General features: G+C 73.3%; 53 protein-coding genes (1 of these 53 cut by a window edge). 24 read left to right on the top strand and 29 right to left on the bottom strand.

Features of this window, described 5'->3' with window-relative positions; all coding sequences use genetic code 11:
• From ACFOWE_RS12610 to ACFOWE_RS12585, 6 genes are all read right to left on the bottom strand, one after another.
• On the bottom strand, window positions 1-10 hold the start of the coding sequence (locus ACFOWE_RS12610; protein WP_377287461.1) for a 2-keto-4-pentenoate hydratase. It extends 848 nt beyond the left edge of the window; only the first 10 of its 858 coding nucleotides appear in the window; its start codon is at window positions 8-10; the stop codon falls past the left edge of the window.
• Between the two features lie 153 nt (window positions 11-163).
• Window positions 164-1261, bottom strand: coding sequence for a 2Fe-2S iron-sulfur cluster-binding protein (locus tag ACFOWE_RS12605; protein WP_377287460.1), 1098 nt, complete (start codon window positions 1259-1261; stop codon window positions 164-166).
• The gene (locus tag ACFOWE_RS12600) at window positions 1258-2976 is read right to left on the bottom strand and encodes an FAD-binding protein (protein ID WP_377287459.1); all 1719 of its coding nucleotides are present in this window, start codon (window positions 2974-2976) and stop codon (window positions 1258-1260) included. Before ACFOWE_RS12600 ends, ACFOWE_RS12605 begins: the two co-directional genes overlap by 4 nt.
• A 141-nt stretch (window positions 2977-3117) precedes the next feature.
• The gene (locus tag ACFOWE_RS12595; protein ID WP_377287458.1) at window positions 3118-3987 is read right to left on the bottom strand and encodes an alpha/beta fold hydrolase; all 870 of its coding nucleotides are present in this window, start codon (window positions 3985-3987) and stop codon (window positions 3118-3120) included.
• Between the two features lie 243 nt (window positions 3988-4230).
• Window positions 4231-4881 carry a cysteine hydrolase family protein gene (locus tag ACFOWE_RS12590; RefSeq protein WP_377287457.1) on the bottom strand — a complete coding sequence of 217 codons (651 nt, stop codon included), beginning with the start codon at window positions 4879-4881 and terminating at the stop codon, window positions 4231-4233.
• Window positions 4878-6143: an MFS transporter gene (locus ACFOWE_RS12585; protein ID WP_377287456.1), complete on the bottom strand. Its 1266-nt coding sequence runs from the start codon at window positions 6141-6143 to the stop codon at window positions 4878-4880. The genes ACFOWE_RS12590 and ACFOWE_RS12585 overlap by 4 nt, the downstream gene beginning before the upstream one ends.
• A gap of 131 nt (window positions 6144-6274) precedes the next feature.
• Here ACFOWE_RS12585 and ACFOWE_RS12580 point away from each other — a divergent pair, with 131 nt between their 5' ends.
• From ACFOWE_RS12580 to ACFOWE_RS12555, 6 genes are all read left to right on the top strand, one after another.
• Complete coding sequence (locus tag ACFOWE_RS12580) at window positions 6275-7210, top strand: LysR family transcriptional regulator (RefSeq protein WP_377287455.1); 936 nt, start codon at window positions 6275-6277, stop codon at window positions 7208-7210.
• A 589-nt stretch (window positions 7211-7799) separates the two neighbouring features.
• The gene (locus tag ACFOWE_RS12575; protein ID WP_377287454.1) at window positions 7800-8393 is read left to right on the top strand and encodes a flavin reductase family protein; all 594 of its coding nucleotides are present in this window, start codon (window positions 7800-7802) and stop codon (window positions 8391-8393) included.
• Between the two features lie 476 nt (window positions 8394-8869).
• Window positions 8870-9790, top strand: a complete 921-nt coding sequence (locus tag ACFOWE_RS12570) for an ABC transporter ATP-binding protein (RefSeq protein ID WP_377287453.1) — start codon at window positions 8870-8872, stop codon at window positions 9788-9790.
• Window positions 9791-9792: 2 nt separating this feature from the next.
• Window positions 9793-10521, top strand: a complete 729-nt coding sequence (locus ACFOWE_RS12565) for an ABC transporter permease (protein WP_377287452.1) — start codon at window positions 9793-9795, stop codon at window positions 10519-10521.
• A 292-nt stretch (window positions 10522-10813) separates the two neighbouring features.
• A complete protein-coding gene (locus ACFOWE_RS12560) occupies window positions 10814-11458 on the top strand; it encodes a TetR/AcrR family transcriptional regulator (protein ID WP_377287451.1) in 645 nt (214 codons plus the stop codon).
• Window positions 11459-11468: 10 nt separating this feature from the next.
• On the top strand, window positions 11469-11756 hold the full coding sequence (locus ACFOWE_RS12555) for a YciI family protein (protein WP_377287450.1): 288 nt from the start codon (window positions 11469-11471) through the stop codon (window positions 11754-11756).
• A 135-nt stretch (window positions 11757-11891) separates the two neighbouring features.
• On the opposite strand, the gene ACFOWE_RS12550 is transcribed toward ACFOWE_RS12555, so the two are convergent.
• Window positions 11892-12470: a pirin family protein gene (locus ACFOWE_RS12550; RefSeq protein ID WP_377287449.1), complete on the bottom strand. Its 579-nt coding sequence runs from the start codon at window positions 12468-12470 to the stop codon at window positions 11892-11894.
• Window positions 12471-12725: 255 nt separating this feature from the next.
• Window positions 12726-13295 carry a helix-turn-helix domain-containing protein gene (locus tag ACFOWE_RS12545; protein ID WP_377287448.1) on the bottom strand — a complete coding sequence of 190 codons (570 nt, stop codon included), beginning with the start codon at window positions 13293-13295 and terminating at the stop codon, window positions 12726-12728.
• Window positions 13296-13342: 47 nt separating this feature from the next.
• Here ACFOWE_RS12545 and ACFOWE_RS12540 point away from each other — a divergent pair, with 47 nt between their 5' ends.
• The gene (locus ACFOWE_RS12540) at window positions 13343-14296 is read left to right on the top strand and encodes a class I SAM-dependent methyltransferase (protein ID WP_377287447.1); all 954 of its coding nucleotides are present in this window, start codon (window positions 13343-13345) and stop codon (window positions 14294-14296) included.
• Window positions 14297-14318: 22 nt separating this feature from the next.
• Here the strand turns inward: ACFOWE_RS12540 and ACFOWE_RS12535 are convergent, their stop codons facing one another.
• Window positions 14319-15044 carry a nitroreductase family protein gene (locus ACFOWE_RS12535; protein WP_377287446.1) on the bottom strand — a complete coding sequence of 242 codons (726 nt, stop codon included), beginning with the start codon at window positions 15042-15044 and terminating at the stop codon, window positions 14319-14321.
• A gap of 240 nt (window positions 15045-15284) precedes the next feature.
• Entirely contained in the window at window positions 15285-16052 is a 768-nt protein-coding gene (locus tag ACFOWE_RS12530) for a pirin family protein (RefSeq protein WP_377287445.1), read from the bottom strand.
• Between the two features lie 162 nt (window positions 16053-16214).
• On the opposite strand from ACFOWE_RS12530, the gene ACFOWE_RS12525 reads away from it, so the two are divergent.
• Window positions 16215-16679, top strand: coding sequence for a MarR family winged helix-turn-helix transcriptional regulator (locus ACFOWE_RS12525; protein ID WP_377287444.1), 465 nt, complete (start codon window positions 16215-16217; stop codon window positions 16677-16679).
• A gap of 80 nt (window positions 16680-16759) precedes the next feature.
• Here the strand turns inward: ACFOWE_RS12525 and ACFOWE_RS12520 are convergent, their stop codons facing one another.
• The 4 genes from ACFOWE_RS12520 to ACFOWE_RS12505 form a co-directional block, all read right to left on the bottom strand.
• Entirely contained in the window at window positions 16760-17647 is an 888-nt protein-coding gene (locus ACFOWE_RS12520) for an IclR family transcriptional regulator (RefSeq protein WP_377287443.1), read from the bottom strand.
• 207 nt (window positions 17648-17854) lie between these two features.
• Complete coding sequence (locus ACFOWE_RS12515) at window positions 17855-18868, bottom strand: Ca2+-dependent phosphoinositide-specific phospholipase C (protein ID WP_377287442.1); 1014 nt, start codon at window positions 18866-18868, stop codon at window positions 17855-17857.
• 187 nt (window positions 18869-19055) lie between these two features.
• Window positions 19056-21719 (bottom strand): glycoside hydrolase family 3 N-terminal domain-containing protein, encoded by a 2664-nt coding sequence (locus ACFOWE_RS12510; RefSeq protein ID WP_377287441.1) that lies wholly within the window; start codon window positions 21717-21719, stop codon window positions 19056-19058.
• A gap of 283 nt (window positions 21720-22002) precedes the next feature.
• The gene (locus ACFOWE_RS12505) at window positions 22003-22881 is read right to left on the bottom strand and encodes an NAD-dependent epimerase/dehydratase family protein (protein WP_377287440.1); all 879 of its coding nucleotides are present in this window, start codon (window positions 22879-22881) and stop codon (window positions 22003-22005) included.
• Window positions 22882-22994: 113 nt separating this feature from the next.
• Between ACFOWE_RS12505 and ACFOWE_RS12500 the strand changes: the two genes are divergently transcribed.
• Both ACFOWE_RS12500 and ACFOWE_RS12495 read left to right on the top strand, forming a co-directional pair.
• Complete coding sequence (locus tag ACFOWE_RS12500; RefSeq protein ID WP_377287439.1) at window positions 22995-23489, top strand: MarR family winged helix-turn-helix transcriptional regulator; 495 nt, start codon at window positions 22995-22997, stop codon at window positions 23487-23489.
• A gap of 249 nt (window positions 23490-23738) precedes the next feature.
• Window positions 23739-24200: a VOC family protein gene (locus tag ACFOWE_RS12495; RefSeq protein WP_377287438.1), complete on the top strand. Its 462-nt coding sequence runs from the start codon at window positions 23739-23741 to the stop codon at window positions 24198-24200.
• A gap of 6 nt (window positions 24201-24206) precedes the next feature.
• Here ACFOWE_RS12495 and cutA read toward each other — a convergent pair whose 3' ends face one another.
• From cutA to ACFOWE_RS12445, 10 genes are all read right to left on the bottom strand, one after another.
• Window positions 24207-24551 carry a divalent-cation tolerance protein CutA gene (cutA, locus tag ACFOWE_RS12490; protein WP_377287437.1) on the bottom strand — a complete coding sequence of 115 codons (345 nt, stop codon included), beginning with the start codon at window positions 24549-24551 and terminating at the stop codon, window positions 24207-24209.
• A 111-nt stretch (window positions 24552-24662) separates the two neighbouring features.
• Window positions 24663-25142: an SRPBCC family protein gene (locus tag ACFOWE_RS12485; protein ID WP_377287436.1), complete on the bottom strand. Its 480-nt coding sequence runs from the start codon at window positions 25140-25142 to the stop codon at window positions 24663-24665.
• Between the two features lie 24 nt (window positions 25143-25166).
• A complete protein-coding gene (locus ACFOWE_RS12480) occupies window positions 25167-25517 on the bottom strand; it encodes an ArsR/SmtB family transcription factor (RefSeq protein ID WP_377287435.1) in 351 nt (116 codons plus the stop codon).
• 192 nt (window positions 25518-25709) lie between these two features.
• Window positions 25710-27842, bottom strand: a complete 2133-nt coding sequence (recD2, locus tag ACFOWE_RS12475; RefSeq protein ID WP_377287434.1) for an SF1B family DNA helicase RecD2 — start codon at window positions 27840-27842, stop codon at window positions 25710-25712.
• A 154-nt stretch (window positions 27843-27996) separates the two neighbouring features.
• A complete protein-coding gene (locus tag ACFOWE_RS12470) occupies window positions 27997-28404 on the bottom strand; it encodes a YchJ family protein (protein WP_377287433.1) in 408 nt (135 codons plus the stop codon).
• 47 nt (window positions 28405-28451) lie between these two features.
• Window positions 28452-29618 carry a methyltransferase gene (locus tag ACFOWE_RS12465; protein ID WP_377287432.1) on the bottom strand — a complete coding sequence of 389 codons (1167 nt, stop codon included), beginning with the start codon at window positions 29616-29618 and terminating at the stop codon, window positions 28452-28454.
• Window positions 29619-29714: 96 nt separating this feature from the next.
• Complete coding sequence (locus ACFOWE_RS12460; RefSeq protein WP_377287431.1) at window positions 29715-30758, bottom strand: endo-1,4-beta-xylanase; 1044 nt, start codon at window positions 30756-30758, stop codon at window positions 29715-29717.
• Between the two features lie 292 nt (window positions 30759-31050).
• A complete protein-coding gene (locus ACFOWE_RS12455; RefSeq protein WP_377287430.1) occupies window positions 31051-31578 on the bottom strand; it encodes an NUDIX hydrolase family protein in 528 nt (175 codons plus the stop codon).
• 206 nt (window positions 31579-31784) lie between these two features.
• Entirely contained in the window at window positions 31785-32684 is a 900-nt protein-coding gene (locus tag ACFOWE_RS12450) for an ROK family protein (protein WP_377287429.1), read from the bottom strand.
• Between the two features lie 284 nt (window positions 32685-32968).
• Window positions 32969-34432: a M20/M25/M40 family metallo-hydrolase gene (locus ACFOWE_RS12445; RefSeq protein ID WP_377287428.1), complete on the bottom strand. Its 1464-nt coding sequence runs from the start codon at window positions 34430-34432 to the stop codon at window positions 32969-32971.
• Window positions 34433-34771: 339 nt separating this feature from the next.
• Here ACFOWE_RS12445 and ACFOWE_RS12440 point away from each other — a divergent pair, with 339 nt between their 5' ends.
• Both ACFOWE_RS12440 and ACFOWE_RS12435 read left to right on the top strand, forming a co-directional pair.
• Entirely contained in the window at window positions 34772-36451 is a 1680-nt protein-coding gene (locus ACFOWE_RS12440) for a DEAD/DEAH box helicase (RefSeq protein ID WP_377287427.1), read from the top strand.
• Between the two features lie 160 nt (window positions 36452-36611).
• Window positions 36612-36968 carry a hypothetical protein gene (locus ACFOWE_RS12435; protein WP_377287426.1) on the top strand — a complete coding sequence of 119 codons (357 nt, stop codon included), beginning with the start codon at window positions 36612-36614 and terminating at the stop codon, window positions 36966-36968.
• Here the strand turns inward: ACFOWE_RS12435 and ACFOWE_RS12430 are convergent.
• Window positions 36956-38158 carry an RNA-guided endonuclease InsQ/TnpB family protein gene (locus ACFOWE_RS12430; RefSeq protein ID WP_377287575.1) on the bottom strand — a complete coding sequence of 401 codons (1203 nt, stop codon included), beginning with the start codon at window positions 38156-38158 and terminating at the stop codon, window positions 36956-36958. The two genes, ACFOWE_RS12435 and ACFOWE_RS12430, sit on opposite strands and share 13 nt — an antisense overlap.
• Before the next feature lie 17 nt (window positions 38159-38175).
• Between ACFOWE_RS12430 and ACFOWE_RS12425 the strand changes: the two genes are divergently transcribed.
• From ACFOWE_RS12425 to ACFOWE_RS12400, 6 genes are all read left to right on the top strand, one after another.
• Window positions 38176-38325, top strand: a complete 150-nt coding sequence (locus ACFOWE_RS12425; RefSeq protein ID WP_377287425.1) for an Arc family DNA-binding protein — start codon at window positions 38176-38178, stop codon at window positions 38323-38325.
• Window positions 38326-38472: 147 nt separating this feature from the next.
• Window positions 38473-40047 carry an MDR family MFS transporter gene (locus ACFOWE_RS12420; protein WP_377287424.1) on the top strand — a complete coding sequence of 525 codons (1575 nt, stop codon included), beginning with the start codon at window positions 38473-38475 and terminating at the stop codon, window positions 40045-40047.
• A gap of 170 nt (window positions 40048-40217) precedes the next feature.
• Entirely contained in the window at window positions 40218-40730 is a 513-nt protein-coding gene (locus tag ACFOWE_RS12415; protein ID WP_377287423.1) for an NUDIX domain-containing protein, read from the top strand.
• Window positions 40731-40792: 62 nt separating this feature from the next.
• Complete coding sequence (locus ACFOWE_RS12410) at window positions 40793-41527, top strand: DUF305 domain-containing protein (protein WP_377287422.1); 735 nt, start codon at window positions 40793-40795, stop codon at window positions 41525-41527.
• 324 nt (window positions 41528-41851) lie between these two features.
• Window positions 41852-43801 (top strand): GMC family oxidoreductase N-terminal domain-containing protein, encoded by a 1950-nt coding sequence (locus tag ACFOWE_RS12405; RefSeq protein WP_377287421.1) that lies wholly within the window; start codon window positions 41852-41854, stop codon window positions 43799-43801.
• Window positions 43798-45243 (top strand): aldehyde dehydrogenase family protein, encoded by a 1446-nt coding sequence (locus ACFOWE_RS12400; RefSeq protein WP_377287420.1) that lies wholly within the window; start codon window positions 43798-43800, stop codon window positions 45241-45243. Before ACFOWE_RS12405 ends, ACFOWE_RS12400 begins: the two co-directional genes overlap by 4 nt.
• A 68-nt stretch (window positions 45244-45311) precedes the next feature.
• Here the strand turns inward: ACFOWE_RS12400 and ACFOWE_RS12395 are convergent, their stop codons facing one another.
• Complete coding sequence (locus ACFOWE_RS12395; RefSeq protein ID WP_377287419.1) at window positions 45312-46400, bottom strand: DUF305 domain-containing protein; 1089 nt, start codon at window positions 46398-46400, stop codon at window positions 45312-45314.
• Window positions 46401-47224: 824 nt separating this feature from the next.
• Between ACFOWE_RS12395 and ACFOWE_RS12390 the strand changes: the two genes are divergently transcribed.
• Window positions 47225-48049, top strand: a complete 825-nt coding sequence (locus ACFOWE_RS12390; protein WP_377287418.1) for a L,D-transpeptidase family protein — start codon at window positions 47225-47227, stop codon at window positions 48047-48049.
• 111 nt (window positions 48050-48160) lie between these two features.
• Here the strand turns inward: ACFOWE_RS12390 and ACFOWE_RS12385 are convergent, their stop codons facing one another.
• Complete coding sequence (locus ACFOWE_RS12385) at window positions 48161-49036, bottom strand: helix-turn-helix transcriptional regulator (RefSeq protein ID WP_377287417.1); 876 nt, start codon at window positions 49034-49036, stop codon at window positions 48161-48163.
• Window positions 49037-49167: 131 nt separating this feature from the next.
• On the opposite strand from ACFOWE_RS12385, the gene ACFOWE_RS12380 reads away from it, so the two are divergent.
• Both ACFOWE_RS12380 and ACFOWE_RS12375 read left to right on the top strand, forming a co-directional pair.
• Window positions 49168-49836 (top strand): hypothetical protein, encoded by a 669-nt coding sequence (locus tag ACFOWE_RS12380; RefSeq protein ID WP_377287416.1) that lies wholly within the window; start codon window positions 49168-49170, stop codon window positions 49834-49836.
• Between the two features lie 96 nt (window positions 49837-49932).
• A complete protein-coding gene (locus ACFOWE_RS12375; RefSeq protein WP_377287415.1) occupies window positions 49933-50220 on the top strand; it encodes a hypothetical protein in 288 nt (95 codons plus the stop codon).
• Here ACFOWE_RS12375 and ACFOWE_RS12370 read toward each other — a convergent pair.
• A complete protein-coding gene (locus ACFOWE_RS12370; RefSeq protein ID WP_377287414.1) occupies window positions 50136-51122 on the bottom strand; it encodes an SDR family NAD(P)-dependent oxidoreductase in 987 nt (328 codons plus the stop codon). The two genes, ACFOWE_RS12375 and ACFOWE_RS12370, sit on opposite strands and share 85 nt — an antisense overlap.
• Before the next feature lie 154 nt (window positions 51123-51276).
• Here ACFOWE_RS12370 and ACFOWE_RS12365 point away from each other — a divergent pair, with 154 nt between their 5' ends.
• The 3 genes from ACFOWE_RS12365 (at window position 51277) to ACFOWE_RS12355 (ending at window position 53716) form a co-directional block, all read left to right on the top strand.
• On the top strand, window positions 51277-51852 hold the full coding sequence (locus ACFOWE_RS12365; RefSeq protein WP_377287413.1) for a TetR/AcrR family transcriptional regulator: 576 nt from the start codon (window positions 51277-51279) through the stop codon (window positions 51850-51852).
• Between the two features lie 507 nt (window positions 51853-52359).
• A complete protein-coding gene (locus ACFOWE_RS12360) occupies window positions 52360-53202 on the top strand; it encodes a DUF2382 domain-containing protein (RefSeq protein ID WP_377287412.1) in 843 nt (280 codons plus the stop codon).
• A gap of 166 nt (window positions 53203-53368) precedes the next feature.
• Window positions 53369-53716 (top strand): PRC-barrel domain containing protein, encoded by a 348-nt coding sequence (locus tag ACFOWE_RS12355; RefSeq protein WP_377287411.1) that lies wholly within the window; start codon window positions 53369-53371, stop codon window positions 53714-53716.
• 88 nt (window positions 53717-53804) lie between these two features.
• Here the strand turns inward: ACFOWE_RS12355 and ACFOWE_RS12350 are convergent, their stop codons facing one another.
• Window positions 53805-54818, bottom strand: a complete 1014-nt coding sequence (locus tag ACFOWE_RS12350; RefSeq protein ID WP_377287410.1) for a hypothetical protein — start codon at window positions 54816-54818, stop codon at window positions 53805-53807.
• Window positions 54819-55165 lie beyond the last annotated feature (347 nt).

The raw sequence follows: 55165 nt of genomic DNA, 5'->3' as shown, positions 1-55165 counted from the left end.
CGTCCAGCATCGCAAAAGCCTCCTGGTGGCCGGGGGTCGTACGGGCGTCGTGCTGAGAGGGTCGCGGGACGGTTCCGCCGTTCCGCGGTCAAAGGTCTCAGCGCCGCCGCGTCCGTGGCGGCCGCCTCCCGCTCAGTGGGAGGGAAGGCGGACCGCCGGACGGTCAGGCGTCGTAGGTGACCTTGACGCGCTCGCTGACCGGGATCGCCTGGCAGCCGAGGATGAGGCCGTCGGCGAGGTCCCGGGCGTCGAGGACGTTGTTGGCCTCCAGGGCGACCTCGCCCTCGAGGAGCACGCAGGCGCACGCGCTGCAGTTCCCCTCCCGGCACGAGAACGGCGCGTCCAGCCCCGCCTCCAGCAGCACGTCGAGCAGGCGCCTCCCGCGCGGCCAGGGCAGGGTCCTCCGCTCGCCGTAGAGCTCGACCTCGAGCTCGCCGTCCGGTTCCGCCGTATCCCCGGCGGACCCGGCGGATCCGGCGGACCCGGCGCTCCGGTCGTCCCGGTCGTCCTCGGCGGCCGGAGCGGGACCGGCGAACGGGTCTCCGGTCAGCGAGGTGAAGCGCTCCACGTGGACCCGCCCGGACGGCACGCCGAGGCCGGCCAGGGCCTCGGCCACCCGGTCCATGAACGGCTCGGGCCCGCAGACGAACGCCTCCCGCCCCGCGTACGGCCCGGCCAGCGCGGCCAGGGTCTCCGCGGCCGGCAGGCCCTGCACCGATTCCAGCCAGTGGATCACGGTGAGCCGGCCGGCGTGCTCGCGGGCCAGCGCGGCCAGCTCGTCCCGGAAGATCACCGAGTTCTCGTCCCGGTTGGCGTAGACGAGGGCGACCGACCCGCTCCCCGCGTGCAGGCAGGACTTGAGGATCGACATCACCGGCGTGATGCCGCTCCCGGCCGCCAGCAGCAGGAGGTCGCCGTCGAGCGTGCGCGGGGTGAACGTGCCGGAGGGCCGCAGCACCTCCAGCACGTCGCCCTCGGCGACGTTGTCGCAGATCCAGTTGGAGCCGTGGCCGCCCGCGACCCGCTTGACGGTCACCTTGAGCTTCTCGTCCCTGACCGGGGAGCTGCACAGCGAGTAGCAGCGCGCCGTCCATCCCTCCCGGCCGGCGGGGATGCGCACGGTGAGGAACTGCCCGGGCCGGTAGCCGAGGCGGCCGTGGTCGCCGTCGGCGGGTTCGAGCACGAGCGAGTGCGCGTCCGCGGTCTCGCGGATCACCTCGACGACCCGTACCCTGAGCGGCCCGGGCTGCGTCATGGTCATGCCCCCTGGGGGGCGTCGCCTGCCGCCGGGCCGGCCGGGCCGGCCGGGGAGCCCGCGGCGCCCGCCCTGCCGGCGGCGTGCCGGGCGGCGAGGTAGCCGAAGACGATGGAGGGGCCGATCGTGGCGCCGGGGCCGGGGTACTCGTTGCCCATCACGGAGGCCGAGGCGTTGCCGGTGGCGTACAGGCCCTCGATCACCGATCCGTCCTCGCGCAGCACCCGGCCGTGCTCGTCGCAGACCAGCCCGCCCTTGGTGCCGAGGTCGCCGACCTCGATCCGCACGGCGTAGTACGGCGCCCGGTCGATCACGTCGAGGTTCGGGTTCGGCAGCGTGGGATCGCCGTAGTAGCGGTCGTAGGCGCTGTCGCCCCGGCCGAAGTCGGGGTCCTTCCCGGCGCGGGCGAAGCCGTTGAAGCGCTCGACGGTCTCGGCCAGGGCGTCCGGCGGCACGCCGATCCTCTTCGCCAGTTCGGCGAGCGTGCCCGCCCGGTGCACGATGCCGGCGTCGTAGAACGCCTGCGGGATCGGCGCGCCGGGCAGGATCTGCGCGAACGGGTAGCGGGAGCGGGCCGCGGCGTCCATCACGAACCACGCCGGGACGTGGCCGCCGGCCAGCTGGTCCCGGACGAAGTTGACGTACGGCGCGGACTCGTTGGTGAAGCGCCGCCCCTCGGCCGAGACGATGACCGAGCGCGGGATGCAGCGCTCGGACAGCAGCGGGATGAGCGCGCCGGCGGGGTGCCGGACCGCCGGCATCCACCAGGCGTCGTCCATGAGGTCGAGCGCCGCGCCGGCCCGCTCGCCGGCCAGGATGCCGTCTCCGGTGTTCTCCCTGGCGCCCATGCTGCGGTCGGCCCTGCCGCCCTCCGGCAGGTACTTCTCCCGCATCTCGTGGTTGTGGTCGAAGCCGCCGGTGGCCAGCAGCACGCCGCGGCGGCCGCGCACTCTGAGCGTGCGGCCCTCGCATTCGACGACGACGCCGGTGACGGCGCCGCGGTCGTCGGTGACCAGGTCGGTCATGGTGGTCCTGAGCCGGAGCGGGACTCCGGCGTCCTTGAGCGCCATGCGCATGCGGGCGACGAGCGCGCGCCCGCCGGTGGCCATGTGGCGGCGGCGGACCAGGTTGGAGGAGACCCGCCAGGCGGCCACGACCGAGGCCCAGCGCCCGCGCCAGGTGCGCTTGGCCATCGCGAGGTCGTGGTAGTCCTTGGCGGTGATCCACAGGCCCAGCGGGCCCTTCATGCTGTTGGGGCGCTGGTGGCGCTCGTCGGGGCCGAGCTTGCGGGTGTCGAACGGCAGCGCCTCGACGGACCGGCCGAGCGGCCGGCCGCCCTCCAGCTCGGGATGGTAGTCGGAGTAGCCCCTGGTCCAGGAGAAGCGCATCCACCTGCTCCGGCAGAGCAGCTCCATCGCGGCCGGGCCGTGGTCGACGTAGGCGTCGAGCCGGGCGGCGGGCACCCGTCCGGCGGTGAGCAGGTCGAGGTAGCGGCGGACGGACTCGCGGCTGTCGTCGTGGCCCTCGGCGCGCAGCACGGGGTTGTTGGGGATCCAGATGCCGCCGCCGGAGATCGCGGTGCTCCCGCCGTACCGGGAGCCCTTCTCCACGATCAGGGGCGAGAGGCCGTCCGCGGCGGCGGTGAGCGCGGCCGTCATGCCGCCTCCCCCGCTGCCCACGATGACGAGGTCGTACTCCTCGTCCCATTCCTGCGTGCTCATGCGCCCTCCTCCGCCGGCCGCGTGAGCGGCGCCGCCGTGCCCGTGGTCCGCTCGTTCACACGCCCTCCTCCGCCGGCCGCGCGGGCGGCGCCGCCGTGCCCGTGGTCCGCTCGCTCCGCTCGCTCCGCTCGCTCCGCTCGCTCACGGCTCCTCCTTGCGGGTCAGGAAGGCCAGCACGGCGCTCTCCCAGGCGGCCCGCTGCTCGATCATCACCCAGTGCCCGCAGTTCGGGAACACGTGCAGCTCCACGTCGGGGATGGTCCGCATCGGCACGATCGCCATGTCGAGGGGGGTGACCCGGTCGTCGCGGCCCCAGGTGATCAGCGTCCTGGCTCTGATCTTGTGCAGCATCGCCCAGTACGGCGGGGCGTCCGAGGCCGCCAAGGCGGCGTCGCGCGCCGCGACCGCCGCGCGGCCGTACATCCGGCGGGCTGAGGTGAGCGTGCCGGGGTCGGTGGCCTGCGCCCAGCGTTCCTCGACCATCTCCTCGGTGACGAGGGCCGGGTCGTAGACCATGGAGTGCAGCCAGCGCACGAGCGCCTCGCGGGTGGGCTCCTCGGTGAACTCCATGAGCAGCCTGATGCCCTCGCCGGGGCCGGGGCTGAAGACGTTCGTGCCGAGCCCGCCGATGGTGACCAGCCGGCGTACCCGGCGGGGGTGGGAGATCGCCACCTGGGCGGCGACGATGCCGCCCATGGAGTTGCCGATCATGTCGGCCTGCTCGATGCCGAGCCCGTCCAGCAGGCGCAGCACCGCGCCGGGCGCGGCGGCCATGGGGTGGGCGCCGGTCGGGTCGCTGACGCCGAAGCCGGGGAACTCCAGGACCAGGCAGCGGAAGTGCTCGGCGAAGGCGGCCAGGTTGCCGCGGAAGTTCCGCCAGCCGGTGACGCCGGGGCCGGAACCGTGCAGCATCAGCAGGGGCGGCCCGTCGCCGGCCTCGTGGTAGCGCAGCACGCCCTGGTCCGTCGCGAGCTCGCGCAGCGTCGACTCGTGGCTCGGCTCCGTGGTCATCGTCCGCCTCGGTCGTAGGGAGGGCCGACGGGATGTCGGTCACGCGGGAACGTAACCACGCGCCCGCGCGCGCCCGCCGTGACGATCCCGGCCAGCGGGACCGGCCCGGGGCGCCCGGAGCGCACCATCTACGCCACCACCGGGGACGGCCGCACGGAGCTGTACGACTGGATGCGGGAGCTGGTCGCCCGACCACGCGAGCCCGGCCGCCGGGGACACTCCGGTGGTTCCCTCCCTGGATCGCTACGGCCGCTCGCTGGCCGATCTGATCGCCATGGCGGGCGAACCGCGCAAGCGCGAGATGGCGGATGGGAGGGCGTGCAACTCGGCGGTTTGGAGGATGTGGGCCCGTGAGGGAAAGACCTGACAGAGCAGGACGTCGTGCACGTCGGGGTCAGGGCCGGCGACGCCGTCGGCCAAGACGTGGAGCTGGTAGTCGCGGTCGGCCGCGTCGAGGACGGTGGACAGGACGACACCGCTGGTGCTGATGCCCGCGATGGCCAGAGTGGTGATGCCGTGTTCGCGCAGCCGCTGATCGAGGCCGGTGGTGGACAGGCCGCCGTAGCGGGTCTTACGCACGATGATGTCCCCGTCCTGGGGAGCGAGACGCCCGTGGATAGCGGTGCCGGGATCTGCGTGGTGCATGAGACGGTGCTGGGCGATCGGTGCGAACGACCTGCTGGTGGGCGGGATCGCAACCCAGTCGGCCTCGGTGAAGCCGACCCGGACATAGGCGATGGTGCCGCCCCTGGTGCGAACCTCGGCGATGACCTTTTCCATGCGTTCCAGCAGGGCTTCCCTGGTGCTTTCAGGCAGCAGCGCCAGGATCACGGGCTGGTAGTCCATGACGAGCAGGGCGGTGTGCGCCGGGTCGAGCGCGGAGGTGGTGCTCATACGAGTGTCTGCCTTTCCGGTGGCGCCTGGTCGGCGTTGTCGAATCGGGGCGTGCGGTCGCCTCGTGGCAGGAGGAGCGGGGTCGCCAGGAGGAGGAGACCGGCGATCGCGATCGCGGTGCGAGGGCTGGTGAGGTCGGCCAGCAGGCCCCATGCGCCGGTCATGGCCGCGATGGTGGTCTTACTGGTGATCGACCAGGCGGTCAGCGTGCGGGCGATGCGGTCCGGCGGGAGCTGCTGGAGCCGGTAGGTGGCGAACACCGGGTTGAACACGCCCATACAGGTGATCAGCCCGAACTCGACGGCGACGACGAGGAGGAGTCCCGTGGGGCCGGGGCCGACGAAGGCCAATCCGAGCGGCCAGCACGCGCGCAGCGTCCCGGTGGTGAGCATGACCTTGTGCTGTCCGAACCGTGCCAGGAGCGGGCGGGCCAGCCGCGAGCCGATGAGGCCGCCGACGCAGGGGACGCCGAAGGCGAGGCCGTACTGCCAGGGGGCGAACCCGAGGTCGCCGAGCATGAGGACGGCGAGCAACGGCGAGGCCGCCATGATCAGGCCGTTGACCAGGACGGTGTTGAAGAACAACGGGCGCAGCGCCGGGCCGGCCAGGATGTGGCGCCATCCCTCCAGCAGGCCGCCGGCTCCCGGCCGGGGCGGTGGGGCGGTTCGCGCGGGGCGCGGGGGGCGCGGTTCCCGCCCGCCGATGGCGCCGATCCCGGCGGCCGACAGCAGGAAGCCGACCGCGTTGGCCGCCACGCTCGCCACCGGGCCCACCAGCCCGATCGCGGCGGTACCGAGCGGCGGCCCGAGCGCGGTGGCGGTCCAGGTCGTGGCCTCCAGCCGCCCGTTGGCGACGATCAGGTCCTCGGAGCGGACGAGCGCCTTCAGGCATGCCCCGCTCGCCGCGGTGAAGGCGATGTCGGCCGCGCCGACGACCACCGCCACGACCAGGAGCTGGGCGAAGCTCAGCCGGCCGAGCAGGTAGGTGGCGGGCACGCTCATCAGCGCCGCGAACCGCACCAGGTCCATCGCGATCATCACCGGCCGCTTGCGCCGGAACTCCACCCACGGCCCGAGCGGCACCGCGACCACCGCCCCGACCGCGAGGCCCGCGGCGGCCAGTGCCGACACCTCGGCGGGCCCCGCGCCCAGGGCGAGGATCGCGATCAGGGCGAACGCGTCGAACGCGAGCCACGTGCCGAACGCGCTGGCCGCGTACGCGGCCCACAACCACCCGAACCGCCGCCCCAGCGACCTTCCCAATGCGCACCCCACCATCTCCGGAAAACAACCGATCGTTGATTCGAGAGATCAAAACGTGCAGCCGATAGGAGGTTCAAACAACCGGAGCGCGCTAGTGCACAACTTCTAGTTGTGCACTAAGGTCGGCCGGTGTGGATCTCGATGCTGTGCGCACCTTCGTCGCCGTCGTGGAGGCCGGCCGGTTCCAGGACGCCGCCGCGGATCTGTCGATCACTCAGCAGGCCGTCTCCAAACGCATCGCCGCCCTGGAGAAGGACCTCGGCGTACGGCTGTTCACCCGCACTCCGCGCGGCCCCGAGCTCACCATCGACGGGCAGGCGTTCCTGCCCCACGCCCGCGAACTGCTCCGGGCCGCCGAGCGCGCGGTCGCGTCCGTGCTCCCCGGCAGCCGCCCGCTGCGCGTCGACGTGATCGCCTCGCGCGTCGCGGCCTCGGGCCTGATGCGCGGTTTCCACCGCGCACACCCCGAGATCGAGCTCGACGTGGTGATGCTGTTCGACATCGAGACGGCCGTCGCCGCTCTTTCCTCCGGTGCGATCGACGCGTCCTTCCGCGCCGTCGCCGTGCCCGGCCGACCCCTTCCCGAAGGCATCGCCTCCGTCCGGGTGCTCGACGAGCCGCTCCAGCTCCTCACCGGTCCCGTCCACGCGCTGGCGTCCGCCCGGTCGGTGACCGTCGCCCGGCTCGCCGGGCACCGGATCTGGATGCCCGGCATCGTTCCGGGCACCGAGTGGGCCGCCTACTACGACGACCTGGCTGCCGAGTTCGGTCTCACCATCGAGGCGACCGGCCCCAACTTCGGCTCCGACGCCCTCCTGGACACCATCGCCGACACCCCGGCACTGGCGACCTTCATGGGCGAGCAGACCCGCCTGGTCTGGCCCGCCGGCCACGGCCTGCGCCGCATCCCGGTGACCGACCCCACACCCGTCTACCCGCACTCGCTGCTGTGGCACCGCGCCAACCCCCACCCGGCACTGGCCTCCCTCCGCGCCCACCTCGCCGCCACGGCGACCGGCCACGGCGCCGCCGGGACCTGGACGCCGGACTGGGCCATCCCGCGCTGAAACGCCGCCGCTTCTGCGATCATCACGGCCGGATCGACGGACGGTGGCCCCCGGCAGGCATGGACGCACTCCGGCTCCGCCCCTCCGCATGCCTCACACGCCGTGACGGTGATCAAAGCTGTGGACTGTCGACTCAACTCGAAAGCCCCGGATCAACAGCGGATTTCTGGTCTCCACCGGGCCTGGCGCAACTCGCGTGTACGCGGTGACGGCCTCCTCAACGACGGGCCGGTCGGATAACGACGATGACAGCCAGGACGACCAGGAGGTGTGCTCGGGCGACTCCACAGGATCCGGGGCAGACCAAACTGCGAAGGTCCCGGCGAGCCACCTCTCCGAACGTGGCTGCCTGGGCACTCGAATCACCGTCATTGCTCGACGCTTAGCGCTGTGGGATGTCTTCGGGAGCGCTGGGCCGGGTGGGCGGTGCGGTGCGGGCGGGGCTTCGGACGGGGCGGACGGGTGGCGCGGGCCGGTCCCGGGAACCTTCCGCTCAACGGGATCGCCCGTCCCACCGGGTGTACGGTGCGGCCTACGGTCGTCCCACAACGGCCGGACGGCCGTGCCCGGAAGAGGCGAGGTGATTGCCATGGCAGCCGAGTCCGCGCTCACGGCGAGTCCCGGCGCGCCCCCCGACCCGGCTCCGCCCACCCCGGCGGAGATGCGGCGGGCGATGGGATCGTTCGCCAGCGGCGTCACGGTGGTCACCGGGGCCGACGGCGGCGAGGCGGTGGGCTTCGCCTGCCAGGCGTTCGCCTCCGTCTCCCTCGAACCGCCCCTGGTGCTGTTCTGCGCCGACCACTCCGGCCGGACGTGGCCGAGGATCCGCAGGAACGGGCGCTTCTGCGTGAACGTGCTGGGCGAGGACCAGGTGGACCTGTGCGGGCGCTTCGGCTCCAGCAGGGGGAAGAAGTTCGAGGGGCTCGACTGGGACCTGTCCCGGTGGGGGACCCCGGCCCTGCGCGGTGTGCTGCTGCGGGTGCACGCCGAGGTGTACGGCGTGCACGTGGCCGGCGACCACGACGTGGTGATCGGCCGGGTCCTGGAGCTGGAGCCGGAGACGGCCGGCGAGCGACGGCCGATGATCTTCTTCCGGGGGCGGTTCGGCGTCGACGAGCGGGAGTCCCCGGTACGGCCGCCGATCGGGCCGGGGACGTGGGGCTGGGGCGACCGCTGGGGGTGACATGCCCGCCTCGGGCGGCGCCGGGCGGGATCGGCGCCCAGCCGCTGAGCGAATTTCGTCATCCGGTCGGAGGGTGCGGTGGACGGGCGCAGGAGTCGACGTACTCCGTACGTTTCCGGTTGTTGATGTCTTTTTAGCGCTTCCCTATTCGGGGAATGGGTCTCCGCCGGCCGAGTCGCGATCTCACATCCGCCACCGGTCGTGACGGGAATTGCCTTCTCCGCGCGTTCTCCGCGCGTTCTCCGCACGCATACGCGGGCATCCGCGCCTTCCGCTCCTCGTCCAGGTCATCGCCTCTCCGGACGGGACGATCGTGCCAGTATCCACCGTGACCCCGGCAGGGACCGGACGCCTGCGCAAGGCCATCACCGTCCCGCGGAACCGCGGGATCGCGCGAGGACGGAAAAGCCCCGGTGTTTCTTCATCGATATGTACGGCAGCAGACATGATCCGGTGTTTTTGCGATAGTCGAAGTCATGGCTGATACGGCGGAAACGGATGCGGCGGTGAGCCTGGAGGGCTTGCGTAAGACCTTCGGTGAGGTACGGGCGGTCGACGATCTGAACCTGCGCATCGCGCCGGGCGAGGTGGTCGCCCTGCTCGGGCCGAACGCGGCGGGCAAGACCACCAGGATGGAGATGCTGCTCGGCCTGACCACTCCGGACAGCGGGGAGATCGAGCTGTTCGGCAGGTCCCCCCGCCGGGCCGCGGCCGACGGGCTGGTCGGCGCGATGCTCCAGTCGGGCGGTTTCCTGGGCGAGATGACCAGCCGGGAGATCGTCCAGGTGATGGCCGCGCAGTACCCGAAGGCGATGAAGGTGGACGATGCCATCGCCCGGGCGGGGGTCACGAAGTACGCCAAGCTCAAATACAGCGGGCTGTCCGGCGGCCAGAAGCAGCGGACGCGTTTCGCCGCGGCCCTGGTGTGCGATCCCGACCTGCTGGTGCTGGACGAGCCGACCGTGGCGATGGACGTGCAGAGCCGCCAGGAGTTCTGGGCGGCGATGCGCGACTACACGACCGGCGGGCGCACCGTGGTGTTCGCCACCCACTACCTGGCCGAGGCGCAGGACTTCGCCGACCGCGTGGTGCTGATGCGGCAGGGGAAGATCGTCGCCGACGGCTCGGTGGGCGCGATCGTCGCCAAGGTCGACGGGCGCACCATCAGGGCGACGGTCGGGGAGACCGGCGTCGAACCGCTGGCCGCCCTGCCAGGAGTGGGCACCGTCCGGCTCCGCGGTGAGCACGTCGAACTGCACTGCTCCGACTCCGACGCCGCGCTGCGCGCGCTGCTGGCGGAGTATCCCCGCGCTCGTGACATCTCGGTGACGGCGATGTCGCTGGAGGACGCGTTCGTTGCGCTGACCGCCGACGAACCGGTCATGAAAGAGGTGTGACCATGGGTGCGTTGATCTGGACCGAGCTCAAGGTCCTTTCCAGGTCGGTCGAGTTCCTCGTCGTCACCATCGCGTTCCCGATGGTGTTCTTCCTCGTCATGTCGGAGGTCTTCGGCTCGGATCGCGCCGGCGGACTGGACATGGACACCTACATGATGATCAGCATGGCGGCGTTCGGCGCCATGTCGGTGGCGTTCGCCGTGGGCCCCCGGGTCGGCCTGGAGCGACAGGCCGGGTGGAACAGGCAGTTGAGGCTCACCCCCCTGCCCGGCTGGGGCTACGTCGCCGTCAAGATCGCAGTGGCGATGATCCTGGCGCTCCCGGCCGTGCTGCTCGTCTTCCTGTCCGGGCTGCTGGTCAAGGGCATCGAGCTCACCGCCGGGCAGTGGCTGGCGATCGTCCTCTCCTGCTGGGTCAGCTCACTGCCGTTCACCGTGCTCGGCCTGCTCATCGGGATGGCCGTGAAGCCGGAGTCTGCGCAGCCGATCGGCCTTGCGGTCTATCTGCCGATGGCCATGCTCGGCGGACTGTGGATGCCGGTGGACGTCCTGCCGGGCTTCATGGCCTCGCTGGCCAAGGTGCTGCCGAGCTACTGGCTGGCGGAGATCCCCCGTGACCGGCTCACCGGGATGGCGCTCGATCTGCTGGGCGTCGGGGTGATGGCGGCGTGGTTCCTGGTCGCGCTGGCCCTGGTGATCGGCCTCTACCGCCGCGACGCGGCCAGGGTGTAGGCGGAACGGCGGCCGGATCGCGGAGCACGGCGTTCGGCGGCGCTCACGAGAGCGTCCGGTTGCCGGGCTCCGTCTCACTTCCGGTGATGCGGCGACCGTGCGCGAGGAGACCGATTCACAAAATTCCTCCTGCGCCGCGGCGGGAGCCTTCCGGCGTGCTCGATCCGGCTCTGCGAGGAGCGGCGGGGCGCAGGGCCGGTTGACAGCGCATAGGACGAACGTCCTAATATCTGCCTAGGACGAATGTCCTAGAGCGGTTCCGTGAAGCAGGCGATGCGGGAGGTGTGAAGCGATGGGCGCAGCGGCGACCCGGGCCCAGATCGTCGAAGCGGCCGACCGGCTGTTCTACCGGCAGGGCTACGAGCACACGTCCTTCGCGGCGATCGCCGAGGCCGTGCGGATATCGCGGGGGAACTTCTACTACCACTTCAAGTCCAAGGACGACATCCTGAGCGCGGTGATCGACGCACGGCTGGAGGACAGGCGGCGGATGCTGCAGCGGTGGGAGGCCGAGGAGGCCGACCCCGCCGGCCGGATCCGCCGGTTCGTCGAGATCGTGGTGACCAACCGCGCCGACATCCAGGACTACGGCTGCCCGGTGGGCACCCTGACCACGGAGCTGGCCAAACTCGGCCACCCCGCGCTGGATGAGGCGAGCGGCCTGTTCACGCTCTTCCGGACATGGCTGCGTGAGCAGTTCACGCAGCTGGGGCATCCGGCGCAGGCCGACGCGCTGGCGATGCACGTACTGGCCTTCAGCCAGGGCGTCGCCACGCTGGCGCACGCCTTCCGGGACGAGGACTTCATCCGCCGCGAGGTGCGGCGGATGCACGACTGGCTGAGCGCGTACTCCGCCGGCACCCGGAGCACCGCGCCCGCCGCACCTGAGGACAGCGCGCAGGCCGATGCCCGACGGGATGCGGGTCCGACCATCTGAGAGGGATCACATGTTCGTGGTGTCGCTGCGGTTCTCCGCCAACAGGAGCGCGGCCGGACAGCACATGCCCGGCCACCAGGAATGGATCAGGCGCGGCGTCGATGACGGCGTGTTCCTGCTGGTCGGCGGCATCCAGCCGGGACTGGGCGGTGCGATCGTGGCGCACGGCACCTCCCGGGAAGAGCTGGAGAGCCGGGTGGCGGCCGACCCGTTCGTCGCCGAGGACATCGTCAGCGCGGAGATCATGGAGATCGCGCCGTGGCTGGCCGACGACCGCCTGAAGTTCCTGCTCGCCTGAGCGCGTCCCCCGCCGGACCCCGCGTGCGCCCTACCCCCCGGACCCGGCCGGCACCACCCCGGGAGAGCCGCCGGGCGCGGCCGGGGACCGCCGCCCACGGCCGCCCCGGCCGAACGCCCCTGAGGGTCGGTGCATCTAGACGGTCCGGCCGTGCCGGTCGCGCGCCTTGAGCCGGACGGTCGGCATCTCGGGCGCGGGCAGCGGCTCGGCCTCGCAGCCGGTCACCGTGCCGAACCGGCGGCCGGACATCCAGTCGTCCCGAGCCTGCGCGATCTCCTCGTGGGAACGGCCGACGAAGTTCCACCACATCACCAGCGGCTCGTCGAACGGCTCGCCGCCGAGCAGGAACAACCGCGCCGGGCCTGCGGCGTCGACGACCGCCTCGGTGCGGCCCTGCCCGAGGTAGAGCAGCGCCCCCGGTTCCAGGTCCACCCCGGCCACCCGGGCGGCTCCGGACATGACCAGGACCGCGTGCTCGAAGCCGGGGTCGAGCGGCAGCCTCCGGTGCCCGCCGGAGGCCAGCAGCACCTCCGCGCCGAGCAGCGGGCTGTGCACACAGGCCGGGGAGCGCGCACCTCCCAGCTCGCCCACCACGACGGTGACGGTCCCGTCCCCGCCGCCGTCCGGCACCGGCAGGGCGGGGTGGTGCTCGAAGCGCGGCTCGCCGTGGCGGGCGTGCTCCGGCAGCGCCACCCACAGCTGCAGCCCGTGCATGCCCGGCGGGTGGTCGGGCGGCGACTGCTCGGAGTGCGCGATGCCGCGGCCGGACGCTGCGGCAGCAGGCGGCGCACGGTGGTGTAGCGGCCCAGCGGCACGTCGTGGCCGGGCAGCAGCACGCTCTCGGGCTCGGCCGCCTCCGCGACGGCACAGCCGTACACCGTCCGGTCCGCTTCGTTCATGGGGCGACTCTACGCGGGCGGCCCCCCGGAGCGCGGCGGCGGACCGGGGCCGATGGATCACCCAGGGCCTTCAGTCGGCCGGGCGGAGGTGGGTGCGCTCGCCGTTGTGGTCGAAGATGCCGATGATCTCCGCCGGACCGTCGTGGGCTCCGAACGCGTGGGGGATCATGGTGGAGAACTCCGCCGCCTGACCGGTCTCGACGAGGATCCTGCGGTCTCCGAGCAGCAGCACGACGGTCCCGGACAGGACGGTGAACCACTCCCTTCCGGGATGGACCTTCAGGTCCGCGGCGCCCGCCGGGGCCGTCCTGGTGATCCGCATCTTGGCCACCGTGACGCCGGGTTCCCGGTTGAGCATCCACGTGGTGATCCCCCGCTCCCCGTCGTGCCGGGGCCTGATGACCACGTTGTCGTCGGCCGTGGACTCCACGAGCTGGTCCAGCGTGGTGCCCAGGGCTCGGGCGATCGCGGTCAGCTGGTCCAGGCCGATCCGCCGGTGGCCCGTCTCGATGCGGCTCAGGGTGGACGGGCTCAGGTAGCAGCGGGCGGCGAGCTCGTCGAGCGACCATCCCATGGCCACCCGGAGACTCCTGATCCGCATCCGCACCAGCGCGTCGAGCTCGCCATCTTCTTGCGTCATACGCAAGATTGTATGCGATGAGCGCAAGAGCCTCGTAGAGTCGAGGCATGGCACAGCACTCGCACCACCACGGCGACCACCACGGCGACCACCACGGCGACCACCACGGCGACCACCACCACGGCGACCACCACGGCGACCACCACCACGGCGCGCCCGGATCCGGCGAGGCGGACCTGGCCCTGATGCTCGACCTCGACGCGGAGGTCCTGCGCGCGCACCTGGAGGAGGTGACCGCCTGGCTGGCGGAGCTGGCCGGGGACCTGCCCGTACGGCGGATCCTCGACCTGGGCAGCGGCACCGGGACCGGGACCTTCACCCTGCTGCGGCACTTCCCCGGCGCCCGCGCGATCGCCGTGGACGGCTCCCCGCAGATGCTGCACCACCTGCGCGGCAAGGCCCGCGCGCTCGGCGTGGCGGACCGGGTGAGCGCCGTCGAGGCGGACCTGGACGCGGACTGGCCGGACTTCCACGGCGTGGACCTGATCTGGGCGTCCGCCTCCCTGCACCACATGGCCGATCCCGGCCGCGCCCTGCGCGAGGCGTTCGCCGCGCTCCGCCCCGGCGGGCTCCTGGCCGTGATCGAGCTGGACGGCCTCCCGCGCTTCCTGCCCGAGGACCTCGGGATCGGGCGCCCGGGGCTGGAGGCCCGCTGCCGTGAAGCGCTGGCCCACCGGCACACCGAGGCGGTCCCGCACCTGGGGGCCGACTGGGGACCGTACCTGTCCCGCGCCGGATTCACCGTCGAGGCCGAGCGGAGGTTCGACCTCGAGCTGGGAGACCCCCTCCCCGAGGCCGCCGGCCGTTACGCCCAGGCGGTGCTGCGGCGGATGCGCGGTGCCCTCACCGGATCGGCCGGCGCGGACGACCTGGCCGTGCTCGACCTGCTCATCGACGACGACGGACCGGAGAGCGTGCTGCGCCGCGACGACCTCGTGGTGCGCACCGAGAGGACCGTGTGGGCGGCCCGGCGCCTCGCCGGCGGCTCCGGCCCGGAGTGATCACCTGTCCGCCGCCGCTCTCTCAGGCGGCCTGCCCCTCCGGGGCGGCGGGTACGGCGGGCACGGCGGGCACGGCGGGTACGGCGGGTACGGCGGGCACGGCGGGCACGGCGGGCACGGCGGGCACGGCGGGCACGGCGGGCACGGCGGGCAGGAGGAGGCTCTCCAGGGGGTGACGGGTGCGCGGGGCGCGCTCGCGGGCGGCCAGCGGCTCGGGCAGCACGGCATCGGCGTCGAGGCGGCCGACGGCGACCACGACGACGGGGGTGAGCGTCTCGCCGAGGCCGAACGCCTCCCGGGCCGCAGCGGCGTCGAAGCCGCCCATCTGGTGCACGGCCAGCCCGTCGGTCTGGGCCTGCACGCTCAGCGCGGCGACGGCCTGGCCGGTGTCGTACAGCGCCCACGGCCGTGCCCGGCCGGTCTCGTCGGCCGTCTCGGCGGCCACCAGCAGCAGCGCGCTCGCCGCGCCCGCCCAGGCGCGGTTGCCGGGGTCGAGCAGCTCCAGCAGCCGGGTGAAGGCGTCCTGGCCGCGGTGGGCGGCCAGGAATCGCCAGGGCTGGCTGTTGCCGGCCGACGGCGCCCAGCGGGCCGCCTCCAGCAGCGCCCGCAGCCGCTCCTCACCGAGGCGGTGGGCGGCCTCGAAGCCGCGCGGGCTCCACCGTCCGGCCAGCAGCGGGTGCACAGGCACCGAGGTCGCGGCGGTCTTGCCCGTGTTCGCGGTCGTGTTCGAAGTCGTGTCGGCAGTCATGGTCTCGTCGTGTTCGCAGTCGTGTTCGCAGTCGTGTTCGCAGTCGTGTTCGCAGTCGTGTTCGCAGTCGTGTTCGCGGTCGTCTTCTCGGTCGTGTCCGGGCGCGTGCCCGGGGTGGTCTTCCCGGTCGTGTCCCGGGTCGTGTCCCGGCGCGGGGCGCGTGGCCGGTCGCCGGGGTCCTGGTGCCCGCCGCTGCGCGCGGCGGGCACCAGGCGTCGGATGTCAGGCTTGCCGGTCTTGTCAGGCGGCGAGGGTGGCGTGCATCTCCCACACCAGGATCTCGGCCGGCTCGGCGGCGGTGACCTTCTGGCCGCCGGTGGCGGTCAGGCGCACCGCGTCGCCCGTGGCCAGCGCGCCGGCGCCCTCCAGCGTGACGGACCCGCGCGGCACGAACAGGTGCAGGAACGGCGCCTCGGGCAGCTGCACGCTCTGCCCGGCCCGCAGGCGGGCGGCGTGCAGCGCGGCGTAGCGGTTCCTGATCCGGATGACGGCGGCGCCGTCGTGTTTCGCCATGCCGGAGGCGACCGGCACCAGGCCGCCGCCGAGCAGCTCGGCGTCGATCTCCAGCTGCTCGTAGCCGGGGGCGATGCCGGCCTCGTCGGGCACCACCCACATCTGCACGAAGTGCACCGGCTCGTCGTGCACGTCGCCCGCCAGGCGCCAGGAGTCGTTCTTCTCCGAGTGCAGGATGCCCGTGCCGGCGCTCATCCGCTGGGCCAGGCCCGGGTAGATGACGCCGTTGTGGCCCTCGGAGTCCTGGTGGACCAGGGAGCCCTGCAGCACCCAGGTGACGATCTCCATGTCGCGGTGCGGGTGGGTGTCGAAGCCGGTGCCGGCGCGCACGACGTCGTCGTTGTTGACCAGCAGCAGGCCGTGGTGGGTGTTGGCCTCGTCCTGGTGGTGGCCGAAGGAGAAGGAGTGCTTGGAGTCCAGCCAGCCGGTGGCGGTGGTGAAGCGCTCGGCGGCGCGGCGGACGTCGACGCGGGGCGCGAGGGACAGGGTGCTCATGCCGGGTTCCTTCCGGGACGGTGCTCCGAGACGGTGCTCCGGGGTGGTGGCGGACTCATCCAAAAAGAGGATGACGTGTCATGCAGCAGGTCCAACGTACATGACTTATCATTCATTCCACAAACTCAATGACGCGTCATCCACATTGGGTACAGTGGCCCCATGGACGCCCCCTGGCTCGACGACGACCAGCAGCGCGCCTGGCGCGCCTACCTGCGCATGCAGGCGCGGCTGAGCGCCGCCCTCAACCGGCGGCTCCAGACGTCCTCCGGCCTCTCGCTGGCCGACTACGACGTGCTGGTCCACCTCACCGACGCCCCCGACGGACGCCTTCGCCCGTACGAGCTGCAACACGCGCTGGAGTGGGAGCAGAGCCGCCTGTCGCACCACCTGAGCCGCATGCAGCGCCGCGGCCTGGTCGAACGCCGGGAATGCGCGGACGACGGCCGGGGCGCCTTCATCGTGCTCACCGAGACCGGCCGCGAGGCGATCGCCACCGCCGCTCCCGGCCATGTCGAGGCCGTCCGCGAGCTGTTCATCGACGCCCTCGGCCCCGATCAGGTCGGCGCCCTGCACCACCTGGCCACCCAGGTCCTGGTCCGCATCGACGCCGCCGCCGACCGGTAGGAGGCGCCCGCGCGGCCCCGCACCGGCCACCGCCCGGCACCCGCGCGAGCCGCCTCAGCGCCCCGTGCGCGCCCGGACGCTCAGAGCCAGTCGCCGTTCTGCCCGGCGGCGAGGAAGCGGTTCATGGTCTCCGGGGACCAGGTCTGGTCAGGCACCGGCATCAGGCGGGTCCGCCTCGGGGTCTCCGCGTCCGGGAAGAGCGCCAGTGAGGCGCGGCGCGCGGCGTCGACGACGAGCGGGGCCACCTTCTCCAGCGGTGTCCGCGCGTCCCCCACCAGGGAGACGGCGGCCACCGGCCCCTCGGGACCGCGGATCGCCGCCGCCACGCAGGCGATGTCGGGGAAGCACTCCCCCCGCTCGAAGGCCAGTCCCCGGCGCCGCCGGATGCGGTTCAGCTCCTGGTGGAGGGTGCCCAGCTCGCCGATGGTGCGGTTGGTCAGCCGGCTGATGGCTCCGCCGATGCGGGCCTCGACCTGCTCCGGCTGGAGCCAGGCCAGCATCGCCTTGCCCAGCGCGGTCGAGTGGGCCGGGGCCCGGCCGCCGACCCGGGAGGGGACCGAGGCGGCGAACCGGCCGCCGACCTTGTCGAGGTAGTAGACCTCCGCCCCGTCGAGGACCGCCAGGTGGACCACCAGCCCGGTCCTGAGCTGGAGGTCGTGCAGCAGCGGCGCGGCCGCCTCGCGGATCTCGCCGTGGCCGCCGTCCCGGCCGCCGAGGCCGAGGGCGCGCGGCCCCAGGCTGTAGCCGAAGGACGTGTGCTCGACCCACTGCAGCCGGACCAGCTGGTCGAGGATCCGGTGCGCCGTCGAGCGCGGCAGGTGCGTGCGGCGCGCCACGTCCTCGAGGGTGAGCCGGGTGGATCGGCCGGTGAAGGCGTCCATGATCAGGGTCATCCGCTCGACCATCGACGGCGGCAGGTCCCGCCGCGCGGAGACCGCCTGTTTCGGCGCGGGATTGAGAGCGGCCATCGAGCCCTCCGGTCCGAAAACTGAAATGAATTCTTGCCAGGAATGTAACAACGGGACACCCCTCCGGGAAGGGGGCCGCGCGATTCGGATCACACCGGTCACCCGTGCCCGCCGCCGGCCGGCGGGCCGCGGCGCGGCCCCCGGCCGGCGGGCCGTGACGCGGACCGGCCGCCCGGCCGCCTGCCCCGGGGCACCGGCCGCGCCGCGTCAGCAGCCGGTGCGGTCGTGCGGTCCCTGCCAGCCGGGGACGGCGCGCCAGTCGCTGGACACGACGGTCGCGCCCAGGCAGCCCAGCTCCCGGGTGCGGGCCAGGGCCTGCTCCGGTGACGGGCTGGTCGCGTGCAGCGCCGGCGCGACCTCGTGCGCGCCGGTGACGGCGGTGAGGTAGGGGGCGTAGAACGCCCGCCGCTCGGCCGGCAGCGCGGCGAAGCCGGTCGCGCTCCCGTCGAAGACCACGAACCAGGGCCGCAGGGACTCCTCGTAGGCCTGGCGCGGGTCGGCGGCGGCGCCGTAACTCCCCCTGGGAACCGGGAAGACCTGGGCGTCGGCAGGGTGGTCGCGCAGGTGGCGGGCGTACTCCACCTCGGTCGGCAGGCTGTCGTTCTCCGCGGTGCCCCGGATGACGTAGACCAGGATCCCGCCCTTCGGGTCCGTGGGCCAGGCGCCGGCCCGGGCCGCCTCGTCCGGGGTGGCGTGGCCGCCCATCAGGTCGGCCGGCGTGATCAGCGCGCCGCCGAGCCGCTCCAGCAGGACCGCGTCGAGCTCGTCGGGACCCCGGCCGCGGTTGTCGTGGAAGCCGTCCTTCATCTCCAGCTTGACGATCAGCGGCTCGTGGCCGGGGTTCGCCTCGTGCCAGGCCCTGATGTTGTCCAGGCAGTGCGGGAACTGCTGGTTGCGCGCCGAGTCGCGCAGCTGCCCGGCGCTCGCGCCCCTCTCGCAGTTGTTGTCGCTCCAGAAGGGGTTGGAGTGGCTGACCGTCCACTGGCCGAAGAAGGTCCACAGGTCGATCTCGATCATGCGGTTCCCGGCGTCGAGCGCGTCGACCAGGTAGGGATAGGCCGCCTTCTCGTAGGCGTTGTGGACCCCGCCGAGGGTGAGGCCGGTCAGGGCGGGGCCGGCCGCGTGGGCGGGACCGGCCGCGTGGGCGGGACCGGTGCCGGGCGCGGCGAGCAGCGAGGCGGTCAGGGCGGCCGTGAGGGCGAGACGGGAGAGAGAGCGCACGGATGCCTCCGGAGGGCGGGGGACGGTGGCGGGGGGTCGTCACCGGAGGGGTCAAGATGACCTTGACCGGGATCCGGCCGCCCGGCAAGGCCCGATTCCGGAGAACGGGGAGGGGTCCCTCCACCGGATCGGCGGAGAGACCCCTCCACTGCGGTGGCGGCGTTCCGGCCGCCGGTCGCTCAGGCCGTCAGGTCAGGTCCGAGCACTTCTTCGCGTCCGGGTCCGCGGCCGCCTTCGGGACCCAGCGCACGTTGGCGAAGGAGGCCGAGAAGGCGCCCTCGGTGTAGACGAGGAAGGGCGTGTTGACGTTCTCCAGGTCGAGGCCGGCGGCCGCGAAGCAGGAGACGGGGATCTTGACGGTCGTCTTCGTCCCCACCGGGATCCCGGCGAACAGGGAGGTCGCCACGACCTCGCCGAGGCAGGGGTAGACGCAGTGGGCGCTGAGGACCGTCCGGGCGGCCGGGGCCTGGTGGACGATCGTGTCGAAGACCAGGGCGCCGCCGGAGTTCAGGTAGCCGCGCAGGTCGGTGCCGCCCGCCGGGTTCTGCATGTAGAACTGGGCGGGCCCGGTGCCGTTCCAGGTCGCCTTCAGACCGTCCTGCTGGACGTTGACGTCGGACTGCACGACGCTGATCGCCGAGTGCGCCTCCGTCCCGTCCGGCCCGATCTCGGTGCCGCCCCAGTTGTCCGCCGAGCCGATGAAGCTCTTGTACGGGGCGATGTCGGTGCGGTTGAAGATCTCCAGGTCCTCGCTCGCCTCGCCGCCGCCGCCCGTGGAGCCGCAGGGGAACTCCGGCGCCGTCTCGTCGAGCGTCCCGATGGAGCTCCGCTCGCCGGAGCGCAGGCCGTACCCGAGCGGGAAGAGCGGGTCGTACCCCTCGTCGCCCGCGTTGAGCGGCGTCTGGCAGGCGCTCTTCGGCCACGAGTACGGCAGCTTGCCGGTGTAGCCCCAGCGGTCGCCGCCCTTCACGAGCAGGTCGGCGACGCCGCCGCCCTCGGTGCCCGGCAGCCAGGCGACGACGAACGCGTCGGAGCGGTTGAGCTCCTTGTTGACGTGGAGCGGCCTGCCGGTGACGTAGACGGTGACCACGGGCGTGCCCTTGCCCGCGACCTTGTCGAGCACGGCCAGGTCGCCGGGGTGGAGCTTGGCGGCCTCCAGCGTGCGCCGCGACAGGTCGCCGACGCCCTCGGCGTACGGCGTCTCGCCGATCACCGCGATGACCGCGTCGTAGGCCGAGGGGTCGACGCCGTCGGCGGTCTCGCTGAAGGTGACGTCGGCCTCGCCCAGCGCCTCGCGGAGCCCGCCGAGGATCGTCGTGCCGTTCGGGAAGTCGGCGTTGACGTTGCCGGTTCCCTGCCAGGTGAGGCTCCAGCCGCCGGTCTGGTTCTGCAAGCTGTCGGCGCTCTTGCCGACCACGAGGACCTTGGAGTTCCTGGCCAGCGGGAGCACCCCGCCGTTGTTCTTGAGCAGGACCTGCGACCTGCGCACGGCCTCGCGGGCGAGCGCCTTGGCCTCCAGCGCGTGCTCGGAGCCGGCGTGGACCCGCTCGGAGGGCTTGCGGTCGTCGAGCACGCCGGAGCGCAGCTTCACGCGCAGGATGCGCGTCACCGCGTCGTCGATGCGGGCCATCGGGATCTCGCCGCTCTCGACCTGGGCGATCGTGTTGGTGATGAACGCCTTCCAGTCGTTGGGGACCATCACGATGTCGATGCCCGCGTTGATCGCCTGCGGGCAGCTGGCGTTGGTGCAGCCGGGGACCTGGCCGATGCCGTTCCAGTCGGAGACGACGAGGCCGTCGAAGCCCATCTTCTGCTTGAGGATGTCGGTGACGGCGCGCTTGCTGCCGTGCAGCTTGCCCTCGGCGATGCCGAGCTCCTCGTTCGTCCAGCTGTTGAAGGAGACCATCACGGTCTGGGCGCCGGACGCGAGCGCGCCGTAGTAGCCCTGGCCGTGCAGGTTGATCATCTCGGCCTCGGAGGAGGGGTTGACGCCCTGGTCCACGCCCTTGAGCGTGCCGCCGTCGCCGATGAAGTGCTTGGCGGTGGCGATGACGCCGCCCGCGCCGATGCGGCGTGAGGCGCCGTTCTGCAGCCCCCTGACCGCCTCGTAGCCGTAGGCGCGGACGATCCGGGGGTCCTCGGAGTAACCCTCGTAGGTGCGGCCCCACCGGTCGTCGCGGACGACCGCGAGGGTGGGGGCGAAGGCCCAGTCCTGGCCGGTGGCGCGGATCTGCAAGGCCGTGGCCGCGCTGATCCCGCGGATCAGGCACGGGTCCTGGGCGGCGCCCAGGCCGATGTTGTGCGGGAAGATCGTCGCGCCGTGGACGTTGTTGTGGCCGTGGACGGCGTCGGTGCCCCAGATGACGGGGATCTTCGTCCTCGTCGCGACCGAGGCGTCCCAGTAGGCGTCGGCCAGGTCGAGCCAGGACTTCGGCGAGGCGTGCTTGTCGCGGCCGGGCCAGGAGCCGCCGCCGTTGAGCACCGAGCCGATGCCGTACTGCTTGACCTCCTCCGGGGTGATGGCCGCGATCTCCGGCTGGGTCATCTGGCCGACCTTCTCGGCGAGCGTCATCCCGGCGACGATCTTCGCGATCCGCCGCTCGTCGGCCGGGTTCCGCTTGATCCGGCTCTCGACCCTCGGCCAGTCGGAGAGCGTGGGGAGCTTCTTGTCGATGCGGGCGCAGCCGCGGAGGTCGAGGGAGGGCTTTCCGATCACCGGCTGCCGGCCTGCGGTCGCGGTCTCAGCCGCGGCGCCCGGCGTCCCGGCGACCCCGGAGGCCAGGAGGGCCAGGCCCGCCAGTACGGCGAGCCTGCTCCTCCCGGCGCCCCGGCGGGCGAAGGATCTGGTCATCGAGGGTCCGTTCTCGAGGCGCGCAAAGGGGCGTGCGAAAGGGCTTACAGATGGCACGGCGGTCCCCCGTGATCCGCACTGCGCAGATCCTGACGCTGTGAACCCGGCCACGTCAATAGTTTCCTGAGAGCGCTCTCTTAACTAGACGCACCTTCTGACGCTCTGCTGGCAGGATTCGGGGAACCGCTCCCCGAACGTTCCCCGGGCTCCGGCGCCCGGCGACCGCCATCCGCAGCGGAGAACGGACGCCCGAGGACCCGCACGCCCGGCGGCCGGAGCGCCGTCAGGCGGCCGGGCCCCGGCCGTTCCGATAGGAGCCGTCGGCGAGCTCGGCCACGATGCCCGGCCGGTACGGGTTCCAGCCGAGCGCCTCGCGCGTCCGGAGCGCGCTCACGCTCTGGCCGAGGGCGAGCGCCCCGGCGAAGGCCGGGCCGAGGTCGCCCGCCGCCTCCTCCACCGGCCAGGCCCGCACCCCGGCGCCACCGAGGCCCGCGGCACGGCCGGCCGCCTCCGCGATGGCGGGCAGCGGCACCGCCTCCTCCGCCACGCCGTGCAGGACCGCCCCGGCCTCGGCCTTCTCCACCGCCACGGCGAACAGGTCCGCGAGGTCGTCGACGTGGACCGTGGGCCACGTCGGCTCCTGGCCGTCCGCGGAGACGTACCGGCCCCGGCCGTGCTCGGCCGCCTTGGCGACCAGCAGGGCGGGGATGCCGCCGCCCCGGCCGTACACGATGCCCGGCCTGATCACGACGCCCCCGGCCTCCCGCACCCGCCGCTCCACGTCCGCCCGGAAGGCGACGAGCGGGATGGGGGCGAGCGGGCCGTCCTCGGCGGAGGCGCCCGGGCCCAGCACCCAGATCCCGCTCGTGTAGACGATCCGCGCCCCTCCGGCCAGCAGCGCCTCGACCGCGGCCAGTTCCGTCCCGGCATCCCCTGCCGGGGCGGCGGCGTGCACGACCACGTCCGCGTCGTCGGCCGCCGCCCGGAGGGCGGCCGGGTCGGTCGCGTCGCCGTAGCGGACCGCCGAGGCCCCGGGCACCACGCGTTCCTCCCCCGCCACCGCCGGACGGACCAGCGCCACCACTTCGTGGCCGTGCTCCGCGAGCCTCCCGGCGACCGCCGAGCCGATGTAGCCGGTGGCGCCCAGTACGAGAACCTTCATCGTTTTTCACCTCGAAAATTTCGATGTCGAACCTTATGGCGGTGAAACGTTAAGCCGACGATCAGGAAGATGTCAAACAGTTCGATGTCGAAACGTTCGGGTAGCATGGCCGCGTGAACGACGCCGTCGACAAGATCCTCGACCAGTGGTCGGCCGTCCGGCCCGGCCTGGACGTCTCCGCCATGGGCGTGGTCGGCCGCATCTCCCGCGCCTCCCGCCTGCTGGAGCGCGGGGTCAAGGCCTACTTCGACGAGCACGGCGTGGAGCCGTGGGAGTTCGACGTGCTGGCGGCGCTGCTGCGCGCCGAACGGACCCTGTGCATGAGCGACCTGGCCGCCGCCACCATGGTCAGCTCGGCGGCGCTGACCAACCGGATCGACCGCCTCGTCACCAAGGGGCTGGTCACCCGCGCCGCCGCCGAGGACAACCGGCGCCTGGTCCTCGTCACCCTCACCGAGGCGGGCCGGCGACTGGCCGGCGGCCTCCTCGAGGGCCACGTCGCCAACGAGCGCCGCCTGCTCGACGGGCTGGCCCCCGCCGAGCAGGCCGAGTTCGCCGCCCTGCTGCGCAAGCTCCTGTGCTCCCTGGGCGACACCGGCCCCTCCTGACCACCCCTGCCCGGCACCGCGCAATCAGGCGGACGTTCCCCCGCCCCGCCCGGCACCGCATGCTCAGGCGAGCGTTCCCCCGCCCCGCCCGCCCGGCACCGCCTCGCGCCACCGTCCCGCCGGGAATAGCGGACCTATGCTGTCCGCCATAGGTGCCAGAGTGGCCTCATGGACGCGGGTGGACGGCCGGGACCGGACGCCGCGCGCCCTGTGTCCGCACACGGGACCCGCTACGAACGGAGCGACTCCATGAGCCGCCACATCCAGGTCACCTTCGACGCCCACGACCCGCGGGCGCTGTCGTGCTTCTGGCGCGACGTGCTGGGCTACGTCCACCCCGGCCCGCCCGGGGTCGACCTGCCCGCCGGCGCCGACCCGCTGGCCGCGTGGGACGACTTCCTCGCCCGGGCCGGCGTGCCGGAGGAGCGGCGCAACACGGCCTCGGCCCTCGAGGACCCGGACGGGCACGGCCCTCGGCTGTTCTTCCAGCGGGTGCCGGAGGACAAGGTCGTCAAGAACCGCGTCCACCTCGACGTCCGCGCGGCTCCCGGACTGCTGGGGGAGGAGCGGATGGCGGCGCTGGAGGCCGAGTGCGACCGGCTCGTCACGCTGGGGGCGACGCGGGTGCGCCGCCACGAGCCCGAGTCTCCGACGAGCGCCGGGTTCATCGTGATGACCGACCCCGAGGGCAACGAGTTCTGCCTGGACTGACGACGGCTAGCCGGCGGAGGGAGGGGAGGTCTCCCGCCTGATCCAGTCGAGGTAGTCGGCGGTGCCCGCCGCCAGGGCGACCGCGACGATCTGCGGCACCTCGTAGGAGTGCAGCTCGCGCACCCGCCGGGCGAGCTCCTCGAAACGCCCCGTGGTGGTCTTCATCAGCAGCAGCCACTCGTCGGAGCGCTGCACCTCCCCCGCCCACCAGTACATCGACTCGATCGGGGCGACCAGTTGCGCGTCGACGGCCAGGCGCTCCCCCACCGCCGTCGCGCCGATGCGCTCCGCCTCCCCGCGGCTCGCGGCGGTCACCCGTACCTCGAGGCAGTCCGAGGCGTTCTGCGGCATGCGCTCCATCCGATCCCACGTCCGGTCTCACCTCTGCGTCCCACGACGGACCCTAGCCGAACCGGGAGAGGGCGGTGGGGCCGCCCGGGCCGCGCCCGCCGACGGCCGCTCTCAGCCGGCCTGCAGCTCGGCGAGGAGCGCCTCCAGCTTCTCGCCGCCCTCCTGGATGCCCTGCTCCATGCCGGAGGCCACCATCCCGTCGCGGTCCTCGACGGACTGGAAGACCGAGAGCGCGCGCACCAGCGTCCGGCCGTCGCGCTCCTCCATGGTCATGCTCTCCAGGCAGACGTGCCCCGGCATGCCCTCGAACTCGAAGGTCTGCACGGTGAGGTCCGGCGACGGGGTGCCGTGGAAGACCCCGCGGAAGCCGTACGTGTTGCCCTCGGCGTCGGTGTGGACGTAGCGCCACCGGCCGCCGTCGCGCACGTCGAACTCCTCGACGGTCATGGTCAGCTCGCGCGGCCCCAGCCAGCGCACCAGCAGCTCGGGATCGGTGTAGGCGCGGAAGACCAGCTCGCGCGGGGCCTCGAACTCCCGCTCGATGACGACCCGCTGCGTGCCGGGCTCCGCGGTGATCTGCGTCTTGGCCATCGTCGTCTCCTTCGTCAAGACCGCTCAACCGCGGCCGGTTCCGTTCTTCCTGTCGCCCTGCAGCGCCGCGAGCAGCTCGTCGAGCCGCTCGTGGCTCTCGTCCCAGAACCGCTGGTAGCGGGCCAGCCAGGTGATCACCTCCCGCAGAGGCTCGGCCTCCAGGTGACTGAGCCGGGCCGTCGCGCGCCGGGAGCGCGAGATCAGACCCGCCCTCTCCAGCACCTTGAGGTGCCGGGAGATCGCCGGCTGGGACATGTCGAACGGCTCGGCGAGCTCGGCGACGGTCGCGTCACCCTCGGTCAACCGTGTCAGGATCGCGCGCCGCGTCGGGTCGGCGAGCGCCGCGAACACGAGGCTGATCCGGTCGTCGGCCATTCATAACCACCTTGTTAAATAACTGATGTGTTAATAATGGCCTCGGAAGAGGAGGGTGTCAAGGCCCCGAGGCGGCGCGCGGGCCGGCCGCGCGGGCTCGGCGCGAGGCGGCGGGCGGGGCGCGGGTCAGTGGCGCGGGTTCAGCGCGGGCCGACGCGGGCGGGGCGCGGGCCGACGCGGGCGGGGCGCGGGTCAGTCGCGCAGGCTCAGCGCGAGCCGGCGGGCGAGCCCGGTGTTGCGCGGGTGGCCGAACCGGTGGACCGCCGTCTCCAGCGCCTCGCGCTGCCCCACCAGGACCACCCAGGACCGGGCCCGGGTGACCAGGGTGTAGAGCAGCCTGCGGTACAGCATGACCCCGCCGGCCTCGGCGACGATCGGCGCGACCACGAAGGGGTACTCGCTGCCCTGGGCCCGGTGGACGCTGATGGCGTAGGCGTGCGTCAGCTCGTCCAGCTCGCCGAAGCCGTACGGCACGCTCTCCCCGTCGTCGGTGCGGACCTCCACGATCCGGTCCTGCTGGACGATCTCGGTGACCACTCCCGTGGTGCCGTTGAAGACGCCCTTGTCGTAGTTGTTCCGGATGGACATGACACGGTCGCCGACCCGGTAGACGGTCGCGCCCGACCAGTGCTCGGCCACCCCCTCGCGGGCGGGGTTGAGCCGCTCCTGGAGCCTGCGGCCGAGCTCGGCGGTCCCGGTCGCACCCCTGCGCATCGGGGCCAGGACCTGGACCTGGTCCGGGTCCACGCCCTGTTTGCGGGGGATCGCCACCGTCGCCAGGTGCACCACCCGCTCGGCCACCGAGCTCGGGTCGTCGGTCTCCTCGAACCAGAATCCGCTCCGGCCGGGGGTCACCGGCATGCGCCCGGCCCTGATCCGGTGCGCGGCCTGGATGATGCCGCTGTCGGCGGCCTGGCGGAAGACGTGCGTCAGGCGGGTCCGCGGGATCGTCTCGACGCGGAGCAGGTCGGCCAGGACGTTGCCGGGCGCGACGCTCGGCAGCTGGTCGCTGTCGCCGACGAGCAGCAGGTGGCAGCCGTCGGGGACGGCGGCGGTCAGCCGGGTGGCCAGGTGCAGGTCCAGCATGGACGCCTCGTCGACCACGATCAGGTCGGCCTGGGCGGGCGTCCGGGTGAACAGGGCGCCGGAGTCGGAGTCGGGGCGGTGCGCGAGCATGCGGTGCACGGTCATGGCCGGCATGCCGGTGAGCTCCGACAGGCGCCGGGCCGCCTTGCCGGTCGGAGCGGTGAGGGTCACCGTGCCGCCCGCCTGCTTCACCGCCGCGGCGACGGCCTTGACGGTGTGGCTCTTGCCGCAGCCCGGCCCGCCGGTGAGGACCGACACGGTGTTGGCCAGCGCCATGGCCACGGCCGCCCGCTGCTCGGCGTGCAGACCGGGGTCGTCCGGCGGGCGGTGCGCGGGCAGCGCCGAGGCCGCCCTCCGGAGCCGGGTCAGGTGGGCCGTCAGCCGGAGCTCGCGGCTGTGGACGTACTTGGCGTACACCACGGGCCGGTCCTGCCCGTCGGGGGACGCCTCGACGACCACGCGGCGCTCGGCCGTCAGCGCGTCGACCTGGCGGCGGACCGGCTCTCGGTCCTGGCCCGCCAGCTCCGCGGCCCGCGCGACCAGGACCTCCGACGGCAGGTAGCAGTGCCCGTCGCGGCCGGCCGCCGTCTCCAGCGTGTCCAGGAGCGCCGCCTTGATCCGCTCCGGGCTGTCCTCCGGCACCCCCGAGCGGAGCGCGATCCGGTCGGCGATGCCGAACGCGATGCCCCGGACCCGGCCGATGAGCCGGTAGGGGTCACAGGCGAGGACCTCGCCCGCGGAGTCGCCGAACACCTGGTGGATCTTGGTCGCGAGCAGGGGGCTGACCCCGTAGCCCTGGAGGACCACCATCAGCTCGGCGATCGCCTTCTGCTCCTCCCACGCCTGGACGATCTGCGCCTGCCGCGTGGGGCCGATGCCGACGACCTCGGTGAGCCGCTCCGGCTCGGTGTCGACGACCGTCAGGGTCGCCTCGCCGAAATGGCTGACGATCGCGTGAGCGAGACGTGGCCCGATGCCGCGGATCAGCCCCGAGCCGAGGTAGAGCCGGATGGCCCGGACCGTGGCCGGGGCCACCCGCTCGCAGGCGGTGACCGCGAAGTGCCTGCCGTGGCGCGGATGCTCGCTCCAGTCGCCGGTGAGCCGGAGCGCCTCCCCCGGCTGGACGCCGGCCAGCGCCCGCCCGGAGGCGACGAAGTCCGGCACGCCCTCGGCGCTCACCCGCGCGACCGTGTACTCGTCCTCCCGGACGTACATCAGGTGTTCGACGGAAACGTCCACACGGGGATCCAACCTGATCGGACCGACAGAAGCCGGGGATGACGGGGCGGAAGGGCCCCGCCGGGGCTCGGGCGGGACCCGGCCGGGGCCGGGCGGGAGTCGGCCGGGGCCCGCCGGGCCTCCCCTGAAAGGCCCCCTTTTCGGGGAGGCCCCCTCAGAGGGCTCCGACGTACACCCAGGCGCCGTCGTGCCGGACGAAGCGGCTGTTCTCCTCCAGCTCCCCCGCCCGCCCGCGCTCGACGTAGTGGGCGCGGAAGCGGACGGTGCCCTCGGTGTGCAGGACGCTGCCGCCGGTGGTCTCCAGGACCTCGAGGCGGACCCAGCGCACGCTCCGGTCGGCCCCCGCCCGGAGCGGGCGCGTCGCCGGATGCCAGGTGCGCAGGAGGTACGCCTCGTCGCCGACGCTGAAGGCGCTGAAGCGCGAGCGCATGAGCAGCTCGGCGGTGGTCGCGGCGGCCTCGCCCCGGTGGAAGCGCCCGCAGCAGTCCCGGTACGGCGCGGGCAGCCCGCACGGGCACGGGGCCGGAGGGCCGGAACGGGTCTGGGAGCCGCGTCGGGACATGCCCCTCATTGTGCCGCCCCGGCGGGCGGGCCCGCGGCCGGGGCGCCTCAGCGCCTGACGGCGCGCAGGACGACGAACTTCGGGTCGCTCGCGACGACCTCGCAGTTGCCGAAGATCCGGCGGAGCTTCACGTGGTATCCGAGGTGCCGGTTGCCGATGACCCACAGCTCGCCCCCGCGGCGGAGCGCGGCGCGCGACCCGGTGAACATGCGCCAGGCCGTCGCGTCGGTCGTGCCCCGGTGGCTGTGGAACGGCGGGTTGTTCAGCACCAGGTCCACCGAGCCGGCCGGCACGCCCGACATGCCGTCGCCGACCCGGAACTCCGCCGCGCCGGACGCCGCCGCCGGCGGCTCGACATTCCGGCGGAAGGTCTCCTCTGCCGAGGCCACCGCCTGGTAGGACTCGTCGACGAACAGCACCTCGGCCTCGGGGTCGGCCAGCGCCACCGCCGTGCCGACCACCCCGTTGCCGCAGCCCAGGTCGACCACGCGCTCCGGCCCCCGTACGGCGGGCAGGTGGCGCAGGAAGAACCTGGTGCCGATGTCGAGGCGGTCGGCGCAGAAGACGCCCGCGTGGTTGACGACCGTCCGGCCCGAGAGCGCGCCGGCGTCCTCGGGCAGCGGGTAGCGCCGCGGCCAGGGGCTGGGCGTGCGGGCGAGCCCGGGGTCGGGCGAGCAGAAGATGAGGCGGGCCTTCTTCGCCGCCAGGGAGGTCCTCGTCGGGCCGAGCACACGCTCGAAGAGCCGGAGCGTCGAGGTGTGGATCTCGGTGACCATCCCCGTGCCGACGACGAGGGTGCCGGCGTGCACGGCGGGGGCCAGGCGGTGCAGCTGGTCCTCCAGGAGCCCGAGGCTCCTGGGCACCCGGACGAGCAGCACGTCGATCCGGTCCGGCGGCGTGTCCCGGGTCGACAGCAGCCGCACGGCGTCCGTGCCGATCCCGTTGCGCGCGAGGTTCGCCCGGGTCGCCTCCTGAGTGAGGAAGGAGTCGGTGATCTGCACGGGGCTGTGCCCGGCGAGCGCGGTGGACAGCGCGCCCCACCGGTCGCCCGACACGACCACGGTGCCCGACAGGTCGGCGGGCTCGCCGTCGATCCCGGCGAGGTGCCGCAGGAGGTACTCGTCGGCGGCGTCCCAGGCGCGGAACGGGTCGCGGGGGTCGGCGGGGAAGCGGGCGAGGCCGTACTCCCCCTGTGGTGCGGTCAGGCGGTTCACCGGCCCCAGGCTAGTCGAGGCCCGCGCCCGGCCGGGCGCCGCAAGGGGCGGGAAAGACGGCGCCCGGCCGGGGGTCTCACGACACGTCCGCGGTGGTCACCGCCTGCGGACGGTCAGCAGGGCCTCGTAGGCGGGCTTGGGGGTCAGGTTCTCGTCCATGACGCAGGCCGCGCCCTCCCCCTCGAACCAGTCGGGGACCCAGGAGTGCCGGTCGGTGAAACTCCAGATGGTGAACTCGACGCAGCGCCTGTTCTCCACGCAGGTGGTCAGCATGCGCTTGTAGTAGTCGGCCTGGGTGGCGAGCTTCTCCGGCGTCGCGGGCATGACCATGCGCACGTCTGCCTCGGTGATCGCGGCCTCCAGGCCGAGGTCGGTGAACTGCCGCATGACGTTCGCGAAGTCGCCCGGGTAGTCGTACTGGATGCCGAGGTGGCCCTGGAAGCCGATGCCGTGGATCGGCACCCGCTTGGCCTTCAGGTCCTTGACGATCTCCAGGGTCTTGCCGATCTTCTTGGTGTCCCACTCCAGGTTGTAGTCGTTGATGTACAGCTTGGCGCGGGGGTCGGCCTGGTGCGCCCAGCGGAAGGCGTCGGCGATGTAGCCCGGGCCGAGATGGGCGAGCCAGATGCTCTCGCGCAGGTTGCCGGAGTCGTCGACCACCTCGTTGACCACGTCCCAGGCGCGGATCTTGCCGCGGTAGCGGCCGACCTCGGTCATGATGTGCTTGCGCAGGATGGAGCGGAGCTCCGCGGCGCCGATGCTGCCGTCGTTCGCGCCCTCGGTGAGCCAGGCGGGGAGCTGGTTGTGCCAGACGAGGGTGTGCCCGCGGATCTTCTGGCGGTTGCGCAGCGCGTTGCGGACCACCGCGTCGGCGGCCTCCCAGTCGTAGACGCCGCGCTGGGGTTCGATCGACTCCCACTTCATCGCGTTCTCGGCGGTGACGTGGGTGAACTCGCGGTTGAGCACCGTGCGGTAGTCGGCCTCGCCGGCGAGGGCGGTGGCGTCCACGGCCGAGCCGACGTGCACGCCGAGCCTGCGCGACAGCTCGCGCAGGTCGTCCGGCGTCCGGTCGGCGTGGGCCGGCAGGGGTACGGCCAGCGCCAGCGCGGCGGCCACCAGCCCGAGCAGGAGACGTTTCATGGAGCCTCACTCGTGGTGTCGGCGGCAACCTTCACGCCCCCGAGGTCACGGCGGAACCGTGACCGAAACTTTCAGAAGATTACCGAGATGTTTCGTGACATGAAACGTAGAGGCACCGAAGGCACGGAGTCAACGCCCTGAAAATTTTCGGATGGGCCGGGCATCCACCAGAGATGCCTTCCCAGCACGAAGACACCCCGGACGGCCGCCCACGCCGGACGACCACGCACACCGGAGAACGCGGCGGCCCGCCGGGGAGAGGGAACGAGGAGGCGGCGGCGCCGCCCAGGCGTCAGATCAGGCAGCCGACGTGCGCGAGGGCCTGCTTCAGGAGCACGTCGTGACCACCGGACATCTCCTGGAGGACCGACGACGAGGCGGCCTCCTGCGGGGTGAACCAGGCGAAGTCGAGGGCGTCCTGGCGGGGCCGGCAGTCGCCCGCGACCGGGACGACGTAGGCCAGCGAGACGGCGTGCTGCCGGGGGTCGTGGTAGGGCGTCACGCCCTTCGTCGGGAAGTACTCCGCGACGGTGAACGGCTGCGGCGAGGCGGGGACGCGGGGCAGCGCCACCGGGCCGAGGTCCTTCTCCAGGTGGCGCAGGAGCGCGTCGCGGACCCGCTCGTGGTGGAGCACCCGCCCGGAGACGAGCGCCCGGGTGACCGTGCCGTCCGCCCCGATGCGCAGGAGCAGGCCGACATGGGTGACCGCCCCGCTGTCGTCCACCCGCACCGGCACCGCCTCCACGTAGAGGATCGGCATGCGGGCGCGGGTGAGCTCCAGCTCCTCGGGGGAGAGCCAGCCGGGCGTGGTTTCGGTCATTTCGGCCACTCGTCGATCCTACTGGGTGGCCGCCCCCGGCACGCGGCCGCATCCGGATGATCCGGTCGAGAGGGGAATGCCGGGAACACCCGGTATGCGCTCCCGGCCCCGCCGTACGGCCGGACCCGCTCCCCCGGCGGCGGCCGGGCGACCACCGGCACAACACCAGAGCCGGGTGACCACCGGCACACACCAGGGCCCGGCGGCTACCGGGGCAGCACCAGGGCCGCCGCGCCGAGCAGGCCGGCGTCCCGGCCCAGGCCGGTCGCGGTCACCCGCAGACGTCGCAGGAAGCCGAGTCCGGCGTTGCGGGCGACCGCCTGCCGGAGGGGGTCCATCAGGACCGGCCCGGCGGCGGCGACGCCTCCTCCGATCACGACGCGGTCGAGGTCGAGCAGGGCCGAGGCGGTGAGGATCGCGGTGGCCAGCGCGTCGGCGGCGCGCCGGAACGCGAGCCCGGCCACGGCGACCCCGGCCCCGGCGTCCAGGGCGAGGGCCCGGGCGTCCTCGCCGGTCCAGCCGTTCGCCCGGGCCCAGCGGACCATGCTCGGCCCGCTGGCGAGGGTCTCCACGCAGCCCGCCGCCCCGCACGGGCACGGCTCGCCGTCCGGGTCCGCGGTGATGTGGCCGATGTGCCCGGCGTTGCCGGTCGGGCCGAGGTACGGCTCGCCGGCGAGGACGAGGCCGCCGCCGACCCCGGTGGAGACGACCATGCCGAGCACGGCCCCGGACGGCTCCCGCTCCGGCAGTCCCCGCCACCACTCGCCGAGCGCCATGCACTGCCCGTCGCCCGCCAGCCGTACGGGCCGGCCGGGGAGCAGCCGGCCGAGCGCCTCCACCACCGGGAAGTCCCGCCAGGCGGGGATGTTGACCGGGCTGACCGTGCCCGCGACCGGGTCGAGCGGGCCGGCCGACCCGATGCCGGCCCCCTCCAGGCGGGCGGCGGGCACCTCGCCGGTGACGCGGCCGACGACCTCCAGCAGCGCCTCCTCGGGGCGGGTCCGGCCCTTCAGCGGGACCTCGGCCCGCGCCATGATCGTCCCGTCGTCCTCCACCGCCGCGGCGGCGAACTTGGTGCCGCCGATGTCCACCGCCAGGACGGTCACCGCCGCGCCTCCCCCGCGCGGTGCGGGACCGGTGCGGCGGGCCGCACGACGCGTACGCCGCCCTCCCTGGCGGTACGGGAGCCGGTCACGGCGTCCTCCTGACATCGGCGAGATCTTGCTTAACCGTATAAGCGGAATGACGCTACGGTCTCACGGTGACGATGTCAACGGCCGTCGGCGGCCCTTTCGGCAGCCCTCGGCCCTCCGGCCGCCCCTGAGGCCTCTCAGAGCGCCATCGGAGCGCCATCGGAGCGCCATCGGAGCGCCATCGGAGAGCGGAGCCCTCACGCGCGGAACCCCCGCGCTCCCGGCGTCCGCGCGAGCTCCGGCCAGAAGAAGGCGAGCGTGGCCGCGCCCTTGAGCAGCGCGTCGATCTCGGCCCGCTCGTCGCTGTCGTGCCAGCGGTCCTGCGGCAGGCCGGTGCCGAAGAAGACCACCGGCGCCTCCAGGGCGGTGTGCAGCAGGTGGGCCGGGCCGCCGCCGCCGTTGCGCATCTCCCCCGCGACCGGGGCGCCGAACCCCCGCTCCATCGCCCGGCCCAGCGCGGCCGCCGCTGGATGGTCCGGCGGGGTGCGGTACGGCTCCTGCGCCGCCTCCAGCGAGATGTCCAGCCGGTACTCGACCTTGCCGCCGATCCGCTCGGCCACCCAGGTCCTCAGCTGCTCGGCCGCCTCGGCGACCTTCTGGTCCGGAACCAGGCGCAGGTTCAGGTCCACCGAGGCCACCGAGGGGATCGCGCCGCGGGAGGCGCCCACGGGGTCGCCGCCGATGAAGGCGAGGATCTCCGCCGCGGGGCGGGTCCAGACCCGCTCCAGCACGCTGTAGCCGTCCTCGCCGCCGACCGTGCGGGTCTCGGTGCGCTCCAGCCAGTCGGCGTCGCTGTAGGGCAGGGCGTTGATCCGCCCCCGCTCCTCGGCCGTCAGTTCCGCCACCCGGTCGTAGAAGCCGGGCAGCGTCACCCTGCCCTGCTCGTCGTAGAGCTGCGCCATCAGCTTGCACAGCTCGGCACAGGGGTTGGGCGCGGCTCCGGAGACGGCGCCGCTGTGCACGTCGCGGTACGGGCCGAACACCTGCAGCTTGGCGCTGAGCATGCCGCGCAGCCCGGTGCAGAGCGCCGGCGCCTCCAGCGACCACAGCAGCGTGTCGGAGAGCACCACCAGGTCGGCGGCCAGTTCCTCGCGGTGGTCCTCCAGCAGGGCGGTCAGGTGCGGGGAGCCGATCTCCTCCTCGCCCTCGACCAGCAGCTTGACGTTGACCGGCGGCGCGTCGCGGCCGGTCGCCGCCAGGTGGGCGCGCAGCCCCCACAGGTGGGCCAGGATCTGCCCCTTGGCGTCGGAGGCGCCGCGGCCGTACAGCTTGCCGTCGCGCACCTGCGGTTCGAACGGCAGCGACTCGCCCCAGGTCTCCGCGCGCACGGCGCGCACGTCATGGTGGCTGTAGACGAGCACGGTCGGCGCGTCCGGCGCGGCGCACCAGGCCGCGTGGACCGCGGGCATGCCGCCCTCGGTCTGCCACAGCTCCACGACGGGGAAGCCGATCTCGCGCAACCGGCCGGTCAGCCAGTTGGCCGAGCGCAGCAGGTCCGCCCCGTGCTCGGGCTCGGAGGAGATCGAGGCGATGCGCACCCAGTCGCCGAGCTCGCGCAGGAACTCCTCGCGGTACTCGCGCAGGAACCGCCGTACGTTCTCGTCCTCGGCGTCGCCACCGGCGCCGTCGCCGGCCCGGCCGCGGGCCTCGTCAGCCGTCATGGCGGCATGCTAGGCGGCCGCCCTCCGGCTGCCGGTGCTCCCGTTCTGCGGCTTTACCGACCGATCGGCGGAGGAAGACCTGATCCCGGAACGGATACGGAGATCTTCACTTACCAGGCCGTTCGATCAGCCTGAAAGCGGTCATGTTATGAATAGTCACCTTGGCCGAGCCCTGGCCGGCGCCCTCCCGGGGCACGAGGGGACACGGCAAGGGGGGGCGACTCCCCCGCCCGGTGAGCCCGGCGGTTCCCTCACTGGAAGAATGACAGATCACACCGTGGGGACCGGAGCGGCGGGTGAGACGGGTCCCGCGCATCCGTCCCGCGACAAGGAAGCGACATGACCCTGAACACGACCGAGCCGAGCGGGTTCGCCGAACTGGAGCTCCGGCCCGAGCTGCTGAAGGCGCTCTCCGGCCTCGGCTACGAGGAGCCCACACCGATCCAGCGCGAGGCGATCCCGCCTCTCCTCCAGGGTCGCGACCTGCTCGGCCAGGCGGCGACGGGGACGGGCAAGACCGCCGCGTTCGCGCTCCCGGTGCTCCAGCGGATGGCCGCGGACGGCACGGGCCCCGAGCCCCGGGCCCTGGTCCTGGTGCCCACGCGCGAGCTGGCCATGCAGGTCTCGGAGGCATTCCACCACTACGGCCGGGGCCTGGACACCCGCGTCCTGCCGATCTACGGCGGGCAGCCGATCGGCCGTCAGCTGCGGGAGCTCTCCCGCGGGGTCGACGTCGTGGTCGCGACGCCCGGCCGCGCCCTCGACCACATCCGCCGGGGCACGCTCGACCTGAGCGCCCTGCGGACGGTCGTCATGGACGAGGCCGACGAGATGCTCGACATGGGCTTCGCCGAGGACATCGAGGCGATCCTCCAGGAGACCCCCGACGAGCGCCAGACGGTCCTGTTCTCGGCGACGATGCCGCCGCGCATCAACGGGATCGTCCGCCGCCACCTGAACGACCCGGTCCGGATCGAGATCCGGCGCCCGGCCGCGGCCCCCGGCGAGGCCCCGCTGGTGCGCCAGGTCGCCTACGTGGTCCCCCGCACCTACAAGCCCGCGGCGCTCGGGCGCGTGCTGGACGTGGAGTCGCCCGAGGCCGCCATCGTCTTCTGCCGCACCCGCGACGAGGTCGACCAGCTCACCGAGACCCTCAACGGCCGGGGCTACCGGGCCGAGGCGCTGCACGGCGGCATGGGGCAGGAGCAGCGCGACCGGGTGATGGGCCGCCTCCGGGCCGGCACCGCGGACCTGCTCGTCGCCACCGACGTGGCCGCGCGCGGCCTCGACATCGAGCAGCTCACCCACGTGGTGAACTACGACGTGCCGTCCGCGCCCGAGTCCTACGTGCACCGGATCGGCCGGGTCGGCCGGGCGGGCCGCGAGGGCGTGGCCGTCACCTTGGCCGAGCCGCGCGAGCACCGGATGCTCAAGGCCATCGAGCGGGTGACCGGGCAGCGCATCCCGGTGGAGAAGATCCCGACCGTCGCGGACCTGCACGCCCGGCGGCTGGAGCTGACCCGCGCCGCGCTTCAGGAGAGCCTGCTCACCGACGACCTGGAGCGCTTCCGCGTCGTCGTCGAGACGCTCACCGACGAGTTCGACGTCATGGAGGTGGCGCTCGCCGCGGTGAAGCTCGCGCACGAGGCCACCGGGGGCGGCGAGGAGGACGAGCAGGACATCCCGGAGGTCTCGCTGGCGGCCCGGCCGGAGCGGCGGGGGCGTCCCGAGGGCGGCAGGCGCGACGAGCGGCGCGAGCGCGGGCCCGCGGGCGGCATGACGCGCCTGTTCATCGGCGTCGGCCGGTCCGCCGGCGTCCGGCCGCAGGACCTGGTCGGGGCGATCACCGGGGAGTCGCGGCTCAGCGGGCGCGACATCGGGGCCATCGAGATCGCCGACCGGTTCTCGCTCGTGGAGGTCCCTGGACCGGCGGCCGACGAGGTGATCGAGGCCCTGCGCACGAGCACGATCAAGGGCAGGAGGGCCACGGTCCGCCGGGAGCGCCGCCCCTCGCGCTGACCGGCACACGCCGGGCCGGGGCGACACGCCGGGCCGGGCCGGGGGGCGACGGACCGGGTGTGCGCCGCCGGGGCGGCCTGGGGGCGGAAGCATTGACGCGGGGTCTCCGGAAGGGTTCGCTGACGGTGCCGTCAGAACAGAATGCGATTCGGAGGCTGCCGTGCCGATCCCGCGCTCCATCCTGACCAAGGGCGACCTGCCCGACCTCGATCTGCGGGTGGTGCGGGGATCCTGGCCCGCCGGCCTGACCGGGCACATGGTGATCAGCACCTCCGACCAGCGAACCCATCCCCTGCACGCCTTCTTCGGCGACGGCGTCCTGATGCGGCTGGCGCTCGCCCCGGGCCCGGACGGCGCCTTCGCCTGGCGCCCCCGGGTCATCGACTCCCCCTCGGTACGGCTCCGCCGCAGGCTGCCGGAGGCCTTCACCCCCGGCCCGCTCGGCACGAACTCCCCGTTCGGCAGCTTGACTGCTCCCCTCCCTGAAGGGAGGGGATTCCTGGCTCACGCTGCCTGACGTCCCGGCGGGACATCAGGTCTTCCGCGATCAACACCAGCCGGGTCCAGACCAGCCCGGACGAGCATCACGCGGGCGGAGTTCTTGTCCCTGGGGGACGAGGCTCCGCACGCGGTGCAGGTGTAGGTGCGTTCCGACAGCGGCAGCGCGTGCTCGGCTCTCGCTCCGCACCGCGCGCAGTCCATGGTGGTGTGCGCGGGATGCACCAGGTGCAGGTCCCGCCGGTGTTTGCGCGCCATCTCGATCAACGCGGTCTTGGTCGCTCCGATCGCCGCGTCGGCGGCCTTGCGCGCCATGGTCGACGTGGCCAGGAACTTCGGCTTGAAGTCCTCCACCGCCAGGACGTCGAAGTCGCGGACGACCTTCTTGGCCCACTTGCGGGCCGTGTCCTGCCGCTGCCGGGCGACCTTCTTGTGCAGCCTGGCGGCCAGCCGGGCAGCCTTGCGGTACCCCTTGGACGCGGGCTTTCCCTTCGACGGCTTCCGTCGGGCCATCATCTTCTGGTAGCGCGCCAGGCGCGCGGCGGCCGTCCGGCCGCATCGGGGGTGGGGCAGGTCGTGGGCGTCGCTGGTGGTGGTCGCGACCTCCTTGACGCCCCAGTCGACGCCGATCGCGCGCCCGGTCTCCGGCAGCGGTTCGCTGCGCGCGGGCACGACGAAGGAGACGTACCAGTGGCCGGGGCTGTCGCGGTACACCCGCACGGAGGACAGGTCGGCGGGCAGGTCCCGCGACCACACCACCGTCAGGATGATGCCGCCGGCCAGGTGCAGACGGCCGCCGGCCAGGCGGAAGCCGCGCCGGGTGTAGTTGAGGGTGGGCGCGGCCCGGTCCTTGTTCTTGAAGCGGGGCATCCCGGCGCGCTGCCGCATCGGCAGCCGGGCCGTGATGTCCTTGAGCGCTTTGGCGCGGGATTTGGCGAAGTCGCGGATGGTCTGCTGCTGGGGGACGGACGCCCCCGCGCGCAGCCAGTCGTGGTCGCCGCGCCAGCCGGTCAGCATCTTGTCGAGCCGGACCGGGCCGCATTCCTGGCGGGCTGTGTGGGCGGCGCGGGAGGTGGCGACGCACTGGTTCCACACCCAGCGGCAGCGGTCCCATTCGGCCAGCAGCGCCGCGCGTGCGGTAGACGACGGGCGGAGCCGGTAGGTGTAGCGGGCGTGCCCGGTCTTCCCAGCGTCCCGTAGCGTCGTAATGATGCCATGATAACGCCATGATTCGTTTCTCGCTCCGTCTTCCCGACGACCTCCACGACCGGATCGCCGCACAGGCGGCCAAGGACCGCCGGTCGATCAACTCCGAGATCCTGCACCTGCTGGAGACCGCCCTCGACGCGACCGGTGACGACGCCGGACCGGCCTGATCTGTGACTTGGCTCACTGAGCCGAAAAAACGTGCATGGTGTGAAATTTCTTGCCCGGCCCGATCGTTGAACCGCCCGGCGTCCCCCCGTAGAGCTCCGTAGCAGCCGGGCCGCCGCATGCCGTCCCCGTCAGAGACCCGAGGAAGAATGACCGCCACCAACTCCCCGCCCGAGTCCATCTCCGCACCCCCGCCGACCTCCCGCAAGAAGGTCCTGCAGGCCCTGTCCGGCCTGATGGTGGGGATGTTCGTGTCCATCCTCGCCTCGACGGTCGTGGCCAACGCCCTGCCGCGCATCATCACCGACCTGCACGGCAACCAGACCGTCTACACCTGGATCGTCACCGCCGAGCTGCTGGCCATGACGGCCACCGTGCCGCTCTGGGGCAAGATGGCCGACCTCTACAGCAAGAAGCTGCTGATCCAGCTCTCGCTGGTGCTGTTCGTGGTGGGCTCGCTGATCGCGGGACTCACCCCGAACGTGGAGATCCTGATCGTCAGCCGCGTGGTGCAGGGCGTCGGCGCGGGCGGCATGACCGCGCTGTCCATGGTCGTGATGGCGGCCATGATCCCGCCGCGCGAGCTCGGCCGCTACGCCGGCGTCTTCGGCGCCGTGTTCGGCGTCGGCACCGTCGCCGGGCCGCTCATCGGCGGCGTGCTCGTCGACACCTCCTGGCTCGGCTGGCGCTGGTGCTTCCTGATCGGCGTGCCGTTCACGATCCTGTCCATCGTCCTCCTCCAGCGCACGCTCGACCTCCCGGTGGAGCGCAAGGAGGTCAAGGTCGACTACCTGGGCGCCTTCCTGATCACGCTGGGCGTCTCCACGATCCTGGTGTGGTCGTCGCTGGCGGGCAACCAGTTCGAGTGGGCGTCCTGGTGGACGGCCGGCCTGGTCGGCGGCGGCCTGGTCGTGCTGGCGCTGGCGCTCTGGGTGGAGGCCCGGGCCGCCGAGCCGATCATCCCGCTCTACCTGTTCAAGAACCGCACCGTCACCCTGGCGACCATCGCCAGCGTGCTGGTCGGCGTGGCGATGTTCGGCGGCACGGTGTTCCTGTCGCAGTACTTCCAGATCGCCCTCGGCAAGTCGCCGACGGTGGCGGGCCTGATGAGCCTGCCGATGGTCTTCGGCCTGCTGGTCTCCTCCACCGTCGCCGGGCAGCTCATCACCAAGTGGGGCCGGTGGAAGGGCTTCCTGGTGGCCGGCGGCACCGTCATGCTCGCCGGGATGGGACTGCTGTCCACGATCGACGGCCAGACCCCCACGCCGCTGCTCCTGTCCTACATGGCGGTGCTCGGCGCCGGCGTCGGCATGCTCATGCAGAACCTCGTGCTCGCCGCGCAGAACGACGTGCCCGCGCACGACCTGGGCGTCACCACCTCGGCGCTCACCTTCTTCCGGAGCATGGGCGGCGCGGTCGGCGTCAGCGCCCTCGGCGCGGTGCTCGCCAACCGGATCACCTCGCTGATGACGGAGAAGCTCGGCCCGATGGCCGGAGCCGCCCCGGGCGGGGACGCCCACGCCGTCCCGGACATCTCCGAGCTGCCCGCGCCCGTGGTCGCCGTCGTCCAGGACGTGTACGCCACGGCCACCGCCGAGCTGTTCCTCATCGGTGTGCCGCTGACCGTGCTCGCGCTGGTGGCGGTGCTGTTCATCAAGGAGAAGCCGCTCAACACGCTCTCCGGTGAGCAACGGCTGGCGCAGGAGCGCGCGGCCGCCCACTGACGGCGCACCCCGCCGGCGCACCCGCCGGCGGCGCTCCACCAGGGGCGCACCCGCCGGGGCGCTCCACCGGGGGCGTCCCCGCCGGGCTGGACACGCGCCCACCCCACCCCCGACAGGGCGGCCGCGCCGCGGCCGCCCTGTCGGCGTCCGGGGTTGCTAGTCTCCCGCCCGTGACGACCAGGAACTCGCACTGCTCCTTCTGCGGCACGGCCTACGCGCCGGACCAGGCGTGGCCCCGGACCTGCGCCGGCTGCGGGAACACGAGCTACCTCAACCCGCTGCCGGTCGCGGTGATGGTGCTGCCGGTGGACGGGGGCCTGCTGGTGGTCCGCCGCGGCGTCGAGCCGCGCCGCGGGGAGCTCGCCCTGCCCGGGGGCTTCATCGACCTGGGCGAGTCCTGGCAGCAGGCGGCGGTCCGGGAACTCCGGGAGGAGACCGGCGTCACCGTCGACGCCGGCGACGTCCGGCTGTTCGACGTGCTCAGCGCACCCGACGGCACCGTGCTGGTCTTCGGCCTGGGGCCGCGCCTGTCCTCGGCGGACCTCCCGCCGGTCGCGCCCACGGCCGAGACGACGGAGTGGCTGGTGGCCGACGGGCCGCGGGAGCTGGCGTTCCCGCTGCACACGCGGGTCATGGCGGCGTACTTCGGCGCGGGCCGCGGACAGGGTCGCGACCGTCCGTAGGATGGCCGTACAGGCATGACCGGTCATCGGCGCGCCGGAGGACCCGCGGAGGATCCACGAGGGTGGAGCGGACCGGCCCGTGGGGCGTGCCCGCGGGGTGGCCGGCCACCCCGCGCGACGATCCGGAGAAGGACGATCCGGAGAAGAGAGCCGCCGACATGTCCACCGAACGATCCGCCGCCCGCGCGCTCGCCCTGGCCGGCGCGGCGGGCGCCTGCGCCCTGGCCCTGCTCGCCGCCTGCGGGGGCGGCGGGGACCCGGCGGCCACCCCGGGCGCCACGACGGGCGGCACCACGACGGCCGGCACCACCGCCGCACCGCCCCCGGGCACGGAGCAGGTGACCGACTTCAACGACGTCGACGTGGCGTTCGCGCAGAGGATGATCCAGCACCACGAGCTGGCCGTGACGCTGGCCGGGCTCGCCGGGACCCGCGCCTCCGACCCCGAGGTCAAGGAGCTCGCGGCGGAGATCAGGAGCACCCGGGCCCCGCAGATCGCCGCCATGACCGGCTGGCTGACGGCGTGGGGCAAGCCCACCGAGCCCATGGGGACCGGGCAGGAGATACCCGGCATGGCGGCCCAGAGCCCGCTGGGCAGACTCCAGACGGCCGAGGACGCCGAGTTCGACCGGACGTTCTCGCAGATCATGGTCACCCGCCACGAGGAAGCGCTCAGGACGGCGGAGACGGAGCTGGAGGGAGGGCTCCATCCCGGGGCCCGGGAGCTCGCCGAGAACGTCGAGACCACTCTGCGGTCGGAGACCGAGCGGATGCGGAAGATCCTCGACCGCCTCTGATCCGCACCGCGCCCGCCGCGGCCCGGCCTGCCCGCCGCGGCCCGGTCCACCCGCGTGCCGGGCCCGGGTCGGGCCCGGGTCGGGCCGCGTGCCGGCGCCCGCTCCGCCCGCTCGCCGGTGCCCGGCACGCCGGCCTCGGGGACGGCCGGTCCATCGGGCGGCGCACCTGCCTCCGGGACGACCGGTCCGCCGGGCGCACGGCCGCAGGAGATCCTCACGCCCTCACGTATTGCACATCACCGAACAGGATTCTAGGTTGTGCAGGTGGTCATATGACCGGGGTCACACTCCTGGGCGGAACGCCCCTCTCCCGACGGAGGACCTGTGCCTGCTCTGACTCCTGTCCAGCGTGACGTGCTCCGCGCCCTGGTGGACACCGCCGTCCCGGCCCTGGAGGTCGCCGACGACCCGCACGGCTTCTGGTCGACCCCCGGCTCCGCGGTGGGCGCCGACGAGGAGCTGGCGCAGTATCTGCTGACCCTGCCCGAGGCGGACCAGACCGGCGTCGCGCAGCTGCTCGACGCCCTGGCGATGCTCGGCTTCCAGCACCAGGGCCGGGCCACCCGCGAAGGCATGATCGCCACCGCCTCGGCGCTGGCGCCCGAGGCGCTCGACGCCCTCGCCACGCTGCGCGGCGGCGCGTGCATGCTCGCCCACTCCGTCCCCGGCGCGGGGGGCCGCAACCCGTTCTGGGCGCAGTACGGCTACCCCGGCCCGCAGATCACGCCGCCGCAGGCGGAGCCGTACATCACCCCGTACGTCCCGTCCGACGGCGAGGTGATCGAGGCCGACGTCGTGGTCGTCGGCTCCGGAGCCGGCGGCGGCACGATCGCCGGGGTGCTGGCCGCCCGGGGCAGGCACGTGGTCGTGCTGGAGGCCGGCGGGGCGACGAGCGAACGGGACTACCGCCAGCTGGAGCTCGAGGCGGGCCGGACCATGATGTACCGGGGCGGGCTCTCCGTCTCCGCCGACGGCAACATCGGCCTGCTCGCCGGGGCGACCCTGGGCGGCGGCACCACCATCAACTGGCACAACTGCGTACGGCCGCCGGAGGCGGTCCGCCGGGAGTGGGCCCGCGAGCACGGGCTGGAGGGGCTCGACACCGCGGAGTTCGACCGCCACCTGGAGGCGGTCCTGGCCCGGATGGGCGCCAACGACCGGTGCAGCGACTTCAACGGCCCGCACCAGCGCATGGCCGAGGGCGCCAAGGCGCTCGGCTGGTCGATGCACGTGGCGGTGCGCAACGTCGACGAGGCGTCCTACGACCCGGTGGCGGCCGGCTACACCCAGTTCGGCGACCCGAGCGGGAGCAAGCGCGGCACGCTCACCACCTACCTGCGCGACGCGTTCGACCACGGCGCGAAGATCCTCGTCCACACCCGGGCCGAGAAGGTCACGGTGGCCGGCGGCCGGGCCACCGGTGTCACCGCCGTCCGAACCGACCCGGTCACCGGGCGGGCGGAGCGGGTCACCGTACGGGCCAAAGACGTCGTCGTCGCCTGCGGCGCGCTGGAGACGCCCGCGCTGCTGCTCCGCTCCGGCATCGGCGGGCCCGCGGTCGGCCACCACCTGCACCTGCACCCCAGCGCGGGCGTCTTCGGCGTCTACCCCGAGGACCAGAATGCCTGGTGGGGGCCGCCGCAGGCCGCCATCGTGGACGAGTTCGCCGACCTCGGCGACGGGTACGGCCTGCTCGTCGAGGGCTCGCACTACTACCCCGGCCTCTTCGCCTTCCAGCTCGCGCGGCGCGACGGACGGCAGGCCAAGGAGGCGATGAGCAAGCTCGGCCGGATGGCCGACTTCCTGTTCCTCCTGCGTGACCGCAGCGGCGGCCGGGTCACGGTCGACGCCGCCGGCGAGGCGGTGCACACCTACGCCCTCACCGACGAGCGCGACGTCGCCGCCTACCGCAGGGGCCTGCGCGTCCTGGCCGAGCTGCACCTGGCGGCCGGGGCCGAGGAGCTGTGGTTCGGCACCGCCCCGCCCGTCTTCCGCAGGGGCGACGACCTCGAGGCGTGGATCGCCCTGCTGGAGTCGATGCCGATCGGCGCGGGCGGGCTCTTCATGGGCAGCGCCCACCAGATGGGCACCGCCCGCATGGGAGGCGACCCGGCCTCCTCCGTGGCGAAGCCGACCGGGGAGCTGCACGACGTGGCCGGCGTCTGGATCGGTGACACCAGCGCCTTCCCCAGCGCCTCCGGCGTGAACCCGATGCTCACCTGCATGGCGCTGGCGCACCGTACCGCCGAGCACATCAGCGAGGAGTCGCGATGACCATCCCCGAGCCGATCCACACCCGTGACCGCGTCTACGTCGACGGCGCGTGGATCCCCTCGACCGGCGCCGGCACGCTGCCGGTCGTCAACCCCTGCACCGAGGAGGTCATCGGCACGGTGCCCGAGGGCACCGCCGAGGACGTCGACGCCGCGGCGCGCGCCGCGGCCCGCGCGCTGCCCGGCTGGGAGGCCACTCCCCTGGCCGACCGCGTCAAGGCGTGCGCGGCGATCGCCGAGGGGCTCAAGGCCCGCGCCCAGGAGATCGCCCTGGCGGCCTCCAGGGAGATGGGCGCGCCCTGGCAGCTCGCCGTCATGGTCCAGGCCGGTCTGCCGATCATCGACTTCGCCTCGATGGAGGACGTGGCCGGGCAGGTCGAGTGGGAGCGGCGCTCGGGCAACTCCGTGCTGGTCCGCCGGCCGGTCGGGGTCGTCGGCGCCATCACGCCGTGGAACTACCCCCTCCACCAGATCGCGGCCAAGGTCGCCCCGGCCCTGGTCGCCGGGTGCACCACCGTGGTCAAACCGTCCGAGCTGGTGCCCGGCGTCGCCTACATCCTCGCCGAGGTCATCGACGCCGCGGGACTGCCGCCCGGCGTCTTCAACCTCGTCACCGGCACCGGCCCGGTGGTGGGCGAGGCGATCGTGGCGCACGAGGCGGTCGACATGGTGTCGTTCACCGGGTCGACCCGGGCCGGACGGCGGGTCGCCGAGCTCGCCGCCCGGGCGCCCAAGCGCACCGCGCTGGAGCTCGGCGGCAAGTCGGCGAGCGTGCTGCTCGACGACCTGTCGGCCGAGGAGTTCGGCAACGCCGTCGCCGGCTCGCTGACCGGCTGCCTGATCAACAGCGGGCAGACCTGCAGCGCCACCACCCGGTTGCTGGTGCCCCGCGACCGCCTGGCCGAGGCCGAGGAACTGCTCGCGCTCTTCGCCCAGTTCGCGACCGTCGGCGACCCGATGGACCCGGCCACCCAGCAGGGACCGCTGGTCAGCCGGGTGCAGCAGGAGCGCGTCCGCGGCCACATCACCGGCGCGCTGGCGGACGGCGCCCGGCTCGTCGCCGGCGGGCCGGAGCAGCCCGAGCACCTGCCGGCCGGTTTCTTCGTCAAGCCGACCGTGCTGGTCGCCGAGGCCGGATCCCGCATCGAGCAGGAGGAGGTCTTCGGGCCGGTCCTCACCGTCGTGCCCTACGACGGCGGGGACGCGGGCGCGCTCGCCGTCGCCGACGGCACGCCGTACGGGCTGTCCGGCGCGGTCTGGGCGGGCGACCGCGAGCGCGCGATCGCCTTCGCCCGGAGGATGCGCACCGGCCAGGTCAGCGTGAACGGCGGCCCGTTCAACCCCACCGCGCCGTTCGGCGGCTTCGGGCAGAGCGGGTACGGCCGGGAGCTGGGCCCGCTCGGCATCGAGGAGTTCACGGCCGTCACCTCGCTCCAGCTGTAGTCCCGGCCGGGTTCCGGCGGAGGAGCGGGGCCGGGGACCGCCGGGCGGCGGCCCCCGGAGGACGCTCCCTAGTGGCGGCCGTTGCGCCTCTTCCGGCCGTCCTCGTCGTCCTCGTCGTCCTCGTCGTCCTCGTCGTCCTCGTCGTCCTCGTCGTCCTCGTCATCGTGGCCGCGGTTCTTGCCGCGGCCGCGGCGGTCGTCGTCATCGTCGTCGCCCGCGCCGCCCACGCCGCTCACGTCGTCGTCATCGTCGTCATCGTCGTGGTCGTGACGGCCGTGGCGGCCGCGGCGGTCGTCGTCATCGTCGTCGAAGTCGGCACCGGCGACGCCGGCGACGTCGTCGTCCTTGTCGTCCTTGTCGTCCTTGTCACGGTCGTGGCGGCCGTGACCGTGGTCGTCATCGTGGCCGTCGCCGTCCTGGAAGGACAGCCAGGTCCGCATGTCGATGAGCTGCACCTGCTGGAGGTTGTCCACCGTGGAGGCCGCCACCCGCAGTTCGGGGTGGACGCCACGGGCCGAGGCCTCGATGAACGTCACGATGCCCCAGACGTGGTGCGGGATCATCCAGCGGACGAACCGCACGTCGAAGCGGCGGCCGGAGGGAGTCGACCGCAGATCGTCGAGCATCTCCTCCAGGTGCTCCTCCGCCTCCTCGATCTCCTGGCGGAGCTCGCGGGGCAGGCGCCGCACGGCCTCCTCCGGGGTGAGCCCGTACCACTCGCGCAGCCAGCGGGTGAGCTGCTGGGTCTGGAAGCCCTGGAAGGCGACGATGTTCTCGGCGTGCGTGCGGATCTGCGGGTCGACGCCGCGCTGGACCTCCAGCCGGGACATCTCCACCCCGGCGCGGTGGTGCGGGATCATCTGCGCGAGGGCCGCGATCTCCAGTTCCTCGCCCTCCAGCTCGGCCAGGCTCTCCCCGAACTCGTAGGCCACCGGCGGGGTCGGGAACGGTTGCAGGCCGCCGCCGTCGTCGTCGTGGCGTCCGTGGCGGGGCGCCACGGCCGCGCCGGGCGCGGCGGCGGCGTTGGGCGCGGTCCACATGACCGCGGTGGGGCTGCCGGGAGAGGTGCTCCAGGCGATCGTGACGGGAATGCCGACCGCCCCGACGGCGACGGCCGAGGCGATGGCGACGTTGCGGCGCAGAGGAGTCAGGCGCACGCCGGAAAGAGTCGGGCGCACGCGGGATAGAGCCAGCCGTGTGCGGGAAAGAGCCAGGCGTGCGCGGAGAACGGTCGGGCGCATATGGACGGATACCTCTTCTGAAGTCAGCTGAACGGGTGGTCGGCAGGGCGTGGGCTCACCGCGGCGCCCGCCGTACGCCCGCGCCGCACCGCCGCGGCGGCGTGAGGCACTCGGCACGGTCCGTCGGCACGGTCCGCGAGGCACCGGGAGAGCCCGTCGGTGACGGCGACGACGTGCGGAGCAGGGATGACCGCGGCCATCGCCGTGGCCATCGCCGTGCTCCGCGTCCGCGGACCGGGCGGCCGGCCGAGCCGCCCCGCGTCCGCGCGCGAAGAACCGGTACGGCCGGACGCGCGCCCGCCGGTGACCGCGCGTCCTCACCTGCCGTTCGTCCTCGTCCGCCCTGGTGGGCGGCCGGGTGTCGTACCGTCACGCGTGATCGTGGTGGAACCGCGTTCCGCACTCAAGCGCGACACGAGATCACGAGAACAGCTGACGGAGCCATGACGTGATCACGAGCGAAGGCTGACCGGAGGGTCCACGGAAGCGTAAAAGGCGGGACTGCGGACGGGTCCGCGGCGCACCCCGGGATCGTCCCCGATGACCGGCCCGGCCGGTGGTTCCGCCGCCGCCCGGGATCCATCCCGGCCTGCGGGGACCCGGCCGTGCCGCTCCGCCCGCGGCCGCCCGCGCGCCCCCCTGGACCCCGGCTCCGACGGCGCACGGCACGGTGGTGGACCATCGAAGGTGGGGACCGCTCGCGGGGGGCGGAGAGATCCGGTGAAGGGACGGGGGCCGGCATGGGACGGACGGCACGGACGGTGGCCATCGCCGCACTGACGGGTCTGGGAGCGTGCGGCGGCGCCGTACCGGGAGCGGCGGCGGACGCGCCGCGGGGGTCCGCCGCCCCGGAGCCCTCCGGCGCGCCTCCCCCACCGGATGCCCTGTCGTCCCAGGGCCCTCCCCCACCGGCGGCCCTGTCGTTCCAGGACGTTCCGGCGTCCCGCCCGTCCGCGGAGGTCCTGCGGCGGCCCACGCTGCGGCCGGGCGACTCCGGGCGGTGGGTGGACACCCTGCAGTCGCGCCTGGCACGGCTCGGCTACTGGCTCGGCGCCGCCGACGGACGGTTCGGCCCGCTCACCGTCCAGGCCGTCCACGCGCTGCAGAAGGCGGCGGGCCTGGGCCGTGACGGGGTGGTCGGCCCCGGCACCTGGGATGCGCTGGAGCGGGGGGCACGGCCGGACGCCCGCGGTGCGCACGGCCGCCGGGTCGAGGTCTCCCTGGACCGGCAGCTGCTGATGCTGGTGGAGGACGGGCAGGTGAAGAGGATCCTCAACACCTCCACCGGCTCCGGCGCGCCCTACCGGGTGGACGGCGTGCGCGAGGAGGCGGTGACGCCTCCGGGCGTGTACCGGGTCCACCGCCGGGTCGACGGCTGGGATTCCGGGCCGACGGGCGACCTCTACCGTCCCGCCTATTTCAACGGTGGGATCGCGGTGCACGGCTACGGATCGGTCCCGCCCCGTCCGGCGTCGCACGGGTGCGTCCGGGTGAGCCCGGCCGCGATGGACTCGCTGTGGCGGAGCGGCTGGCTGGACCACGGCGACGTCGTGCAGGTGTACTGAGCGGCCCCGCCGGCCATGACGGCGCCGTCGGGCCCGTGCCGGGGACGCCTCCCGTCCTCCCCGAGCGCCCCTGACAGCCCCGGGAAGGCCGGAAGGCCGGCTACGACCGGCCTAGGAGGAGTGCTCGCCGGTGAGCGCCGCGCGGGTCGCGTGCAATGACGCCAGGAGCTGCAGCCGGTCCGCGTCGGCGCTGCCCGGCTCGGCGGTGAAGACCAGCATGACCGGGCCGGGGTCGCCGGGCAGCGGATAGGTGTCCCAGTCCAGGACGATGTCACCGGCCTCGGGGACCCGGAAGGTCTTGGTGCCGCTGACCGACGCGCGTACGTCGTGCCGGGCCCACAGCCGCCGGAACTCGGCGCTGCGGATGCTCAGCTCACCGACGATCGCGGTGGCGCGCGGATGGGTGGGGTCGGCGGCGACGGCGGCGCGCATCATGCCGATGTAGTCCAGGGCCTGCCGTTCCCAGTCCGGGCAGCTCCGCTCGCCGGTCAGCGTGTCGTCGAACATCAGCAGGAGCATGTTGAGCCGGTGGGGCGGGTGAGCGTCCGGGGCGCCGAGCAGCGCCTCCGCCATCGGGTTCCAGGCGAGCAGGTCGAGGTGCCGGCCGAGCACGACCGCCGGGGTGTCCATCACCCGCAGCAGCCGCCGCGTACGGTCCGGCACTCTCTCCGGACCCCGGTCCACCCGGGGGCGCATCGGCCGACGGGCGGCGTGGGCCAGGGTGAACAGGTGCCGGCGTTCCTCGTCGTCGAGGCCGAGCGCCCCGGCGAGCGCGTCCAGGACACCGTCGGACGGGCGCACCTCCCGGCCCTGCTCCATCCGCTGGTAGTAGTCGGTGCTCAGCCCGGCCAGCAAGGCCAGCTCCTCGCGCCGCAGCCCGGTGACCTTGCGCCGGCCGCCCGGTTCCAGGCCGACGTCGCGCGGACGCAGCCTGCCGCGCCGGGCCCGCAGGAAATCTCCGAGCTCACGAGCGTACGGATTGCTCATGCGGCAAGTGTGCCGCCCCACCGGGCGCCCATGGTAGGTCCCGCAGACCTAGGCGGCCGAGAACGATCGAACCGGCCCGCGTTGCGCCTAGCGTCGTCGGTCCACCGTACCGATACCCGAAGGAGCAGCAGATGACCGGATGGACCGCCGACCGCATCCCCGACCAGCACGGCCGGATCGCCGGCGTCGCGCTGCTCGGCCCGCGCCGCACCTCCGCCGACGGTTTCGAGCTGCAGCTCGCCATCAACATGCTGGGCCACTTCGCGCTGACCGGCCTGCTGCTCGGCACGCTGGCCGCGGCGAGGCGGTCCCGGGTGGTCAGTCTCAGCTCGATCACCCACAAGAACGCGCGCCTCGACTTCGACGACCTGATGTTCGAGCGTGGCTACCGGGCCGCTCCCGCCTACGGCCGGTCCAAGCTCGCCACCACGATCTTCGGCATCGAGCTGGACCGCCGCCTGCGCGCCGCCGGATCGCCGATCGTCAGCACGCTGGCCCACCCCGGTCTCACCCGCACCAACCTGACTCCACGCGCCTGGGAGCACCGTGGCCGGTTCGGGCGGCTGATCGCGCGGCTCGGCCTGCTGGTCACCCAGCCGGTGGAGCAGGGCGCGCTGCCGCAGTTGCGCGCCGCGACCGAGCCCGGCCTGCGGGGCGGCCGGTTCTTCGGGCCGTCCAGACTCTGGGAGACGCGGGGGCCGGTCACCGAGGCCCGGCCCAGCCGGGAGGCGGCCGATCCGGCCGTCGGCAAGCGGCTCTGGGCGGCGGCCGAGGAACTGACCGGCGTCAGCTACCTGTGAAGCCTGTGGTCACCGGCCTGTGGCATCAGGCGTGCGCTCGCCCCGGCCTTCCGGCACGCCCCCGGTGGCCGCCGCCAGACGTTCGCCCGCGGCCAGATGGCCGGGTCTCCCAAGAGCGGCGGCAACCTGGTGGTGGCCGCCTGGTCGGAGGGGAACCGGGCCTACTTCGACTGGCACCGGACCGACCGCGCCTTCGACACGTTCATCGTCCTGCAGACCAGTGCCGCGGGTGGTGACCAGGTGGACTTCCGCGGCGGTTTCCGGGGGCGCGCCTACACCGTCATGCGCACCAACGGCGGCTACCGCTGGAACGTCAAGGGCCGCGACAGCGGCGTCTCCGCCTCCAGCTGCCAGAGGACCTGGACCGTCTCCGTGACCGGCTGATCCCGCCGCGGCGGTGCAGGCCAGGGGCGCACCATGGCGATCCCGGAGTCCGGCGCCGAGGGAGGCGGCGCGGAGGAGTTCATCCGGCGTGCTCCGCCACGGTCGAGGGGGCGGTGGCCGGGGGGGGTGAGGACCTTGCGGGTGATGCGTTCGGCGATGGCGGCGACCAGGGTCCGGGGGCGGCGGGGGGTCAGGTGCGCGGTGAGGGCGTTGCTGAATCCGGGGGCGACGTAGCCGCGGTCTCGCTCCAGCGCGCGCAGGGCGGCGCGGACGACGGGCTCCGGGGTGGTCATGGAGCCGGTGACGGCCGCGTTGCGGGTGCCGATGGTGTCGAAGAAGGCGGTCTCGACCGGGCCGGGGCACAGGGTGAGCACGCGGATGCCGCGCCGGCGGTACTCCTGTCGCAGGGCGAGGCCGAAGTTCAGCACGAAGGTCTTGGCCGCGCCGTAGACGGCGAAGTACGGGGAGGGCTGGAAGGCGGCGTTGGAGGCGACGTTGACGATCGCGCCGCGGCCGCGCTCGAGCATGCCGGGCAGCACCTCGTGGGTGAGGTCGACGAGTGCGACGACGTTGACCATCAGCTGGTCGTGGTCGCGGGCTGCGGGGATCTCCTCGAAGCGTCCGCAGGTGCCGAAGCCGGCGTTGTTGACCAGGAGGTCGACGTTCAGACCGCGGGTGGTCAGCTGGTCGGCGATGCGGCGGGCGGCGTCCGGCTCGGCGAGGTCCTGGGCCAGGACATGGGTGCGGACGCCGTGCTCGGCGGTCAGGCGCTGGGCGAGGGCGGCAAGCCGGTCGCCGGATCGCGCCACCAAGATCACGTCGTGGCCCTGGGCGGCGAGCTGGGCGGCGAATTCCGCGCCGAGGCCGGACGACGCTCCGGTGATGAGGGCGGTGTCGTGCATGTGGCTCTCCTTGGTCGTGACACTCAAGCCGGCGGTAACTGGAAGTACAACGTACCAGTAATCCCACTAACTGCAACAGACATGACGCAGTTAATGGTTAGACAGCGTCAGCGATGTAGTGTGTTGCTGGACAAGTGGTCGAACAGGAGGCGTGATGGGTGAGACGGCAGCACGATCGTTGCGGGCGGACGCGGAGCGCAGCGTGCGCGCGATCCTGGAGGCGGCCGAGCGGGTGCTCGCTCAGGAACCCGGCGCCTCCATGGAGCAGATCGCCGCAGCCGCGGGAGTGGCCCGCACGACCATTCACCGGCGGTTCGCCAGCCGGCAGGCACTGATCGAGGCGCTGGCCTCGTCCGCGGCCCGCCAGCTCGCCCGGGCGGTCGACGACGGCCGGCCGGACACCGCGCCGCCACTGGTGGCGATGCACCGGATCACCGCCAACGTGCTCGAGGTCAAGAGCGCCTGGGCGTTCGCGCTGGGGCTGCCGGCGGACCCCGGCAGCGAGGCCGCCGTTCTCCACCAGGACATCGCCCGCAGCTGCACCGCCGTACTGAAGCGGGCCCAGGACGACAAGCTCATCGACCAGGCGGCCGACCTCGACTGGGTGCGGCGGGTCTACTACGCGCTCATCGGTGAATCCCTGCACGGCAACGCGGACGGCGCCGACCCGGACACCCTCGCCGCCCGCATCATCGACACCCTGCTGCACGGCGCCGGCCCGCGCGCCTGAGCCGGGAGCCGCTGCACCAGACGTTCGCGCCGGCTCAGCGGCGACGTGGCCGAGTGCGGCTCCAGCAGGGTTCGCCTGGGGCGGTGGTCCCGTCACCCACGCCTGCCGGCTCTCCGCCAGAGACCCCGGCGGCGCCATGTCTTGGAGGGCATAGCCCGCAAACCGGAGGAACCCGCATGAGCATCATGCGCCTCCCCGAGCCGGCACCCGCGGTTCGACACAGAGAGGTGCTTCCGTGGGCGCAACCGCACCGGTAAGCCTGCTTTCGCCGGAAAGTAAGAAACGCGGAAGGAACCGCAGGTCGCGGGCGGATCCGCGGACCGGACGGCCGCACCCCGCGATCCGGCGGGCAGGCGTGCGGTTTCCGCGCCCGAACTGGTCCTGGGCGGCCGTATCCCACCCTCCCCGGTCATCATCGCGACCCGGGCCGATTTCGGTCCGGCGGGTTTCCTCCCTAGATCCGTGGTTATCGATTCGTAACCAAAGGATCGAAGAGGAAGGAACGATATGATCACGCAGGATCAGGTCCGTACCGTACTCGACCGGGATGTCTACGACATCAGCGGCGAGAAGATCGGCGAGGTCAAGCACGTCTACCTCGACGATGCCACCGGACGGCCCAAGTGGCTGTGCGTCAAGAGCGGCCTGCTCGGCATGCGGGAGCGCTTCGTCCCGACCGGCAGCGCCGACCTGGTAGCCGACCACGTCGAGGTCGGCTACGCCAAGCACCAGGTCAAGGAGGCCCCCGACGTCGACCTCGACGACGACGGCCACCTGCCGGCCGAGGGGGAGCGCGAGCTCTACCGCCACTACAAGCTGGACTGGGACACCTCCTGGCAGGAGGCCAACCGGCCCGACGCGAGCGGCTGGGCGCACAGCGGGGGTGAGCGCGAGCGCGAGCGGCTGGGCCGTACGGACGACACCACGTGGTCCGGCCGTGCGGACGGCACCGCGCGGCCGGGCCGCGACGACGCGATGACCCGGTCGGAGGAGCAGCTGACCGTCGGCACCGAGGAGCACGAGACGGGCCGGGCACGGCTGCGCAAGCACGTGGTCACCGAGGAGCAGCAGGTCAGCGTGCCGGTCACCCGCGAGGAGGTCCGCGTCGAGCGGGAGCCGATCACCGACGCGAACCGGGACGAGGCGCTGGCCGGGCCCGACCTCCGGGAGAGCGAGCACGAGGTCACCCTGCACGAGGAGCGGCCGGTGGTGGACAAGCAGGCCGTCCCGGTCGAGCGGGTGCGCCTGGACAAGCAGCGGGTCACCGACGCCGAGACCGTCTCCGGCCAGGTCCGCAAGGAGCGCATCGACGTCGACGGTGACGTCGACGGCTCCGGCCGTACCTTCTGACGTTCCCACCGGGCGCGCGTCCCGCCGGTTCCGGCCGGCGGGGCGCGCGCCTTCCCGTGCGCGTCCTCCCCGGAGGCCCTCCCCGGACGTCCTCCCCGCGGCCCGTTCGACGCGGACCCGTCCGGGTAGACGACGGGCGCACCCCTTTGCGGAGAAGAGGATGATCATGACCATTGAGAGCCTGTGGAACTACCGTCCGGACGTCTACGGCGGTGACCGGTCGCTGGACCTCATCGGTTTCGAGGTGGAGACCCCGGACGGGAAGGTCGGCGTGGTCGAGGAGGAGAGCACCGTGGCCGGCGACAGCTACGTCGTCGTCGACGCGGGCCCCTGGATCTTCGAGCGCAAGCTGATGATCCCCGCCGGAGTCGTCACCCGGATCGACCCCGGGGACCGCAAGGTCTACGTCTCCCGCACCAAGGAGGAGATCAAGGCCTCCCCCGAGCCCGACGAGGCGGCCGGCTCCCTCCACCGGCGGCTGAGCGACTACTACCGGGGCCTCCCGGCCTCCTGAGCACGGGCGAGCGCGGGCACGGGCGGGCATTGAGCACGGGCGGGCATTGAGCACGGGCGGAGCGCGGGAGCGGCGGCCGGGCCGCCCGTCAGCGCCCGCCCGGGCCGAAGGGGTCCCAGTCGGTGGCGTAGCGCAGCAGGGACCGGGCGAGGTCCTCGTGGCGACGGGCCCACACGTCGTCGAAGAGGAACCACTGCCGGTACCCGAAGAAGTGGTCCTGGTGGATCGCCATCTGGGCCAGGTGGGCGCCGCACTCCAGCAGCGTCCTGGCCGGGTCGCGGTCCTCCGGCCGCACGTCCCCGCCCAGCCGGCCGAGCGCGAACGCGTGGGCCGCCGCGTGCTCGCCGAGCAGCTCCGGCGGGACCTGCTCCTCGAAGGACGGCCAGTGGTTGCAGCGGCCCAGCGCCGGGCCGAGGTCCTCCTCGTCCGGGGCCACCAGCGCCCGCAGGACGAGCAGCTCGTCCGGCCACTCCTCCCGGCGGCGGACCGGGCCGCGCAGCCGCGCGGCCAGTTCCGGGAGCCGGACGCCGGGGAAGGAGAACGGCGGCCGCCGGCAGATGCCCTCGCCGTCGTGGAAGGTCAGCAGGACCGCGTGCGTCACCCCGTCACCGGACTCACCACCGGGTCCGCCGCCGGATCCGCCTCCACCGGGCCGGGCGCCGCCGGACCCGGTGTCGTCCGGCAGAGGCCAGGCGCCGTGCAGCAGGTAGGCCACCCGGTCCGGGCACAGCTCCACGAGGGCGTCGTCGAAGAAGAAGTAGCACAGCTCGACCTCGTCGTCGTCGGTGCGCACCCGCACGCTGTGCTCGTCGGTGCGCACCTCGCCCTCGTAGTACAGGTGCTCGCGCAGCAGGCCGGCGAGCTCGCGCCACGACTCCGGGGCCGGCAGCCGGTGCCCGCGGGCCGCTTCGAAGATCGAGGAGAGGCCGTAGACGCCCACCCCGAGCTCGGCCTCCAGCCAGGCGCCGACGTCCGGCGCGGCACCGCCCGCCACGGTGCTCCACGCCCGGCGGAACCAGTCGAGCACCGTGGCGTCGGGCAGCCGGCGGACGTGCTTGCCGAGCGGGCCCTCATAGTGGCTGCGGTAGACAAAATGGGTCATAACCCGCACCCTGCCGCACTCCACCGACAGAACCGCGGCGCACCGGCGTCAGGCGGAACCGGGCACGGCACCGCATCGGCACCGGGTGGCGGACACCGGAACGGGCGGAGAACTCCCTCACCGGGCGGCCCGGGCACGGGCCACCCGGACCGGAAGGACCGGCATGGCCCACCTCCTGATCCCGGAAGACCCGGGCACAGGCCGCCCGGGCACGGGCGTCCCCGGGCGGAGCCTCAGCTCCTGCGGCGCCGGCGAAGGCCCCGTCCCATGCCGGCGAACGCGGCGACCACCACGGCCCCGCCGAGCGCGGCCCAGGGCACGCCCGTCCCGCCGTCGGCCCGGCCGAC

The organism is Planomonospora corallina, assembly GCF_042650625.1.
Taxonomy (GTDB): Bacteria; Actinomycetota; Actinomycetes; order Streptosporangiales; family Streptosporangiaceae; genus Planomonospora_B; species Planomonospora_B corallina.
The sequence above is the reverse complement of the archived record's forward strand: the minus strand, read 5'-3'. Positions and strand labels throughout refer to the sequence as shown.

What these genes read in the sequence shown, in the direction of transcription:
- ACFOWE_RS12605 (WP_377287460.1), bottom strand. Translation starts at nt 1,261, where the DNA reads ATGACCATGACGCAGCCCGGGCCGCTCAGGGTACGGGTCGTCGAGGTG.
- ACFOWE_RS12600 (WP_377287459.1), bottom strand. Translation starts at nt 2,976, where the DNA reads ATGAGCACGCAGGAATGGGACGAGGAGTACGACCTCGTCATCGTGGGC.
- ACFOWE_RS12595 (WP_377287458.1), bottom strand. Translation starts at nt 3,987, where the DNA reads ATGACCACGGAGCCGAGCCACGAGTCGACGCTGCGCGAGCTCGCGACG.
- ACFOWE_RS12590 (WP_377287457.1), bottom strand. Translation starts at nt 4,881, where the DNA reads ATGAGCACCACCTCCGCGCTCGACCCGGCGCACACCGCCCTGCTCGTC.
- ACFOWE_RS12575 (WP_377287454.1), top strand. Translation starts at nt 7,800, where the DNA reads ATGGCAGCCGAGTCCGCGCTCACGGCGAGTCCCGGCGCGCCCCCCGAC.
- ACFOWE_RS12570 (WP_377287453.1), top strand. Translation starts at nt 8,870, where the DNA reads ATGGCTGATACGGCGGAAACGGATGCGGCGGTGAGCCTGGAGGGCTTG.
- ACFOWE_RS12565 (WP_377287452.1), top strand. Translation starts at nt 9,793, where the DNA reads ATGGGTGCGTTGATCTGGACCGAGCTCAAGGTCCTTTCCAGGTCGGTC.
- ACFOWE_RS12560 (WP_377287451.1), top strand. Translation starts at nt 10,814, where the DNA reads ATGGGCGCAGCGGCGACCCGGGCCCAGATCGTCGAAGCGGCCGACCGG.
- ACFOWE_RS12555 (WP_377287450.1), top strand. Translation starts at nt 11,469, where the DNA reads ATGTTCGTGGTGTCGCTGCGGTTCTCCGCCAACAGGAGCGCGGCCGGA.
- ACFOWE_RS12550 (WP_377287449.1), bottom strand. Translation starts at nt 12,470, where the DNA reads ATGCACGGGCTGCAGCTGTGGGTGGCGCTGCCGGAGCACGCCCGCCAC.
- ACFOWE_RS12545 (WP_377287448.1), bottom strand. Translation starts at nt 13,295, where the DNA reads ATGACGCAAGAAGATGGCGAGCTCGACGCGCTGGTGCGGATGCGGATC.
- ACFOWE_RS12540 (WP_377287447.1), top strand. Translation starts at nt 13,343, where the DNA reads ATGGCACAGCACTCGCACCACCACGGCGACCACCACGGCGACCACCAC.
- ACFOWE_RS12535 (WP_377287446.1), bottom strand. Translation starts at nt 15,044, where the DNA reads ATGACTGCCGACACGACTTCGAACACGACCGCGAACACGGGCAAGACC.
- ACFOWE_RS12530 (WP_377287445.1), bottom strand. Translation starts at nt 16,052, where the DNA reads ATGAGCACCCTGTCCCTCGCGCCCCGCGTCGACGTCCGCCGCGCCGCC.
- ACFOWE_RS12525 (WP_377287444.1), top strand. Translation starts at nt 16,215, where the DNA reads ATGGACGCCCCCTGGCTCGACGACGACCAGCAGCGCGCCTGGCGCGCC.
- ACFOWE_RS12520 (WP_377287443.1), bottom strand. Translation starts at nt 17,647, where the DNA reads ATGGCCGCTCTCAATCCCGCGCCGAAACAGGCGGTCTCCGCGCGGCGG.
- ACFOWE_RS12510 (WP_377287441.1), bottom strand. Translation starts at nt 21,719, where the DNA reads ATGACCAGATCCTTCGCCCGCCGGGGCGCCGGGAGGAGCAGGCTCGCC.
- ACFOWE_RS12505 (WP_377287440.1), bottom strand. Translation starts at nt 22,881, where the DNA reads ATGAAGGTTCTCGTACTGGGCGCCACCGGCTACATCGGCTCGGCGGTC.
- ACFOWE_RS12495 (WP_377287438.1), top strand. Translation starts at nt 23,739, where the DNA reads ATGAGCCGCCACATCCAGGTCACCTTCGACGCCCACGACCCGCGGGCG.
- cutA (WP_377287437.1), bottom strand. Translation starts at nt 24,551, where the DNA reads ATGCCGCAGAACGCCTCGGACTGCCTCGAGGTACGGGTGACCGCCGCG.
- ACFOWE_RS12485 (WP_377287436.1), bottom strand. Translation starts at nt 25,142, where the DNA reads ATGGCCAAGACGCAGATCACCGCGGAGCCCGGCACGCAGCGGGTCGTC.
- ACFOWE_RS12480 (WP_377287435.1), bottom strand. Translation starts at nt 25,517, where the DNA reads ATGGCCGACGACCGGATCAGCCTCGTGTTCGCGGCGCTCGCCGACCCG.
- ACFOWE_RS12470 (WP_377287433.1), bottom strand. Translation starts at nt 28,404, where the DNA reads ATGTCCCGACGCGGCTCCCAGACCCGTTCCGGCCCTCCGGCCCCGTGC.
- ACFOWE_RS12460 (WP_377287431.1), bottom strand. Translation starts at nt 30,758, where the DNA reads ATGAAACGTCTCCTGCTCGGGCTGGTGGCCGCCGCGCTGGCGCTGGCC.
- ACFOWE_RS12455 (WP_377287430.1), bottom strand. Translation starts at nt 31,578, where the DNA reads ATGACCGAAACCACGCCCGGCTGGCTCTCCCCCGAGGAGCTGGAGCTC.
- ACFOWE_RS12445 (WP_377287428.1), bottom strand. Translation starts at nt 34,432, where the DNA reads ATGACGGCTGACGAGGCCCGCGGCCGGGCCGGCGACGGCGCCGGTGGC.
- ACFOWE_RS12440 (WP_377287427.1), top strand. Translation starts at nt 34,772, where the DNA reads ATGACCCTGAACACGACCGAGCCGAGCGGGTTCGCCGAACTGGAGCTC.
- ACFOWE_RS12425 (WP_377287425.1), top strand. Translation starts at nt 38,176, where the DNA reads ATGATTCGTTTCTCGCTCCGTCTTCCCGACGACCTCCACGACCGGATC.
- ACFOWE_RS12420 (WP_377287424.1), top strand. Translation starts at nt 38,473, where the DNA reads ATGACCGCCACCAACTCCCCGCCCGAGTCCATCTCCGCACCCCCGCCG.
- ACFOWE_RS12400 (WP_377287420.1), top strand. Translation starts at nt 43,798, where the DNA reads ATGACCATCCCCGAGCCGATCCACACCCGTGACCGCGTCTACGTCGAC.
- ACFOWE_RS12390 (WP_377287418.1), top strand. Translation starts at nt 47,225, where the DNA reads ATGGGACGGACGGCACGGACGGTGGCCATCGCCGCACTGACGGGTCTG.
- ACFOWE_RS12385 (WP_377287417.1), bottom strand. Translation starts at nt 49,036, where the DNA reads ATGAGCAATCCGTACGCTCGTGAGCTCGGAGATTTCCTGCGGGCCCGG.
- ACFOWE_RS12380 (WP_377287416.1), top strand. Translation starts at nt 49,168, where the DNA reads ATGACCGGATGGACCGCCGACCGCATCCCCGACCAGCACGGCCGGATC.
- ACFOWE_RS12375 (WP_377287415.1), top strand. Translation starts at nt 49,933, where the DNA reads ATGGCCGGGTCTCCCAAGAGCGGCGGCAACCTGGTGGTGGCCGCCTGG.
- ACFOWE_RS12370 (WP_377287414.1), bottom strand. Translation starts at nt 51,122, where the DNA reads ATGCACGACACCGCCCTCATCACCGGAGCGTCGTCCGGCCTCGGCGCG.
- ACFOWE_RS12365 (WP_377287413.1), top strand. Translation starts at nt 51,277, where the DNA reads ATGGGTGAGACGGCAGCACGATCGTTGCGGGCGGACGCGGAGCGCAGC.
- ACFOWE_RS12360 (WP_377287412.1), top strand. Translation starts at nt 52,360, where the DNA reads ATGATCACGCAGGATCAGGTCCGTACCGTACTCGACCGGGATGTCTAC.
- ACFOWE_RS12355 (WP_377287411.1), top strand. Translation starts at nt 53,369, where the DNA reads ATGACCATTGAGAGCCTGTGGAACTACCGTCCGGACGTCTACGGCGGT.
- ACFOWE_RS12350 (WP_377287410.1), bottom strand. Translation starts at nt 54,818, where the DNA reads ATGACCCATTTTGTCTACCGCAGCCACTATGAGGGCCCGCTCGGCAAG.